The sequence below is a fragment of the Lentzea sp. JNUCC 0626 genome (assembly GCF_043632865.1).
GTDB lineage: Bacteria > Actinomycetota > Actinomycetes > Mycobacteriales > Pseudonocardiaceae > Lentzea.
Map to the genome: position 1 here is coordinate 10,477,772 of NZ_CP171635.1, position 54,366 is coordinate 10,532,137.

Here is a 54,366-nt window from a genome sequence, read left to right on the forward strand (position 1 = left end):
ATCGCAGCCGGCGAGGCTGGTGGCCGCGGCCGCGGAGATGTCCGGTCCGGGATGGACACCCAGCAACCGGAACAACGTCGCCGCCGCGGTGCTCAACCTGCTGTAGGACAAGGAGAACGCGGCGCGCACGCTGGTGGACGGATCGCCGGTGTCGAGGAAGTCGAGCGTGTTCCGCTCGTCGGCGAGCTCGTCCGCCAGGGCCGCGAGCGAGAGGTGAGGAGTGGTCGCCGCGCGGGCGCCGACGATCGACAGCGCGAGCGGCAGCCCGCCGCACAACGCGACCAGCCGCGTCACCGCGTCCTGCTCCGCGGTGACGGGAGTGCCGATGCGTTCGGTCAGCAGGGCGACGGCCTCGGCGCCGGGCAGCACGTCCAGGTCCAGCACGCGGGCGCCCTCGAGGTCCGTCAGGCGGTGGCGGCTGGTGACGATCACCGCGCAGGCGTCGTGGCCGGGCAGCAGCGGGAGGACCTGCGCCGCGTCGCGCGCGTTGTCCAGCAGGACCACGAGTTTCTTGACGGCCACCAGTTTTCGGTATCGGGCGACCTGGTCGTCGAGGTTCACGGGCACGTGCCCGGCGGGGACGCCGAGCGCCGTGAGGAACCCGCGCAGCGCCTGTTCCGGCCGCACGGGTTCGCAGGTGGGGTCGAAGCCGTGCAGGTTGACGTGCAGCCGTCCGTCGGGGAAGCGGTCGTCCGCCGCGTCGCACCAGCGGACTGCGAGCGTCGTCTTGCCGATGCCCGCCGGACCGCTGACGACGGTGAGCGGAGCGGGCTCGTCGAGCACGGCCAGTTCGCGACCTCGCCCGGCGAACTGGGCGAGCGGAGCGGGCAGCCGGTGCGGTGTGGGGACGAGCGCCTCGGCGGCCTTGCGTTCGTCGTCCAGCGCGGCGGCCAGGTGCTCCACGCCGTCGACGTCCTCGAAGGCGTTGCCCCGCCACACCGTGAGCGCCTCGGCGTGCCGGCCCTGGTCGCGCAGTGAGCGGAAGTCGAGCAGGTCCGAGTCCGTGACGTGGAGCAGATAGCCGTTGCCGTGCGTGTGCAGGCAACCCGAGGCATCGCCCAGCGCCTGCCTCAGCCTGCTGACGGCCTTGCGGGTGGGCGAGACTTCGCCCAGTTCCTCGACCGGCACGATCTCGCCGGGTCGCGCGAGCAGGGTGGCGAGGATGGTCCTGCCGCGGCCGGCGGGCACCGGGATCTCCTGCCCGCCGACCAGCACTCGCAACGGTCCCAGCAACGCGAAACGAACTTCCCCCATGTGAGGGAAGGCTAGTGACCTACAGTTCGGTGCGCTGGTGCGGCAGCACCATGTCCTCGGCGTGCGTGAAGCGTTCCGGCTCGTTGCCCGTGACGAGGCGCGCGATCGTGCGGTGGCCCTTGTGCGCCTCGCGGAACGCTTCGGACGCGACCCACGCGCGGAAGGCCTCTTCGGACTCGAACTCGTTGACCGAGACGTACGGCTGGTCGTCCTGGGTCGGCTTGAGGAGCGTGCTGCGCAGCAGGCCGGGGACTCCGGGCAGGTGGGTGCGCATGTTGCCGCGGAAGTAGCGCTCGAACTCCTCGGACATGTCCGGGTTCACGAACATGCGGTTGGTCGCGATGAACATGCAGGCCTCCCTGATACCGACGCTCTGTCGGGAACTATTCCAACTCCCCGTCGGGAAATCAAGCGCGATACGATCCCGATGTGCCGAGGATCAGCGCAGACACCGTTGCCGAGCATCGCGCGAACCGGCTGCGCGCCCTCCTGGACGCCGGCCGGGACATCGTCGCGTCCGAGGGAGCGGAGGCGCTGACGCTCGCGTCGCTGGCCAGACGGGTCGGGCTGTCGCGGCCGAGCCTCTACGAGTACTTCCGCTCGCGGGAGGAACTGGTCGCCGCGATCGTTTCGGACGCGCTGCCGGAGTGGGCGGACAAGCTGGAGGACGCGGTCAACGGCGCGGCCTCGGTGCCCGCGAAGATCGAGGCGTACCTGCGCACCGAGCTCGCGATCATCACCGACGGCAGCCACGGCGCGGTGGTGGCGTTGTCCGCGCACACGTTGCCGGACGCGGCCCGCGAGCAGATCCGTTCCGAGCACGAACGGCTGCTGGCGCCGCTGGTCGGGGTGTTCAAGACCGCCGGGGTGGAACGGGCTCAGCTGCGGGCGATGCTGGTGCACGCCATGGTCGAGGCGACGTCGCGGATGATCACGCCGGGGCGCAGCGAGCACAACGAGGCGGTCATCCGGACATTGCTCGACCAGGTGGTGCACGGGCTGGACAAGCCCATCAGCTGAACGGGAGCACCTCGCCGTGGCGGACGAGTTCGCCGTATTGGGCGGGATCGAGCGGGCTCAGGGCGAGGTCCAGCAACGCCGTCGCGGCCTGGGCCGGGGTGGGCGCGGTGCTGACGTCCCACCACAGCGCGGACGTCGGCGTGTTGATCATGCCGGGACACACCGACGCGAGCAGGATTCCCCTGGCCAGATCGGATTCGCGGCGTTCGCGCGCGAGCACGCGCACGGCGGCGACCTGACCGATCTTGGACGGGATGTTCACGAATCCCGGCCACGCACCGGATTTCGCGCGGCCGTCCTTCACCTCGTCGCGCCAGCGGGCGACCTGCGCGTCCATTTCGTCCAGAGTGGACGGAGTGGTGAACCTGTTGTGCAGCACGGGTGCGAGGTGGTGGAGGGTGCCGAGCGTGCTCGCCACGACGATCAGGCTGCCGCTGTCGTTCAGGATCGGTGTGAACGCCCTGAGCAGCCTGGTGGTGCCGAAGTTGTTGACCTCGGTGTAGGCGTTGACGACGTCCCTCGGGTCGTCGTCGGGGCCGACGCGCATGACCGCGTTGCCGAAGACGACGTCGATGCCGCCGTGGCGTTCTTCCAGTTGTGCGGCCAGTTTCGCGGCTGCCCCGGGGTCCGCGACGTCCAGGACCTCGCCGCGGACCTCGGCGCCACCACCCGGCATCGACTGCACCGCTTCGGTGATCTTGTTGATGTCCCGGCCGGTCAGGTAGACGGTGTCGGCGGGCGTCAGGCGTTGGGCGAGGCCCTCGACGAGGGCGAGTCCGAGGCCCTGGGTGGCCCCGGTGACCAGTGCGACGGTCATGCCTTCTCCAGCAGGTTCTCGGAGTACGTCCAGAGGCGTTCGGCGGCTTCCGGGTCGAGGGCGTAGCGGGCGACGCCCTGCAGGCGCGGGAGTTCGCCGCGGCGGTCGACGGTCTGGGCCTCGTTGCAGTCGTTGAAGTAGCGGCCGCCGATGCCTTCGAGCAACGGCGAGGTGGCGACCAGGACGGACGTCGCGGCGCCCTGCTCCGGGGTCTTGAGGAGCGCGGCGGGCATGGTGCCGCTGCCCTGGCCCCCGGTGTGGCGCTGGAGGTTGGTGAGGATCGCGCCGGGCATGACGGCGTTGGCCGTGATGCCGTCTGCTGCCCATCGGCGCGTGGCCTCGACGGCGAACAGGACGTTCGCGGTCTTGCTCTGGCCGTACGCGCTCCACGGGTCGTACGGGCGGAACGCGTAGTGGACGTCGTCGAACACCACGGGCGAGATCATGTGGCCGGTGGAGGAGAGGGAGACGATGCGCGCGTTGCCCGCTGCCTTGAGCGCGCCGTGCAGGCTCGTGGCGAGGGCGAAGTGCCCGAGGTGGTTGGTGGCGAACTGCCACTCCCACCCCTGCTCGGTGTGCTGCTCCGGGCTGGCCATGACGCCCGCGTTGTCGACGAGGACGTGCAACGGGCCGGTCCAGGCGTTCGCGAACGCCTCGACGGACGCCAGGTCGGTGAGGTCGAGCCGCGCGACGTGGACGTTCCCGCCGATGTCCTGCGCGGTCTTCTCGCCGGCCTCTGTGTCGCGGACGGCCAGGGTGACCTCGGCGCCCCTCGCGGCGAGGGCGCGGGCGGTCTCGACGCCGATGCCGGAGGACCCGCCGGTGACCACGGCGCGCTTGCCGGTGAGGTCGACGCCCTCGCTGACCTCGAGTGCAGTGCTGGTGAAACCGAACTCTGTCTTCATCACGTCTTCGACGTTAGGCTCGTCGGAGGTATGCGGGTAGCGAGAGTTTGGTATCGGGGATATGCGGATCTGTCATGGCTCTGAGTGACGCGTCGCTGGTCGCGCTGCGGGTGTTCCGCGAGGTGGCCGAGCGGGGCACGTTGACGGCGGCGGCGTCCGCGCTGGGGTACACGCAGTCGGCGGTGTCGCGGCAGATCGCCGCTCTGGAGAAGGCCGCCGGGGCCACGTTGCTGGAACGGCGCCATGACGGCGTGCGGCTCACGGCGGCCGGTCGGCTCGTGTTGCGGCGTGCGGCCGTGGTGGTCGATCAGGTCGATGCGGGTGCACGGGAGTTGGCCGGGCTGCCGGACGAGGACGCCAGCACCGTGCGCCTCGGGTGGTTCGCGACCGGTGGCGCCTGGCTCGTGCCGCAGGCGTTGCTGGCGTTGAGGCGGACGCATCCGTCGATCACGGTCGTCACGCGCGAGGGCAGCTCACCGGCGTTGGTGAGGGCGTTGCGGGCGGGGACGCTGGACGTCGCGGTGCTCGGGTCGCAGCCGCCGTTCCGCGCTCCGGACGACGAGATCCCGGCGCTGGAGATCGAGACCCTGGTCGAACGCAGCCTGCGCATCGCTGTGCCGTCGTCGCATCCGTTGGCGCGCAACGACTTCATCGACATCGCGGACCTGCGGGGACAGGCCTGGATCGCCGGGCCCGGCGACCAGTTGACGATGGGGGTGTGGCCGGGGCTCGACGAACGGCCCGTCGTCGCGCACACCGCGCGGGACTGGCTCGCGAAGCTGCACCTGGTCGCGGCGGGGTTCGGGATCACGACGGCACCCGCCGCGCTGGAGGCGGTGCTGCCCGCCGGGGTGCGGATCATGTCCGTGCGGGGCGGGCCCGCCGAACAGCGGCGGATTCTGCTGGCGCGGCTGCCGGGTTCGGCGCCGGAGCCGGTGCTGCGGCTGGCGGGGGCGTTGCGGGCCGTCGCGCTCGAGAACGACGCCGAGCATCAACCGATCGGTTGATCCCGGTCGCGCTCGTTGTTCGATGATCTTTCGCGCGCGGTCTTCGAGGCTGGAGGCATGGCAATCATCGAAGTGCGCGATCTGGGCAAGAGGTACGGGCCTCGTGTCGCCGTGGACTCCGTGTCGTTCGAGGTCGCCGAGGGGGAGATCTTCGGGGTGCTCGGACCGAACGGGGCGGGCAAGACGACGACGGTCGAGTGCGTGGCGGGGCTGCGGACGCCGGATTCGGGGACGGTGTCGGTGCTGGGGCAGGCGCCGGGGGACGTGCGGGCGGCGATCGGCGTGCAGTTGCAGGCCTCGGCGCTGCCGGAGCGGATGCGGGTCCGCGAGGCGCTGGAGTTGTTCTCGTCGTTCTACCCCTCGCCGGTCGACTGGTCCGGGCGGCTGGGTCTGGGTGACCACCTGCGTGCCGAGTTCGGGCAGCTGTCGGGTGGGTTGAAGCAGCGGTTGTCGATCGCGCTGGCGCTGATCGGGTCGCCGCGGATCGCGATTCTGGACGAGCTGACGACCGGGCTCGACCCGCAGGCGCGGCGGGACACGTGGTCGGTGATCGAGGAGGTGCGGGCGGCCGGCGTGACGATCGTGCTGGTCACGCACTTCATGGAGGAGGCCGAGCGGCTCTGCGACCGGGTGGCGGTGTTCCGCGAGGGCCGGATCGTGGCTCTGGACTCGCCCTCCGCGCTGGTGTCGCGAGTGGACGGTGCGACGCGGGTGCGGTTCGTGCCGTCGCGCGCTTTGGACGTGGCGTTGCTGGAGGCGTTGCCGGAGGTCGCGTCGGTTTCCGTGGTGGGGGAGCAGGTGGTGGTGTCCGGGTCTGACGACCTGGTGCACGCCGTGACCTCGTTGCTGGCGCGGAGGTCTGTCGTCGCGCGGCAGCTCCGGGTCGACCAGGTCTCGCTGGATGACGCGTACGTCGAACTCACCGGGGGTCGTGATGTGGAAGATCGTTGAGATCGAGGCTCGACTGTTCGTGCGCGATCGGCTGAACTCGTTGTTCGCGATCGTGTTCCCTTCTGTGCTGCTGTTGGTGCTGGGGGCGATTCCGATGTTGCGGGAGCCTGACCCGAAGTTCGGCGGGCTGCGGTTCATCGACAGCTACCTGTCGGCTCTGGTCGTGTTCACGTTGGTGTTCATCGGGTTGCAGCGCCTGCCCGCCGTGGTGGCCACGTATCGCGAGACGGGGGTGTTGCGCCGGTTGTCGACGACGCCGATGCACCCCGGGCGGTTGCTGGTCGGGCAGATGATCGTGAACTTCGTCGCGACGATCTTGTCGGTGCTCCTGCTTATAGTCGTGGGGTACGTCGTTTTCGGCGTCGACCTGCCTCACCATCCACTCGGCCTGGCGTGTGCCGTGGTGCTGGGAGGCGCGAGCACGTTCGCGCTGGGGCTGGTGATCGCCGCACTGGCACCCACCGCGCGAGCGGCCGGTGGCGTGGCGACGGTGGTGTTCATGCTGCTGATGTTCTTCGGCGGCGTGTACCTGCCGCGGTTCATGCTGCCCTCGGTGATCCAGACGATCGGTTCGTACGCGCCTCCCGGTGTGGAGGCGCTGCAGCAGGCGTGGCTCGGCGCCGCGCCGGATTGGAGGCATCTCGCGATCATGGGGCTCGTGGGCCTCGTGGCGGGTACCGTCGCGGCCAAGACGTTCCGCTGGGAGTAGCTCGTGGACATGGCCGCGTTGGACAGGTGGGAGCGCAGGCTCGTCTCGATCGCCCGCGTGATCCCGTACTTCGTGCTGACCGTGACGACGGTGTTGTACTCGATCTTCACCACGCAGTCGGCGGCGGAGCGCTGGTTCACCTACGGCGTCGTGGCGTTCGGCTTCGCGTGGATGACGTGGTGGTTCACGCTGCATCCCGAGTGGCACAAGCGTTCCGACCTCATGGCCGTGTTCATCGGCGGCGTGATCGTGTTCTACGCGGTGCTGGGCCTGCAGGAGCACTGGTTCGGCGCGGTGTCCTACGTGGTCTACGTCTACGCGAGCGAACTGCTGCGCGGCCGCTGGATGTTCATCGTCGTGGCGCTGACGGCCGTGCTGGCGACGCTGTCGTTGTTCGGCGGCTACCCGTGGGACGCGCAGGCGGCGTTCTGGCTGCTGCTGCTCGTCTTCGTCGTGCTCGCGTGCACCTTCACCTACGTGGGCCACGTGACAACAGAACAATCCAGGCTGCGCAAGGAACTGCTGGACGAGAACGAGGGCCTGCACGCCCAACTCCTGGTGCAGGCCCACGAGGCGGGCGTGCAGGACGAACGCCACCGCCTCGCGGGCGAGATCCACGACACCCTCGCCCAGGGCCTGGCGGGCATCATCACGCAACTGTCCGCGGCGACCCCTGCCGACTGGGAGCGCCGCGTGGCCGTGGCGACCGAGCTGGCCCGCTCGAACCTGACCGAGGCCCGCCGCTCGGTGCACGCGTTGCGCCCACCGGCCCTCGACTCGGCCGCCCTGCACGAAGCCCTGGACGACGTCGCCGCGGGCTGGTCGACCATTACCAACGTGCCCGTCTCGGTCACGCTGACCGGTGCCGTGCGCACGATGCACCCGGAGGTGGAGGTCGCGTTGCTGCGCACCGCCCAGGAGGCGCTGTCGAACGTGGCCAAGCACGCGTCGGCGTCGAGGGTGGGACTGACGCTGTCGTACATGGAGGACGTGGTGACGCTGGACGTGCGCGACGACGGGGTGGGCTTCGACCTGACGCGGCCGTCCAACGGGTTCGGGCTGCCCGCGATGCGCCACCGGGTGCACCGGCTGTCCGGCGCGCTCTTCGTGGAGTCGGAGCCGGGGTCGGGCACGGCGATCTCGGCGAGGGTGCCGGCGTGACGGCCACGCGGGTGGCAGCGAGGTGGGACGGCTCGGTGCGAGGCGTGGAGTGCGGGTGGCACGGCGGGGTGGCGGCGTGATTCGGTTGGTGATCGTGGACGACCACCCCGTGGTGCGGGACGGGTTGCGCGGCATGTTGGCCTCGGCGGCCGACTTCGAGGTCGTCGGTGAGGCGGCGTCGGGGGACGAGGCCGTCGCGGTGGTGACGGCCGTGTCGCCGGACGTCGTGTTGATGGACCTGCGGATGCCCGGGTCGGACGGGCTGTCCGCCATCGAACGGCTGCGCGGGCATTCGTGCCGGGTGCTGGTGTTGACGACCTACGACACGGATCGGGACGTGTTGCCCGCCATCAAGGCCGGGGCTACCGGGTACCTGTTGAAGGACACGCCTCGCGACGAGTTGCAGCGGGCCATTCGGGCCGCGCACGCCGGGGAGGCCGTGTTGTCCCCTGCGGTGGCGACGCGGTTGCTCGGGCAGGTGCGGGAGCCCGCGCTGGAGCCGTTGTCGACCCGCGAGTTGGACGTGCTCGGGCTGGTGGCCAAGGGGTCCACGAACCGGGCGGTGGCGGCGGCCTTGTTCATCAGCGAGGCGACGGTGAAGACGCATCTGCTGCACGTCTACGCGAAGCTCGGGGTGTCGGATCGGGCCGCTGCCGTCGCGGTGGCGTACGAGCGCGGGCTGCTCAAGGGCCGAGGGCGCTGAAGCCGAAGAAACGGCCGGAAAAGGACCCGCGGCGGGACCACTTCGGTTGGTCCCGCCGCCTGCGGCAACTCCCCCTTGCCGGCGGCATCCCCCCGGTGCCGCTTCCCTCACCCCTCGCGATGTAGGAACTCGCGCCAGTCGCCCAGATACGAGATGTCTCGGATGTCACCCGATTGGAGCAACGGGTCGACCAGGCCGTCGCGCAGGACGGTGGCCAGGGCGGCGCTGCCGTCCTCCAGTTCGATGACGCCGATCTCCAGTTCGGCGGGCTCGGCGGGGACCAGGTGGTCGCGCAGGATCTTCAACGGCAGGTCGTAGAGCTCACCTACCACCGAGGCCGAGCCTGACTCGTGCATCGCGGGGAACTTCCCCCGCACCGAGAAGTAGCGGTATTTGGCCGCACTGCGCGCCCGGCACACCATCGGGGTGCCCTGGAGCTGCGAGTGCAGCGGTCCGTCCTTCATGCCGCCGCCGTTGAGGAAGATCAGGGCCATGACTCTCCAGGGTTCGGTGGATGGGGGTGGACAGCACGGACAGCGGCAGGCCGGTGCCGCCGTGCCGGACGGCGACGAGTTCGGCCGCGATCGACACCGCCGTTTCGGCCGGGCTGCGGCCGCCGAGGTCGAGGCCGATGGGGGAGCGGAGCCGGGCCAGCGACGACTCGGGGACGCCCTCCGAGCGGAGACGTTCCAGCCGTTCCAGATGCGTGCGGCGGGAGCCGAGCGCGCCTACGAACGCCAACGGCCGTGCGAGAGCTTCCACCAGAACGGGGATGTCGAACTTCGGGTCGTGGGTGAGCACTACGACGGCGGTGGACGCGTCTGTGTGTGTGGAGGCCAGGTAGCGGTGTGGCCAGTCGACGACGACTGAGTGAGCCGCAGGGAAACGGGCTGAGGTGGCGAACACGGGGCGTGCGTCGCACACGGTCACGTGATAGCCGAGGAAGCGGCCTATCTCGGCCACGGCGGCGGCGTGGTCGATGGCGCCGAACACCAGCAGGCGGGGCGGCGGCAGCCACGACTCGGTGAACACGGACCCCTCGGCCTCGAACCGCACGGAAACCGGAAAACCCGCCACCGAAGCCGACAGGGCCGCGCGCAACGACGGGGTGTCGCGTTGCACGAGCACGTCCAGCGAGCCGCCGCAGGTCAGGCCGACGGCGAAGGCGGTGTCGTCGGAGTAGCCGAACGACGCGAGCGTGGGAACTCCTGAAACCAGCACCTGGCCGGCCAGGTCGTAGACCTCGGCCTCCACGCAGCCGCCGGACACGCTGCCGATCACCTCGCCGGTCGGTCCCACGGCCATCGCCGCGCCGACCGGGCGGGGCGCGCTGCCCCGCACGGCGACGACCGACGCGACCGCGAACCGGTCCCACGACAGCAAGGTCGGTGCCAGGTCACGCATGGAGGTCCTCCAATGAAGTGGGGCTCGGCCGGGTGGCCGCCCGGCCGAGCCCCGGCGGTCACTTGCCGCTGATCAGGTCCACCGCGAAGTACACGGCGAACATCAGCGCCAGGCCGGTCATCAGCCAGCCGGGCCAGCGGCCCTTGCAGACGCGCAGCACGACGAACGACACGAGGCCGGCGCCGATGCCGTTGGTGATGGAGTACGTGAACGGGATGATGGCGATGGTCAGGAAGACGGGGATCGTGTAATCCGTTTCCTGCCAAGGGATTCGGCGGATCTGGGTCATCATCAGGCCGCCGATCACCACCAGCGCGGGCGCCGCCGCCTGGGCGGGCACGACCGTCGCGAGCGGCGTGAAGAGCAACGCCACCAGGAAGAGCCCGCCGGTCACCACCGAGGCCAGGCCGGTACGGGCGCCTTCGCCAACGCCCGCGGCCGACTCCAGGAACACCGTGTTCGGGGCGGACCCCGTGACGCCACCGGCGATCGCGCCGGCACCGTCGACCATGAGGATCTTGCCCATCCCCTCGACCTTGCCGTCCTTGCGCAGCCCGGCCTCCTCGGCGACGGACGTGATCGTGCCCATCGCGTCGAAGAACCCGGACAGCACCAGCGTGAACAGGAAGATCGTCGCCGCGATCACGCCCGCCGACACGAAGCCGCCGAACAGGTCCACGCGCCCGAACAACCCGAAGTCCGGCGAACTCACCACCGACGAGGGCAGCGTCGGCGTGACGAGCCCCCAGCCCTGCACGTCGAACGCCGCGTTCACGCCGATCGCGACGAGCGTGGCCACCACGATGCTGATCAGCACGGCACCGGGCACGCCCCGCGCCATCAGCACGATCATCAGCAGCAGACCGAGGCAGAAGATCGCGATCGGCCAGCCGCTCAGGTGGCCGTCGATCCCCATCCGCACCGGCACCGTCGAGTGCGCGGCGTCGGGCGTGCGGGTCACGAAACCGGCGGAAACCAGCCCCACCAACGCGATGTAGAGGCCGATGCCGACGGTGATGGCGATCTTCAACGGCTCCGGGATCGCGTTGATGATCCGCTCGCGGACCCCGGAGACGGCCATGATCACGATGCAGATGCCTTCCAGCACCACGAGACCGAAGGCCTGCGCCCACGTCATCTCGGGCGCCATCTGGAAGGCCACCACGCCGTTGACGCCGAGCCCGGCGGCGATGGCGAGGGGTGCGTTGCCGACGAGTCCCATGAGGACGGTCATCACGCCGGCGGCCAGTGCCGTGGCGGTGGTGATCTCGGCGATGGTGAGCTTGGCGCCGGTGATGTCCGCGGACGCGCCGAGGATCAACGGGTTCAGCAGCACGATGTACGACATCGCGACGAACGTCGTGATGCCACCGCGCACTTCACGGCCTAACGTGCTGCCGCGGTCGGTGATGCGGAAGAACTGATCGAGGGCCGACGTCGATTGTCGGCTCCGCAACTGGGTCATGGAGGACGGCCTTTCCCATGCCGGTGGGCGCGTTCCAACGCCGGAACGCGTTTAAGCAAGTGCAAGCTCCGGTCAGCTAGACAGGCTTTTGGCCGTCAGTAATCGATTCGAGTCGCGAGTGACGTCCACGCTGTGAACGGGGCGTTGTCCTCGCCTGTGGAGACCTGAAGTACCGGGAGTGCCCAGTCGTCGCGCGACTTGCTGAACAGCTCGTAGAACTCCCGGTCGTCGAAACCGGCGGCCGCCGCGTCGTGACGGTCGGCCGCGTAGATCACCTTGTCGACTCGCGCCCACAGCGCGGCGGACAGGCAGAGCGGGCACGGCTCGCACGACGAGATCAGCGTGCAGCCGGTCAACCTGAAGTCACCGAGCACCTGGCAGGCCGCGCGGATCGCGACGACCTCGGCGTGCGCGGTGGGGTCCAGCGTCGGCGTCACCTGGTTCACGCCGGTGGCGATCACCTCGCCGTCGCGGACGATCATCGCGCCGAACGGGCCTCCACCGGAGGCCACGTTCTGGGTGGCGAGGTCGATGGTGGCGAGCAGATGTGCGTTCACAGCAACAAACTCCAAAACTCAGGTACCTGTGAGGTGTTCCGGGCGGACCGGGACGCGGGTGAGCGCCAGGCCGGTCGCCGCGCGGATCGCCGCCACGATCGCCGGGGTCGACGAGATGGTGGGCGGTTCGCCGACGCCGCGGATGCCGTACGGCGCGTGGGGGTCGGCGAGTTCGAGCACGTCGATGCTCATCGGGGGCATGTCGAGCACGGTCGGGATGAGGTAGTCGGTGAACGACGGGTTGCGCACCTTGCCGCCGGAGGTCTGGATCTCCTCCATCACCGCGAGGCCAAGACCCTGGGCGGAGCCGCCCTGGATCTGGCCCACCACGGCCTGCGGGTTCAACGCGCGGCCCACGTCCTGAGCGCAGTCCAGGGAAACCACGCGCACCAGGCCGAGGTCGACGTCCACGTCGACCACCGCGCGATGGGCGGCGAAACCGTACTGGACGTGCGCGTTGCCTTGGCCCGTCTCGGGATCCAACGCCTCGGTGGCGCGGTGCCGCCACTCGGTCGTCTCGTCGATGACCTCGTCGCCGATGTCCACACGACCGTCCAAACGCGACTTGACGAGAGCACAAGCAGCCTTCACCGCGCCACCGGTGACGTACGTCTGGCGCGACGCCGACGTCGAGCCGCCGTTGCCGATCGTGGTGTCCATCGGCAGCACGGTCACGCGCTCGATGCCGAGTTCGGTCCGCACGATCTGCTGCATGATCGTCACCAGGCCCTGGCCGACCTCGCACGCCGCGGTGTGCACGGCGGCGGCCAGCGAGCCGTTGACCATCGAGACGCGCACCCGAGCGGTCGAATAGTCGTCGTAGCCCTCGGAGAAGCAGATGTTCTTGATGCCGACGGCGTACCCGACACCACGGACGACACCCTCGCCGTGCGTCGTGTTCGAGACGCCACCGGGGAGTTCGCGGATGTCCGACGACGTGCCTGCGGGCAACGGCTTGTCCTGCACCAGCTTCAGCAGCTGCGCGACGGGCGCGGCCGAGTCGACGACCTGGCCGGTCGGCATCACGGAACCCTCGGTCATCGCGTTCCGCACCCGGACGTCCACGGGCGACATGCCCAGCGCCTCGGCCAGCTTGTCCATCTGGGACTCGTAGGCGAAACCCGCCTGCACAGCACCGAATCCGCGCATCGCACCGCACGGCGGGTTGTTCGTGTAGACGCCGTAACAGTCCACCGTCACGTTGTCGACCTCGTACGGCCCGACGCCGAGAGTCGCCGCGTTCGCCACGACAGCGGGCGTGGAGGACGCGTAAGCGCCGCCGTCCAGGTACATCCGGGTGCGGACGTAGACGAGCTTGCCCGTGTGGTCCGCGCCGTGCTCGTAGTACAGCACGGCCGGGTGCCGGTGCACGTGCCCGTAGAACGACTCCTCGCGGTTGTAGACCATCTTCACGGGCTTGCCGGTGTGCAGGGCCAGCAGGCACGCGTGCACCTGCATCGACAGGTCCTCACGCCCGCCGAACGCCCCGCCGACACCGGACAACGTCAGCCGCACCTGCTCCTGCGGCAACCCCAGGGCGGCCGCGATCTGGTCGCGGTCGACGTGCAGCCACTGCGTCGCGATGTACAGGTCCACCGACCCGTCGGTCGCCGGCACCGCGAGTCCGGACTCCGGCCCGAGGAACGCCTGGTCCTGCATGCCGACCTCGTACCGCCCGGTCACCACGACGTCGGCGGTGACGTCCTGCGAACCACGCCGGATCGGTACGTGCCGCACCAGGTTCCCGCCGGGGTGCAACGGGGTGTCGTCGGCCGCGGTCTCCATGTCCACCACGGGTTCCAGCACGTCGTAGGTCACGACGATCTTCTTCATCGCCCGCAGCGCGGTCTCGGGGTGGTCGGCGCCGACGAGCGCGATCGGCTCGCCCTGGTAGCGCACGACGTCCACGGCGAGCACCGGCTGGTCCTTGTGCTCCAGCCCGTACAGGTTGCGACCGGGCACGTCGGAGTGCGTCAGCACCGCGTACACGCCCGGCACCTTCAACGCCTCGGTGATGTCCACCGACGTGATCCGCGCGTACGGGTGCGGTGACCGCAGGGTCGAGCCCCAGATCATGTCCTCGTGCCACAGGTCGGACGCGTAGGCGAACTCGCCGCGCACCTTGAGGTTGCCGTCCGGGCGTTGCGGCGACGTCCCGATGCCACCCGACACCGCGGAGGTGAGTTCGGCGGGAGTGAGGGTCATCGCGCTGCCTCCTGGAGCTTGGTGCTGGCGGCGGTGAGGTCACGCGCCAGCTCGTCGGTCGACGCCGTGAGCAGGACGCCGTCCCGCACCACGACCTCTCCGCCCACGATCAACAGTTTCAACGGCGGGGGCGTGCCGAGCACCAGTGCCGCCACCGGGTCCGCGATTCCCGCGTAGTCCATTCCGGACAGGTCCCACACCGCGAGGTCGGCGACCTTGCCGGGCTCGATCGACCCCAGCGCGTCCGAGCGTCCCAGCACCTGCGCGCCGCCCATCGTGCCCATCCACAACGCCTTGCGGGCGTCCAGCGCCCCCGGCCCGCCGCGCTGACGTGCCTGGTACAACGCCGACCGCAGCTCGACGACCAGGCCACCGTCCTCGTTGGACGCCGCCCCGTCGACGCCGAGGCCGACCGGCGCGCCCGCGTCCAGCAGGTCGCGGACGGGCGCGATGCCGGTGCCGAGCCTGCCGTTGGACGTGGGGCAGTGCGCGGAGCCGGTCCGGGTGGCCCCGAGCCGCTTCACCGCGTCGGCGTTGAGGTGCACGGTGTGCGCGAGCCACACGTCCGGCCCGAGCCAGCCGAGCTGCTCCGCGTACTCGGTCGGCGTGCAGCCGTTCTCCGCCTGGCACTGCTCTTCCTCGTCCAGCGTCTCGGCGAGGTGCGTGTGCAGCCGGACGTCATGACGCCGTGCCAGTGCAGCGGCCCCGGTCATCAGTTCGCGCGACACCGAGAACGGCGAGCACGGCCCGACGGCGACCCGGACCAGCGCGTCGGCGGCGGTCGAGTGGTAGTCGCCGATGGCCTGCTCGGTCGCGATCAACGCGGCCTCGGTGTCCTCGACCAGGTTGTCCGGCGGGAGTCCGCCGTGGGACTGGCCGCGGTCCATCGAGCCGCGGATCGCTTCGAGCCGGATGCCGATCCGGCGCCCGGCCGACACCAGCGCGTCGAACACGTCACCGCCACCGGACGGGAACACGTAGTGGTGGTCGGCGGCCAGGGTGCAGCCCGTCAACGCCAGCCGGGCCAGGCCCGCCGAAGCCGCCGCGTGCGTCACCGTGTCGTCCAGGCCGCGCCACACCGGGTACAGCGTGGTCAGCCACTCGAACAGGGTGGCGTCGGTCGCGAGCCCGCGCGTCGCCCACTGGTAGAGGTGGTGGTGGGTGTTGATCAGGCCAGGCGTGACCAGGCACGACGACGCGTCGACGTAGGTGTGCGAGTCGAACGGCCGCGGTGCCGGACCCGCACCGACCGAGGCGATCCGGCCGCCGTCGATCACCACGTGCCCGGACGCGTGCTCGGTCCCGGCCTCGTCCACAGTGGACACCGCGCAGCGGTCGAGGACGATCATCGGCGCGACGCCGCCAATCGCACGGCGTCCAGGATCTTCTCGTACCCCGTGCAGCGGCACAGGTTCCCGGCGAGCGCCTCGCGGATCTCCGGGTCGGACGGGTTCGGCACGCGGTCCAGCAGGTCGTGCGCCTGCACCACGAGACCGGGCGTGCAGAACCCGCACTGCACCGCGCCCGCCTCGACGAACGCCTCCTGCACGGGGTCCAACGCGTCCCCGTCGGCGAGACCCTCGACGGTCTTCACCTCGCGGTCCTGCGCCTGACCGGCGGCGACCAGGCACGCGCACACCGGCACGTTGTCGAGGTACACCGTGCACGACCCGCACTCGCCCTGCTCGCAGGCGTTCTTCGAGCCGGGCAGGCCGAGCCGTTCGCGCAGCATGAACAGCAGCGACTCGCCTTCCCAGACGTCGTCGGCCTGGCGCTGCTCGCCGTTGACCGTCACGTTCACGCGCATGCCTTGTCCCCGTCCAAGAGTTCCTGCCAGGCCCAGCCGAGGGTCCTGCGTGCCATCACGGCGAGTGCGTGCTTGCGGTAGGCCGCCGACCCGCGCACGTCGTCGATCGGCGACGCGGCCTGCGAGACCAGTTCGCCGAACTCGCGCTTCACCGAGTCGAGCAACGGCCTGGGGTTGCGGAAGTCCAGCGCCGAGGCCAGGAACTGCTCGGCGTCGACCGCGTGCCGGGGCGTCGGAGCCGCCGAACCCACGGCCGCGCCGACGCGGTTCTCCTGCGGGAACAGCGAGATCCCGAACGAGCACACCGCGATCACCATGGCGTTGCGAGTGCCGACCTTCGAGAACTGCTGCGGCCCCGGAGCGGGTTCGAGGTGCACGGCGGTGATCAGCTCGTCGGGCTCCAGCGCGTTGCGCTTCACACCCAGGTAGAACTCGGCGGCGGGGATCATCCGGGTGCCGCGCACCGACGCCACCTCGATCACCGCGCCGGACGCCAGCAGCACCGGGTGCGTGTCCCCGGCGGGCGAGGCCGCGCCCAGGTTGCCACCGACCGTGCCGCGGTTGCGGATCTGCGGCGACCCGACCGTTCGTGCGGCCATGGCCAGCCCGGGGAGCTGGTCGCCGAGTTCGTCGATGATCCGCACGTACGGCACCCCGGCGCCGACGCGCAGGCCGTCGCTCCACTGCTGGAGCTCGGGAATCCGGGTGAGGTCGAGCAGCGCGGACGGCCTGCGGTGGTCGTAGTTCATCTCCACCATGACGTCCGTGCCGCCGGCGATCGGCACGGCGTCGGGCCGGGAGGCCTTGAGCTCCAACGCCTCCGCGAGCGTTTCCGGTCGAAGGAAGTCCATCGTCAGCTACCTCGGTAGGTGGAGTAGGCGAACGGCGACAGCAACAACGGCACGTGGTAGTGCTGCGCCGGGTCTGAGTAGTCGAAGGTGAGCACGACCTCGGGGAAGAACGGCGCCGCCTCGGCGGTGTCGAACACCAGCCGGTACACCCCGGCCGCCAGACCTTCACCCCATCCGGTGATCCGGCCGTCGGCGTTCGTCTCGGCGTTCGCCACCTCGGTGCCGTCGCGCCGTTGCAGCGACACGGCGATGCCGGCGAACGGCCTGCCGCGGGCCGCGTCCAGCACGTGCGTGGAGATCGTCACTCGCCCTCCCATCTGGTTGTGAGCCAGTACACAGAGCGCATGTGTCCCTGAGCTACGGCCGCATTACATGAATCGTCAGGCTCCTACAGCCCGTGAATTTGTGCTTTCCTACAAACACGAATGGACGAAAGTGACCTGTCATGTTGTTGCTGCGGACGTTGCTGCAGATGCCGGAACTGCGCCTGAGCCTGCACACCGGTGAGGACCAGCTCGACCGCACGGTCACCCGTGTGTACGGAACGGAGTTGCCCGACCCCAGCCGGTACCTGTCCGGCGGGGAACTGGTGCTCTCCGGCCTGCTCTGGCACCACGGCCCGCAGGACTCCGAGACGTTCGTCCGCTCGCTCGCGTCCGCCCGCGTGGCCGGGCTCGCCGCGTCCGACACCGGCCACAAGGACCTGCCGGACGACCTCGTCGACGCGTGCGTCCGCCACCACGTGCCGTTGCTCGAGGTGCCGGTCGACCTCTCGTTCGCGACCATCACCGAACGCGTGTCGATGGAACTGGTCGGGCTGTCGCGGCACCGCAGGCTGCTCAACGTCGTGGCGGAGGGCTCCGGTCTGCCCGCGCTCCTGCTCGCCGGCGGCCACGAGCTGAACGCGCCGTGCTGGGTGCTCTCGACGACCGGCCGGGTGGTGGGCGGCGGCGAAGTGCCGGACCGCGTCGGGCTGGTGAAGGAGTTCCTGCAGGCCGACCGGCTGCCGAAGACGGTGCGCGGCATGACCCTGGTGCCCGTCTCCGAACGCGGCGGCAACCGGCTGACGAGCTGGATCCTCGTCGTGGGCGGGTCGGTGCAGCCGGAAGCGGCCGCCGAACTCGCGTCGCTGGTGGGCCTGGAACGGCTGCGCGAGGCGCAGGGGCGGCAGATCGAGAACCGCACGGCCGCGCCCCTGGTCGCCGCCGTGCTGAGCGGTTCGGCGGACGTCGAGTCGCGGCTGGCGGCAGCAGGTCTGGAACGGGCGCAGTTGCGGGTGATCAGCGCCGTCACGTCCGACCAGCGCTGCGACCTCGCCGCCGCCGTGCTGGAGGAGGCGCTGCCGCAGGCGCTCGTGACCCCGGTCGGCGACACGGTCTACGCGGTGGCGAAGGCGGGCGATTCGGTGCCCGACGACGTGCGGGACGCGATGCGCGTGATGGAACCGGGCCTCGGCTCGTCGCGCGTGCTCGTCGGCATCAGCTCACCGGTCACCTCGCGCGGATTGCGTGGTGCTGCGGAGGAAGCCACGCACGCGCGTCGGTTGGGAGAACGCCGTGGCGGGCGCACGTGTGTGGTGGCAGGCGAGGAGATCGCACTGCATCAGCTGCTGCTCGCGGGTGTGCCGGAGGAGTTGCGCACGTCGTTGCGCCGCCGCCTGCTCGGTCCGGTGCTGGACTACGACGCCGAACACGGGTCGGACCTGGTCGGCACGCTGAAGGTGTTCCTCGACAGCTCGGGTTCGTGGACGGCGGCGGCCGCGAAGCTGCACGTGCACGTCAACACGCTGCGGTACCGGGTGGGCCGCGTCGAGGAGCTGCTGGGCACCGACCTGGCGGAGTTCGAGGCTCGCGTTGATCTCTTCCTGGCACTTCAGGCTGGCTGAGGACCGCCGGTTGTCAGTCTGATGGCTGATACCGCTAGAGCCTTCAGGCTGATGCTTCGTCGCAGGCGTTGTTCCTACAGTTCGGACATGAAGACCGCTGCCTTACTCGTGGGCCTGCTGCTGGCCGGAAGCGCCGGCTGTGCGGCAGCGCCCAGCATTCGCGTGGTGGTGGAGGGAACGGGCACGACCGACAAGCTCACCTACACGTTCCCCGGCGAGGACGAACGCACGCTGCGCAACCCCGACCTGCCGTTCGAACGGCGGGGCAAGCGCAAGGGCCGGGTCGTGATCCGGCTGGAGGGCGTGCGCGGCGAACTCACGTGCAAGATCATCGTCAACGGCCGCCAGGTGCGGTCCTCGACCTCGAAGACCGGCGCCGCGCTCACGTGCGATCACTCGATGGCCGTCTGATGAAAGCCGGGGAAAGACCGTAACTTCAGGTGTTCGGGGAGGTACGGGGATGAGAGATGTGTTGGCCGTCAAGGCCACAGGGGTCGTCCGGGGTCGCGACGACGTGCCGCCGCGCTTCCGGCCGCCGGCGCCACCGCGGCACTTCGTCGGCAGGGACGCGGAACTCGCGTCGATCCGGCCGGGCGTGACGGTGCTGCACGGCGAGGCCGGGGCGGGCAAGACGGCACTGGCGCTGAAGTGGTTGCGGGACAGGGGATCCGGCAGTCAGCTGTACGTGGACCTGGCCGCGCACGACGTGGGGCGCGTGCTGCGGGCGTTCGGACTGTCCGGCGATCCCGCCGTGTTCCGCAGCCTGGTGGCGCGCCGGCAGTTCACCCTGTTGCTGGACAACGCGGACTCGGCCGAGCAGGTGACGCCGCTGCTGCCCGCGTCCGGGACCGTGCTGGTGACGAGCCGCGTGCCGCTGGGGCTGGGGCAGGAGATCCGGGTCGGGCCGCTGACCGACGACGGACGGCTCGGGCCGTTGCTCGATCGGTCCTATGTGGAGCTTCCGGAACGGCAGGCGCGGCTCTACCGGTTGTGCGCCTGGCAGCCGGACGCGTTCGGCGTGCCGGTGGCAGCGGAGATCGCGGGCGAGGCCGCGTGCGACGTCGAGGACGCGCTGGACGACCTGGTCGAGAAGTCGTTGCTGACCGAGGTGGGCGATGACGCGTTCCGGTTCCACGACCTCGTGCGTGCCCATGCGCGCGCAATAGCTGAATAGGCCGTGCGAGCGTTTAACGACGCACGGCTCATTTTAACGGAGTTCCTTGCCGCTAAAGGGTTATCCACAGCTCCCCGTCCCTTTCGGGAATCCGAATTGGTCATATCCTTCGCGTCATGCCGAAGGATTTCCGGGCCACGACGCTCGAACGCGCCATCGGGCGGCAGCTGGCCGGGTGGCGCGCGGAGCGCGAGCTGAGCCTGACCGAGGCGGGCCAGCGGGTGGGCTTCAGCAGCGCGAAGCTGTCGATGATGGAGAACGCGGTGCAGCCGTCGGCGGCGGTGGACATCATGGCGCTCGGCTACGTGTACAAGGTGCCGACGCCGGAATGGCAGTCGGTGGTGTTGCGCGCGCAGTACGCGGAACAGGCGCGTGTGCGTTCCGGTGGTGGTGTGCGGTTCGAACCGGCGGCGGACTTCGCGAATCTGGTGTTCGAGGCGACGTCGTTCTCGGCGTTCACGGTGGATCTGGTTCCTGCGGTGTTTCAGCTTCCCGGTTATACGAACGCGGTGTTGCTGGGTGACGATCCGGTGCGGACGGCGCGGTTGGCGATGGTGCGGGAGGCGTGGGCGACGCGGCAGGGTGATCGGGATCCGTTGGTGGTGCGGGTGGTGTTCCCGGAGGCGGTGCTGCGGCAGGTGATCGGTGGGCCGCGGGTGATGAAGGCGCAGTTGCTGCATTTGATGGAGGTGTCGGAGCAGGAGACGGTGAGCGTGCGGGTGGTGCCGTTGGGGGCGGGTGCTTATCCGGCGATGGGGTCGCCGTTCACGTTGCTGGGGTTTCCGCATCGGCAGCACGGGGATGTGGTGTACCTGGAGACGTTCCTGAAGGGGGAGTACGTCGAGGAGCCGGGGCTGACGGCGGAGTGCGGGGCTCGGTTCGCGCGGTTGCAGGAGGTGGCGCTGGGAGAAGGGGAGTCCTTGGAACTCATCGCCGAGGCCGCCGCCGAACTCTGAGGCGGGCTCAGCCCACCACCGCGCCGCCGACCGGCCGGCGCTGCTGCCGCTGACCTGTGGAGATGTCGGATTCCTGAGAAAACTCCTGTTCGCCGCCCAGCAGGAGAAGGATCTGGGGTGCACCCCAATCCGAGGAGGAGGCGGCATGTACCGCAGATTCGGTGTCCTGCTCGCGGCGGTTCTGGGCGTCACGCTCACCGCTGCCGCGCCGGCCACCGCAGGCGCGTCGAAGCACTTCCCGACCGAGTTCTCCCTGCCCAACGGGTGGCAGCCCGAAGGCATTGCGATCAGCGGCACCACGGCCTACTTCGGGTCGCGCGCCGACGGGTCGATCTACGCGGCCGACCTGCGCACGGGCAAGGGCAAGGTGCTGGCCAAGGGGCCCGGCACGCCGTCGCTCGGCATGAAGGTCGATGAGCGCAAACGGCTGTGGGTTGCCGGTGGTGTTGGTGGCGACGCACGGGTCTACGACACGCGGTCCGGCAAGTTGCTGGCCACGTTCCAGTTCGCCACGGCGGACACGTTCGTCAACGACGTGGTGCTGACCGAGAAGTCGGCGTGGTTCACCGACTCGCGCAAGGCGGTGCTCTACGAGGTGCCGTTGAACCTCAAACCGCACCGGACGCTGGCGTTGACCGGCGACCTCGTGGTGACGCCGGGAGCGACCAACCTCAACGGCATCGTCACGGGTCTGGACGGCGGTCTGATCGTCGTGCAGAGCAACACCGGAAAGCTGTTCCGGGCCGATCCTCGCAGCGGCAAAACCGCCGAGATCAATTTGAGCGGTCAAACACTCACCAATGGTGACGGTCTGTTGCGTGAGGGACGGCAGTTGTACGTGGTGCAAAACCGGCTGAACAAAGTCGCGCGCTACACGCTGAGTCGTGACGGCGCGACGCTCGCGGCGGAACGGACGGACGCGCGCTTCGACGTGCCGACGACGGTCGCCGCGTTCGGCAAGCGCCTCTACCTGCCGAATGCCCGGTTCAGCACGCCTCCGACGCCCGAGACGACTTACAACGTTGTCGCGGTTGAGAGGCCGTAGAACCACAGCGACAGAACTAGCCCGTACGGGGGTTCTCACAAGGCAAGAACCCCCGTACCGGGTGTTGCTCCAGTCACTCGACTGGGTAGCCTGCCAACCGCGTACTGCGTGTGATCGCTGTCATTGGGTAACGAAGATCCCCCGCCGTAACCTAATTACAGCCGAAGGAGTTACTTCAGTAACCCGCAGCGCTAGCCGTGGGCCACAGGAGACCGTGAGAGCGCTGTGAACGAGAAGAGCGGGTACACACCGACCAACTACCGGACCATTCGGTCGCGGCTGGCCGGTGTCGTGGTCGTTCCCAGCGTGGTGCTGCTGGTCATGTGGGCCGTTTTCTCCTCGTACACCCTTTTTGACGGCTTCTACATGAGGTCGGTCGCGGCCGGCGTCAAAGGCGCGGCGATCCCGTCCGTCGAGGCGCTCGCGGCGTTGCAGAAGGAACGTCAGCAGAGCCTCGAGGTCCTCAGCAACGCCGAGGGCGTCGACCGGGGCGGGCTCGGGCGCCAGCACGCCGTCACCGACGAGGCCGTGCGGAAGATGCGCGAGGCGTTCACCGACCTCGCCGAGAGCGCGCCGCAGGACACCACCGACCGCATCAACGGCCTCAACGCCGTGCTGGACGAGCTGCCGCGGCAACGCCAGGGCATCACGTCCGGGTCGGCGAACCCGCAGGCCGTCTACGACTACTACAACAGCCTCCTCGACTCGGGCGTCGGGCTGCTCGCCCGGCAGGCCCGCCTCGTGCCCGACTCGGAGGCGAGCCAGGCCAACGTCCAGGCCGTCACGATCTTCCAGGCCTCCGACTGGCTGTCCCGCGGCGCCACGATCGGCTCGCGCGGCCTGCTCAACGGCACCTTCACCCCGGCCGAACGGGTCGAGTTCTCCCGGCTGATCGGCGCCTACCACGGCAGCCTCGACGCCACGATCCCGTTCGCGCTGGAGCAGCCGCGCTCGCAGTACGACGCGTTGCGCGGCAGCACCGAGTACCGGACGTTGCTCGACCTCGAGGGCAAGATCGTCAACGGCGACCGGGGCATCACCGACGCGCAGTGGCGCGGGGTGGCCGCGCCCGTGCACGACAACCTCGTCGGACTCGCCGTCACGCAGGCCCGCAACGCCGCCGACCTCGGCCTCGACAAGGCCGACAGCCGGGTCGCCGCCGTCCTGATCGGCAGCCTGATCGCGTTGCTCGCGGTCGTCGTCGGCATCGTGCTGGCGTTGCGCATCTCGAACCGTCTGGTGTCGCGCGCCCTGGTCACGCGTCTGGCCTCACTCAGGGAAGACACGCTCCGGCTCGCCCAGGAACGGCTGCCGCACATCGTCGCCCGGCTGCGCGGCGGCGAGCAGGTCGACGTGCACCGCGACATGCCGCCGCTCGACTACGGCAACGACGAGATCGGCCAGGTCGCCGACGCGTTCAACGCCGCCCAGTACACGGCTGTCGCGGCCGCGGTGAAGGAGACCCAGGCACGCGAGGGCGTGAACCGGGTGTTCCTCGACATCGCGCACCGCAACCAGGGCCTCGTGCACCGCCAGCTCAAGATCCTCGACAAGCTCGAACGCGAAGAGGAACACCCCGAGCAGCTCGACTCGCTCTTCCAGCTCGACCACCTGGCGACCCGCGCCCGCCGCAACGCGGAGAACCTGATCATCCTCGCGGGGGAGCAGCCGGGCAGGCAGTGGCGCAAGCCGGTGCGCCTGAGCGACGTCATCCGCTCGGCCGTGGCCGAGACCGAGCAGTACGTCCGGGTGAAGGTCAACCCGGTGCCCGATCGCGCACTGGTGGGCGTGGCCGTCGCCGACACCATCCACCTGCTCGCGGAACTCGTCGACAACGCGACGGCGTTCTCGTCGCCGCGCTCCGAGGTCGTCATCCACTCCAGCTCCGCGCCGCACGGGCTCGTGATCGAGATCGAGGACCACGGTCTCGGCCTGACGCAGGAGGAACGACTCCAGGCCAACGCCAAGCTCTCCAACCCGCCGGACTTCGAGACGATGGCGTTCCGGGGCGAGTCCCGCCTGGGCCTGTTCGTCGTCGCGAGGCTCGCCGCACGGCGGGGCATCAAGGTGGAGCTGCGCGACTCGCCGTACGGCGGGACCGTCGCGTTGTGCGTGCTGCCGCCGAACATCGTCGCCCCGCACAGCACCGCGGGCGACATCACCGAGACCACCCAGATGCCGGTGCGGTCGTTCCACGACCAGCACCACGGTCACGTCGAGGACCACCCGAGCCTTCCGGTGAAGGTGAATCCCGAAGTGCTGGAAGCCGTGAACGCGGGCCTGCACGCGCTCGTAGATCCAGACGTGAACACTTCCACGGCCGTGTCCGAAGCATCGGTGGACCAGCAGACCCCAGCGGCCCCTCCGGCCCAGGACGGGAAGGCACCCCTTCCCCGCAGGAAGAAGCGGCAGAACCTCGCGCCGCAGCTCGTGCACCCCTCGGAGGAGCCGCCCCACGCCGAGCCGGTGACCGGCGAACGGTCGGCCGAGCGGACCCGTGACGGTTTCGCCGCGTTCCAGCGCGGTACCCGTGACGCCCGGCTGACCGACGACTGGAGATCAGAAGGAGCCCCCTCGTCATGAACAACGCAACCCAGCACGGCGAACTGAACTGGTTGCTGGAGGACCTGATCCAGCGCGTGGTCGGAGCCCGCCACGCGGTCGTGCTGTCGGCGGACGGACTCCTGCTCGGCCGCTCGGCCGGGCTGTCCCGCGACGACTCGGAGCACCTGTCCGCGATGGCGTCCGCGTTCCAGTCGCTCGCACGGGGGACCGGCCGCCATTTCGGTGGTGGCGCCGTTCGGCAGACCATCGTGGAGATGGAGCACGCATACTTGTTCGTGACCGCCGCCGGTCACGGAGCCTGCCTGGCCGTGCTGGGTGAGGAGGACGCCGACATGGGCATGATCGCCTACGAGATGAACATGCTGGTCAAGCGCGTGGGAACGTACCTGTCGTCGGCCCCGCGCGCGGAGACCGCGACCGTGCCATCGGCGCGTGAGTCACGCTGATGACCGGGCGCGACGACTGGTGGTACGACGAGGCCGCGGGACCGTTGGTGCGGCCTTACGCGATGGTGCGCGGCCGCACTAGGCCGAACGCGCCTGATCTCCACCTCGTCACGCAGGTCCGCGCCTCCTCGTTTGCGTCCGACCAGACGTCGCTGACGGTCGAACATCGCGAGATCATGGCCCTGTGCGCACGCCCGCTCTCGGTCGCCGAGGTCGCCGCCTACCTCGACGTCCCGCTCGTCGTGGTGAAGGTCCTGCTCTCGGACCTCATCGAGCGCGGCGACGTGCTCGTGCAGACCTCCTCCCCCAAGATTCCCGACAGGAATCTCCTGCAGGCCGTACTGGATGGTGTTCGTGGGATCTGACGACCAGCTGACCGTGCCGACCGCGGTCAAGATCGTCATCGCGGGCGGGTTCGGCACCGGCAAGACCACCATGGTCGCGTCGGTGTCCGAGATCCCGCCGCTCCGTACCGAGGAACTGCTCACCGAGGCCGGTGTGCACGTCGACGACCTCGCCGGCATCGAGGGCAAGGACACCACCACCGTCGCCCTCGACTTCGGGCGCATCACCATCAACACCAAGGTGGTGCTGTACCTGTTCGGCACGCCCGGGCAGAACCGGTTCTGGTTCATGTGGGACGAGCTCGCCACCGGGGCCATCGGGGCCGTGGTGCTCGTGGACACGCGCCGTCTTGACTCCTCGTTCCCCTCGATCGACTTCTTCGAGCACCGGGGGATTCCGTTCATCGTCGCCGTGAACTGCTTCGACGGGTCGCAGATGTACACGGTGGACGAGGTTCGGCACGCCCTGGACCTGGACGAGGCGATTCCGGTGGTGCTGTGCGACGCGCGGGACCGGGAGTCGTCGAAGGCGGTGCTGGTGGCGTTGATCCAGCACTCGATGAACCGGCTGGCCGCGGTCTAGAGCGGGGTGCGGAGGTAGGCCGGGTCCGGTTCGCCGAACTCGAGGCGGTTCTCGTCAAGGCCGTTCGACACGGTGATCCGGTCAGCGGGGAACACGAAGCTGACTGCTGTCATCCCGGCGGCGAGGTCGTCTCCCCCGAACTCGAGCAGTTCGACGGTGTCGAGGCGCCGGCCGTGCAGGCCGGCCGCTTCGGCGTGGGTGTCGTCTCGCCAGGCGAGCCGGAAGTTGCCGCAGTTCCAGGCCGGACGGTTCGCCGGGGAGACGGTGTTCCAGGTGAGCGAGAGGTCGTCGAACTTCTGGTGGTTGATCTCGACCTGCTCGTGGCCGAAGTCCAGCAGGACGGGGGCGTCTGCGAACCAGGTGTCGTCGTCGAGGTCCCAGGCCAGCCAGAGGTGCCGCAGCACGTGGCCGGCCAACGTTCGCAGGCGTGGCCCGTGCTCGGTGGCGATGACCTTCGAGCCGTTGCTCCACCGGGGTTCGTGGCCCTCGATGCCGAAGTAGGACACCCCGGCATTGTCCACTGAGATCTAGCGATCGCTGACGTGGTGCGCGTCCGCAGGCCAGGTACCTTCGCGGACGACGTGCCCGGCGATCGTGAGTGCTTGCTCCAGCGCAACGGTGTCCGCGTCCGGGTACGTGTCGCTCTGGCCGTTGGACAGGACGAATCCATCGCTCTCGCCCTCGGCGTTCGGGGTGGTCGCGTGTTCGCCCGCGTCGCCCTCGCCGTTCAACAGCATGAGCATGGCGCGGTCGGTGTTCGTGACGAAGGCGAACGACCGCCCCGACTCGCTGGTCAGCCACGTTTCGAGGTGCCCGGCGTCGATCCGTGCGCGCAGCAACGCCACGAGATCGGGCACCGGGCGGCCGTCGTGAGACCAGGACTCGGTCACGCGGTCAGCACGAAGAACAGGAAGCTCGGGCTCGTCGTCAGCGCCCGGTAGTGGTCGGGGAACTTCTCCTGCGCCTCCGGCAACGGCAGCGGCTCGGCGATCTCGGTGATGGCGAACCCGGCCGCGCTGAACGCGTTCGTCATGGCGTGCAGCGGCCGGTTCCAGAACGACATCTCGACCGGTTCGCCGGTGTAGTCCCAGGTCTCGAGGTAGTTGTAGGTCTCGAAGTAGTTGGTCTTGCGGCCGTCGCGACGGTGGATCATGTGCATGGCGAACGGGTGGTCGACGGAGATCAGCAGCCGGCCACCGGGCTTCACGACGCGGTGCAGCTCGGCCAGCGACGGGCCCCAGTCGCCGAGGTAGTGCAGGACGAGGGACACGACGACGTCGTCGAACTCCGCGTCGGCGTAGGGGAGCGGAGCGGCGATGTCGGCCACGCGCAGGTCGGCGTCCGGGACGCGGCTGCGGGCGAGGTCCAGCATCTTCCGGCTCAGGTCGAAGCCGCTGACGTCGGCGCCGCGGGCGTGCAGTTCGGCGAGCAGCGGGCCCGCGCCGCAGCCGGCGTCGAGGATTCTGCGGCCCGTGACGTCACCGGCCAGGGCAAGCATCGCCGGGCGTTCGTAGTAGGCGTTGAAGATGTCGTCGTGGTTCGACTTGTCGTACCCGGCGGCGAGCTTGTCGTAGTCGTTGAGGACCGCAGTCATGTGATCAATGAAAGCAGAAGGCCCGCTCCCGGGGAGCGGGCCTGTCGCTTCACGCACCGCGCAGGCGGCGCACCTCGTCGAGCAGTGTGCGCACGTCATCGGCCGAGTGGCCGACGAAGTCGACGACCGCGTCGAGCCGGGCGTCCGGGGACGGCCACCGGTTCGTCCCGGCGAAGACCTCGACGGACATCTCCAGGTCGTCCGGCGAGTCGCCGTCGAACACGACGGCGCTGGAACCGCCGGTGCCGCTGCGGGTTTCGAGCAACGGCGTCCACGGCCTCGGCGCCACCTCGACCGCGCGCGACCACCGCTGCTCGATGGCCGCGAGGTCGTCGTCCGAGATCACTTGGCGTAGTTGTGGAAGCCGCGGCCCGACTTCTTGCCGAGCAGGCCCGCGTCCACCATGCGCAGCAGCAGCGGCGGCGGGGAGAACAGCGGCTCCTTGAACTCGTCGTACATCGACTCGGCGATGGCCTTGGTGGTGTCGAGGCCGATCAGGTCGGTGAGGCGCAGCGGGCCCATCGGGTGGGCGCAGCCGAGCACCATGCCGTTGTCGATGTCGTCGGCCGAGGCGAAGCCGGACTCCAGCATGCGGATCGACGAGAGCAGGTACGGGATCAGCAGCGCGTTGACCACGAAGCCGGCGCGGTCCTGCGAGCGGATGACCTCCTTGCCCAGCACCGTGCGTACGAACGTCTCGGCGCGGTCCTGGGTGGTGGCGCCGGTCAGCAGCGACGGCACGATCTCGACCAGCTTCAGCACCGGCACCGGGTTGAAGAAGTGCACGCCGATGACCTGCTCGGGCCGGTTGGTGGCCATGCCGAGCTTCATGATCGGGATGGACGACGTGTTGGACGCGAAGATGGCGTCCTCGTCCTTCACGACCTTGTCGAGGGCGGTGAAGATCTCGGTCTTGATCTGCTCGTTCTCGGCGACGGCCTCGACCACGAACTGACGGTCGGCGAAGTCGCCGATGTCGGTGGTGAACCGGATGCGCTCCAACGCGCCGTCCCGGTCGGCCTCGCTGAGCTTGCCCGACTTGACGCCCCTGGCGAGCGAGGTGGCGATCCGCCCCTGCGCCGCCTCGGCCGCGCTCGCGTTGACCTCGACGACGATGACGTCGAGGCCGGCACGAGCGCTCACCTCGGCGATTCCGGAGCCCATGAGCCCGGAACCGACGACTCCTACACGCTGAATGTCACTCACTCGCCCGATACTGCCACGTGCCGCTCGAAACCGGACTGTGGTGTCAGACCAAGTCCTGGAGGGCCTCTGGCACGGTGGCCGCGTAGTCCCCGACCGGCCGGTAGCCGAGGCCGAGAGCAGCGGACGTGTCGAGGACGAAGCCCCGCCGCCACGGGTGCAGGCCCGCGGCGGTGGTCCGGTGGTCGACGCCCTCAAGGCCTGCGATGACGTGGTCGGCGAACCAGGACTCAGGACTCCGGTGGCCGGGCCGTGCACTGTGGACGGTCATGGCGCGGGTGGCCGGGAGACCACTGACGGGCGTCGGCTGGGCCGCGATCCGCGCCAAGACTGAGAGATCGGGCCGTTCGACGTACTCGGACAGACGCCGAGCGGCGGCACGGCCGATGAGGCCCGTGCCGCCGAGGATCAACGCTCGTCTCAATCGAGTTCTGCCTCTGCCTTCGCGATCGCCGCGAACTCCTCCTCCGGAGCGCTCGCGACCAGGTGATGGCGACTGTAGAACCAGTAGTACGCAACGGCGACAACGACGATGCCCGCTGTCACAGCAGCAGCGACCTCGTCCACGAAGAACGTCGCGATGACCGCCGCAACGGCCAGAACGAGCGCCACGCTCGTGGTCACCACACCGCCAGGAGTCCGGTACGGGCGGGGGAGATCCGGCGCCGTCTTGCGCAACACGATGTGCGACACCATCATCAGCACGTACGACAGCGCGGCACCGAACACCGCGATGTTGATGAGCCGCGCGCCACCCGTGACGGGGTCGATCGTCTTCATCGTCGTGGCCAGGATGAAGCCGATGGTGCCCGGCACGATCAACGCCAGGTACGGCGTCTTGCGCTTGCCGGTCTTGGACAGCCAGCGCGGCAGGTATCCGGCGCGCGACAACGCGAACAGCTGCCGCGAGTACGCGTAGATGATCGAGAAGAAGGACGCGACCAGACCGGCCAGGCCGACGTAGTTCACGAGCTGAGCCAGGAACGTGTCGCCGCCGTACGCCGCCCGAACGGCCTCGGGCAACGGGTTTCCGGACGCCTCCAGCACCTTCGCGCCCGCACCACCGGGCGCCACCAGGAGGATCGCCGCCGCGAACACCAGCAGCACCACCATCGCGCCGATGATGCCGCGCGGCATGTCCCGCTTGGGATCGCGGGCTTCCTCCGCGGCGAGTGGCACACCCTCCACCGCCAGGAAGAACCAGATCGCGAACACCACAGAGCCCCAGGCGCCCGTCACGCCCATCGGCAGGAAGGAGCCGTCGCCGACGGTGAACAGGTTGTCCACGGAGAACTTCGGGATCATGCCCGCCACGAACGCGACCAGCGCGACGACCGCGACACCGGTGATCACGAACATCACCCGCAACGCCTCGCCGACGCCGTACAGGTGGATGCCGACGAACACGATGTAGCAGGCGAGGTACACCGGCCACGTCGAGTCCAGCAGCCCCAAGGCCTTGATGTAGTCGCCGATGAACACCGAGATCGCCGCGGGAGCGATGGCGTACTCGATCAGGATGGCGATACCTGTTGCGTACCCGCCCAACGGGCCGAGCGCGCGCCTCGCGAAACCGTAGCCCGCACCCGCGACAGGGAGCGCGGAGGCCAGTTCGGCGAGACCGAACACCATGCACGTGTACATCGTCGCCATCAGGATCGTGGCGATCAGCAGCCCGCCCCAGCCGCCCTGGGCGAGGCCGAAGTTCCACCCGGCGAAGTCGCCGGAGATCACGTACGAGACTCCCAGCCCGGCCAGCAGGACCCACCCCGCCGCGCCACGTTTGAGCTGTCGGTGCTCCAGGTAGTCGCTGCTCACCTTCTCGTACTCGACGTGCTTGGCCATATGGACTCCTAATAGTCCTTTGAGCGGTGGTTGAGGGTGGCGCTCGTCACCCGGCGGTGTCAAGATGGTGCCGCCAATGGCTCGCAGACATACCTTTGGAGGAACGCGGAGATGCTGACCGTCGAGGAGTTGCGCGCGGCCGTGGACACCGGTGAGATCGACACCGTCCTGGTCGCGATCGTGGACATGCAGGGCCGCCTGCAGGGCAAGCGCTGTGCTGCCCAGTACTTCCTCGACGAGGTCCTCGGCCACTCCGCGGAGGGCTGCAACTACCTGATGGCCGTCGACGTCGAGATGAACCCGGTCAGCGGCTTCGAGATGTCGAGCTGGGAACGCGGGTACGGCGACTTCGTCATGAAGCCCGACATCGAGACGCTCCGCCGCGTGCCGTGGCAGGAGGGCACAGCGCTCGTCATGTGCGACGTCGTCTGGGAGAACGGCGACCCGGTCGTCGCGTCACCCCGGCAGGTCCTGCGCAAGCAGCTCGACCGCCTGGAGGCACTCGGCCTCGACTGCTACGTCGGCACCGAGCTGGAGTTCATCCTCTTCGACGACAGCTACGAGCAGGCCTGGAACGCCGGCTACCGCAACCTCACGCCGTCCAACCAGTACAACGTCGACTACTCGTTGCTCGGCACCGCGCGCGTGGAACCGTTGCTGCGCGCAATCCGCAACGGCATGACGGGCGCGGGCATGGTGGTGGAGTCGGCCAAGGGCGAGTGCAACCCCGGCCAGCACGAGATCGCGTTCAAGTACACGACGGCGTTGCGCACGTGCGACCAGCACGCGATCTACAAGAACGGCTCCAAGGAGATCGCCGCCCAGCAGGGCAAGTCGCTCACGTTCATGGCGAAGTACAACGAACGCGAGGGCAACTCCTGCCACATTCATCTTTCCCTGCGCTCCAAGGAAGGCGAGCCGGTCTTCGCCGAGGGCCACGGCATGTCCGAGCTGATGAAGCACTTCCTCGCCGGCCAGCTCGCCGGTCTGCGCGAGCTCACCTACTTCCTCGCCCCGAACATCAACTCCTACAAGCGGTACGTGCAGGGCTCGTTCGCGCCGACCGCCGTCGCGTGGGGCCGGGACAACCGCACGTGCGCGCTGCGCGTCGTCGGCCACGGCCACGGGTTGCGCTTCGAGAACCGGGTACCCGGTGGGGACGTGAACCCGTACCTCGCGGTGGCGGCGCTGATCGCGGCCGGTCTGCACGGCGTCGAGCAGAAGCTGGAACTGGAGGACGAGTTCGTCGGCAACGCCTACGCGTCCGACCGGCCGACCGTGCCCACGACGCTGAAGGAAGCCGCGGACCTGTTGGCGGGCAGCAAGATCGCGCACGAGGCGTTCGGCAAGGACGTCGTCGACCACTACCTCAACGCGGCCAAGGTCGAGCTGACCGCGTTCGAGGCGGCGGTCACGGACTGGGAGAAGGTACGCGGTTTTGAGCGCCTCTAAGCCACTCATCGGCATCAGCACCTACCTGGAGCGCACGCGGTTCGGGCTCTGGGACGTGGAAGCGGCGGTGCTCTACCGCGGCTACCTCGACTGCGTGGTGAAGGCCGGGGCCAACCCGGTCATGCTGCCGCCGGTCGGCACCTGGACCGCCGAGACCATCGGGTTCCTCGACGGCCTGGTGATCGCGGGCGGAGCGGACATCGACCCCGCCGCCTACGGTGCCGACCGCGACGAACGCACCGGGCAGCCGAGCCGGGACCGCGACGACGCCGAGTTCGCGCTCGTCGAGTCCGCGCTCAAGCTCGACCTGCCGGTGCTCGGCGTGTGCCGGGGCATGCAGGTGCTCAACGTGGCGCTCGGCGGCACGCTGCACCAGCACATCGAGGGCCACAACGAGGCGCCGGGCGTGTTCGGGCACACCGAGATCGCCGTCGCGCCGGACACGCTGCTGCACGGCATCCTGGGCGATCGAACGACCGTTCAATGCCATCACCACCAGTCGCTGGACCGGATCGCGGACGGGCTGAAGATCACCGCGCAGGCCCCGGACGGCACGGTCGAGGCCGTCGAGCTGGAGGGCGCGCGGTTCGTCGTCGGCGTGCAGTCGCACCCGGAGCAGGACATCGAGGACCTGAGGCTGTTCGACGCTCTTGTCGACGTTGCAAGGAGAAAAGCGTGACCTTTGACGTCATCAACCCGGCTACCGAGAAGGTCGTGCGGTCCGTGCCGCACACGACCCTCGGCGACACGGACGCGGCGATCGGCCGGGCGCAGAAGGCGTTCGAGACCTGGCGGCACGTCGCGCCCGGCGACCGCGCCCGGCTGCTGCGCAGGTTCGCGGAGGTCGTGGACGCGCACGTCGAGGAACTCGCGCTGCTCGAAGTCGAGAACTCCGGCCACACCATCGGCAACGCGCGGTGGGAGGCGGGCAACGTCCGCGACGTCCTGCAGTACTACTCGGCCGCGCCGGAACGCCAGTTCGGCAAGCAGATCCCGGTCGCGGGCGGCCTCGACGTCACGTTCCACGAACCGCTCGGCGTCGTCGGCGTGATCGTGCCGTGGAACTTCCCGATGCCCATCGCGGGCTGGGGGTTCGCGCCGGCGCTGGCCGCGGGCAACACGGTCGTGCTGAAGCCCGCCGAGGTGACGCCGCTGACCGCGATTCGGCTCGGCGAGCTGGCGCTGGAAGCCGGCATCCCGGAAGGCGTTTTCCAGGTGCTGCCCGGCAAGGGCAGCGTCGTCGGCAACCGGTTCGTCACGCATCCGTTGGTGCGCAAGGTGGTCTTCACCGGCTCCACCGAGGTCGGCAAGCAGATCATGGCGGGCTGCGCGAACCAGGTGAAGCGGGTGACGCTGGAACTGGGCGGCAAGTCGGCCAACATCGTCTTCGCCGACTCGGACCTGGAGAAGGCCGCCGCCACCGCTCCGTACGGGGTGTTCGACAACGCCGGGCAGGACTGCTGCGCCCGCTCGCGGATCCTCGTGCAGGCCGGCGTCTACGACAGGTTCATGGAACTGCTGGAGCCCGCGGTCAAGGGCGTCAAGGTCGGCGAGCCCGGTGACGAGGCCACCGAGATGGGGCCGCTCATCACCGCCGCGCACCTCGGCAAGGTGGCGTCTTACGTCCCAGACGACGAGCACGTGGCGTTCCGCGGATCGTCGCCGGACGGACCTGGTTTCTGGTTCCCGCCCACGGTTCTGACGCCACCCGCCGACCACCCGACGGTCACCGAGGAGATCTTCGGCCCGGTCGTCGTCGTGCTGCCGTTCACCGACGAGGCCGACGCGATCCGGATCGCGAACGACTCGGAGTACGGCCTGTCCGGGTCGATCTGGACCCGGGACGTGGGCCGCGCGATCCGGGTGTCCCGTGCCGTCGAGGCCGGAAACCTGTCGGTGAACTCGCATTCGTCCGTCCGCTACTGGACTCCGTTCGGTGGCGTGAAGCAGTCGGGTCTCGGCCGCGAGCTCGGCCCCGACGCGCTGGACGCCTTCACCGAAGTCAAGAACGTCTTCATCGCTACCTGAGTCCAGCCGGACCCGAGCAAGGAGAACAAGAGATGGTGCAGCGACTCGAGGGCCGCGTGGCCGTCGTGACGGGTGGCGGCAGCGGGATCGGACTCGCGACCGCGCGCCGGTTCGCGAGCGAGGGCGCGAAGGTCGTCATCGCAGACCTGGACCCGACGAGCGGCAAGGCGGCGGCGGACGAGGTCGGCGGGCTGTTCGTCCAGGTGGACGTGACCGACGAGGAACAGGTCAAAGCCCTCTTCCAGACCACTGTGGACACTTACGGCAAGCTGGACATCGCCTTCAACAACGCCGGTATTTCGCCGCCCGACGACGACTCGATCCTGACCACGGGCATCGAGGCGTGGGACCGCGTGCAGAAGGTGAACCTCACGTCGGTTTATTTGTGTTGCAAGTACGCCATCCCGCACATGCAGGCCAACGGCAAGGGTTCCATCATCAACACGGCGTCGTTCGTGGCGACGATGGGCGCGGCGACGTCGCAGATCTCCTACACCGCCTCGAAGGGCGGCGTGCTCGCGATGTCGCGTGAGCTCGGTGTGCAGTTCGCGCGCGAGGGCATCCGCGTCAACGCCCTGTCGCCCGGCCCGGTGAACACCCCGCTGTTGCAGGAACTGTTCGCGAAGGACCCGGAGCGCGCGGCCCGCCGGCTCGTGCACGTACCGCTCGGTCGGTTCGCCGAACCTGAGGAAATCGCCGCAGCGGTCGCGTTTCTGGCCTCCGACGACGCGTCGTTCATGACCGCGTCGAACTTCCTCGTGGACGGCGGCATCGCCGGCGCGTACGTGACACCGCTCTAGGTCATGACGGAGCACGCGCAGGACGCGTTGTTCCGCCCGGTGCGGGCGGGCAACGCGTTCGAGGAGACCGTCGAACGGCTCATGCAGTCCATCCGGCTCGGCGTCGTCGCGCCGGGGCAGCGGCTGCCGTCCGAACGAGACCTGGCCACCCGGCTCGGCGTGAGCCGGGTGACCGTGCGCGAGGCCATCAGGTCGTTGCAGGAGAACCATTACGTCGAGTCCCGAAGGGGACGCTACGGCGGCACGTTCGTCAACGAGGTGCTGCCGAAGTCCGCGCCCGGCAAGGACTTCGGCGACCTGCACGACGTGCTGACGTTGCGCAGGGTGCTGGAGACGGGAGCGGCGGAGACGGCCGCGGGACGGGCGCTAGGCCCCGCCGAACGCCGGGGGTTGCGCGCCCGGTTGGAAGAAGCGTCCACTTCAACGGTCGCCGAATATCGCCGCAAGGACTCGCGGCTGCACCTCGCGATCGCCGAGGCCACCGGGTCCGCGGCGCTCACCGCCGCCGTGGCCGAGTCGCGGATGCGCGCCAACGAGCTGCTGGACCACATCCCGCTGCTCGAACCGAACCTCGCGCACTCCAACGCCCAGCACGAGCGCATCATCGCTTCCATTTTGGACGGAGACCCCGCCACGGCCCGGCAGGCGATGGCCGAACACCTCGACGGGACGGCGTCGCTGTTGCGCGGATTCCTGGTCTGACCGGTCAGACTTCCTTCCGCGCGGTGGTGTGGCAGGCTGCCCGTGCGGGTACAGGGGACGTGTAAACGTTTACACGTCCAAATGTCCCGTTGTCATGCGAATTCCGCATGGAACAAGGCTTGGCTTGGGTCTTGCGGACAGTTACCGTCCGAATACCTCGGGGGACTTGCAGCGCGAGGAGCTGTTGATGCCAGGGTTGCGCAAGGTGTTCCGCGACGCCATGGGCCGCGTGCACTCACTGCGTGTTCTCTCCGCCGCGGGCATGGTGAGTCTCACCAACTTCAAGATGTCCGTGGAGGCGTTGCGAGAGGTCAAGATCTGGGGCCCGAACGTGACGGCGCTCCGGCGTTCCGTCCGGCTGAACCCGGACGGCGTCGCGGTCGTCGACGAACGCGGTTCGGTGACCTACCGGCAACTCGACCGCCGCTCCAACGCGATCGCCCAGGGACTGCGCGCGTTGGGCGTTCAGCACACGCACATCGTCGCGTTGATGTGCCGCAACCACCGGGGCATGGTCGAGTCGCTGCTGGCGTGCGCGAAGCTCGGCGTCCGCGTGCTCCTGGTCAACACCGGCTTCGGCGCTCCCGTCGTGCTCGATCTGCTGCAACGCGAGCGCGCGTCGCTGGTGATCCACGACGAGGAGTTCACCCCGCTGTTCCACCAGCTGCCGCCGTCGATCCCGCGCTGGCTCGCGTGGTCGCGCGACGGCCTCGACCGCCGCACGCCGACGCTGGACCAGTTGGTCGCCAAGGCGCCGCGGGGTGAGTTGGAACCGCCGCGCGAACCCGGCGTCGTGATCCAGCTGACCTCCGGCACCACCGGCACCCCGAAGGGCACGGCCCGCGAGATCAAGTCGGTGCTGACGGCGTCGGACTTCCTCGACCGCATCCCGATGCGCTCCGGCGAGTCGACGTTCATCGCCGCGCCGATCTTCCACTCCGTCGGCTACTCGCACCTGACGCTGGCGATGTCGCTGGGCTCGCGCGCGGTGCTGCACCGCCGGTTCGACCCGCGCAAGACGCTGTGGTCGGTGCAGGGCCAGCGGTGCACGACGCTCGTGCTGGTGCCGACGATGCTGCAACGGATCATGGAACTCGACCGCCACGTGATCGACTCGTTCGACCTGTCGCACCTGAACGTCGTGTTCTCCTCCGGCTCGCCGATCTCGACGGACCTCGTCGAACGCACCCAGGCCGTGCTCGGCCCCGTGCTCTACAACCTCTACGGCTCAACGGAAGTCGCCGTCGCCACCGTCGCCACCCCTGACGATCTCGCGGCCGCGCCGTCCAGCGTCGGCTTGCCGCCGCACAACTGCCTCGTGCGCATCTACGACGAAGAAGGCAACCGCATCACGCGTTCGTTCGTGACCGGCCGCATCTACGTGCGCGGCTCGTTGACCGTGGACCTGTACACGGACGGCACGCAGAAGGACTCGATCGACGGGTTGGTGTCGACCGGCGACCTGGGCCACTTCGACCCGAGCGGCCGCCTGTACTTCGACGGCCGCGAGGACGACATGATCGTCTCCGGCGGCGAGAACGTGTACCCGGTCGAGGTGGAGAACCTGCTGATGACGCACTACCGGGTGCGCGACGCGGCGGTGCTCGGCGTGCCGGATGCCGAGTACGGGCAACGGTTGCGGGCGTTCGTGGTGCCGGTGGCGGGGACGCGGATCGACGTGCGCGAGCTGCGCGAGTTCGTGCGGACCAGGCTGGCGCGGCACAAGGTCCCGCGCGAGGTCGTGGTCGTGCCGCAGCTGCCGCGCAACGCGACCGGCAAGGTGGTGCGGCGGCAGCTGCTCGCGATCCGGCTGGGACCGCAGGGTTACTAGGCCCTGTCCGGCAAGTCCGTCGGCCGCTACTGCCGCCCGACGGACTTGCCGGACAGGGCCTGGTGCTTTAGGGCGGAACGCACGTCACGGCAGAACGAGGGGGACTAATCCGGCCGTGACGCGCGTTCCTGGCTTTGGGGAGCGCACGGTCCCACGTCGGTCGTCGGGGAATCGGCTTGACGCGGGGCCGTGCGCTCGGTCGGTCACCGCTCGAAGCGGTCGCCGGGGCGCCCCTCGCCGAAGGGGCCGCGCTGGTCGAAGCGGTCGCCTGGACCGCGGTCACCGCGATCGGGGCCGCGTTCGCCGCGGTCGTACATCCGCACGTGGCCGGGGCCGCCGCGGTCGTCGAAGCGGTTGGCCGCCACGGCACCCACGATCCCGCCGCCCAGCACCAGGCCGAGGAGGCCGACGGCGACGAGCTGGGTAGCCCGGTGGCCGGCGACTCTCCGCACGCGGCCTGGACGGCGCGGGGGCGGTGGAGGAGGCAGTGGGGCTGCGGGGGGCGGGGCTGCCGCGGGAGGTGGTTCGGCGGCGGTCGGCTGCTGGCCAGGCGTGGCCGTGGCGTCGGCCGGCAGCGGGGTCGTCACCTGGTCCGGTGCGGGCTGGGAGGCCCGCGGTGTGTCTCCTGACGGCTCCTGCGGCGGAGGCGTCTGTCCCTGCTCGCTCATGTCCTCAACGATGCGCCGCCCTGCTGAGCTGGGCCTGACAGCCACCTGTTCGTTTCCTGAAGCTCGCCAGGGGTTTGCGCGGAGTTCAGCACAGGCCTCGTACCTGCGAAGACGTGTCGCTGGTCGGCGAAGGTCGCGCCGAAGAGCTCATCGTCGAGCTTGCCCGACCACAGGAAGTGCAGGGCCGTGCGCGTGCCGTTGCGGGCGTCGCGGCGCGTGTAGTGGTCGCGCAGGTCGGCGTAGAGCAGGCGCAGATCGTCCCGGTTGGACTCGGTGAGGCGAACGGGGCATTTCACGACCAGGTCCGGCATGACGACCAGGGTGCTCGCCCCCGTCGCCGCGGCGCATCCGAAAAACCACTCAGAAGCGGGTACGTAGGTAAAGCGGTTGCGCGGACCGGCTTCAATCGGGGGCATGGAACTCGTACCGCTCCGCCTGGAGTTCGCCGCCGCCATGCTCGCCGGTGGGCCGCAGGACGACGAGGTCGCCCGGTTCACGGGCAGCCATCAGACGTTCGAACTGGCGGACGTCGAGGCCTACATCGAGCGGACCCTGAACGACCCGAACCGCTACACCCGCGCCATCACCGAGGACGGGAAGTTCCTCGGCGAGGTCGTGCTTACGATCGATCCGCCCAACCGGTCCGCCGGGCTGCGGATCGTGCTGTGGGACGGGTTCGGCAAGGGCTACGGGACGATCGCTCTCCAGCACGTGCTGGACCACGCGTTCACCGAGCGCGGCCTGCACCGGGTGGACCTCGAGGTGTACGACTTCAACGAGCGGGCCATCCACGTGTACAAGAAGCTGGGCTTCCGCGAGGAGGGCCGGCTCCGCGACGCCCTGCTCTGGGACGGCGTCTTCCACGACGCGATCGTCATGTCCATCTTGAGCACCGATAACATCTGATCCGCAATCAACTCGTCGAACGTAGGAGTCACCGTGTCCGAGTCGCGCCCAGCAGTCGCCCAGAACCCGCCTCGCGTGGTGGTTCCGGCGGGGACGACGGCGGGCACGGCCGTGCGCGAAGCCGGCCTCCCGGGCAAGGGCGCCGACGCCGTCGTCGTCGTGCGCGACGCCGAGGGTCACCTGCGCGACCTGTCGTGGACCCCGCAGGTCGACGTCGAGGTTGAGGCCGTCGCCGCGGACACCGAGGACGGCCGCAGCGTCATCCGCCACTCCGCCGCGCACGTGCTGGCGCAGGCCGTGCAGCAGCAGTTCCCCGAGGCCAAGCTCGGCATCGGCCCGCCCGTGAAGGACGGCTTCTACTACGACTTCCAGGTCGAGAAGCCGTTCACGCCCGAGGACCTGCAGGCGCTCGAGAAGCGCATGAAGCAGATCATCAAGTCCTCGCAGCGGTTCTCGCGCCGCGTCGTCGAGTCGATCGACTCCGCGAAGGCCGAGTTGGCCAAGGAGCCGTTCAAGCTGGAGCTCGTCGACATCAAGAGCGACGTCGACACCAGCGAGATCATGGAGGTCGGCGGCGGCGAGCTGACGATCTACGACAACGTCGACCCGCGCTCGGGCGAGCAGGTGTGGGGCGACCTGTGCCGCGGCCCGCACGTGCCGACCACCAAGCACATCCCGGCGTTCAAGCTGACCCGCGTGGCCGCCGCGTACTGGCGCGGCAACGAGAACAACCCGCAGCTGCAGCGCATCTACGGCACCGCGTGGGAGTCGCAGGAGGCCCAGGACCTCTACCTGGAGCGCCTCGCCGAGGCCGAGCGCCGCGACCACCGCAAGCTCGGTGTCGAGCTCGACCTGTTCTCGTTCCCGGACGAGATCGGCTCCGGCCTCGCGGTGTTCCACCCCAAGGGCGGCATCATCCGCAAGGCGATGGAGGACTACTCCCGCCAGCGGCACACCGAGGCGGGCTACGAGTTCGTCTACTCGCCGCACATCACCAAGGGCAAGCTGTTCGAGGTCTCCGGTCACCTGGACTGGTACAAGGACGGCATGTACCCGGCGATGCACCTCGACGCCGAGGTCGACGAGGACGGCACCGTCCGCAAGCCCGGCCAGGACTACTACCTGAAGCCGATGAACTGCCCGTTCCACGACCTGATCTTCAAGTCGCGCGGGCGGTCGTACCGCGAGCTGCCGCTGCGCATGTTCGAGTTCGGCTCGGTGTACCGCTACGAGAAGTCCGGCGTGGTGCACGGCCTGACCCGAGTGCGCGGCATGACGCAGGACGACGCGCACATCTTCTGCACCCGCGACCAGATCCGCGACGAGCTGAAGTCGTTGCTGAACTTCGTGCTCGATCTGCTGCGCGACTACGGCCTGGACGACTTCTACCTGGAGCTGTCGACCAAGAACCCGGAGAAGTTCGTCGGGCCCGACGACATCTGGGAGGAGGCGACCGCGACGCTCGCGTCGGTTGCCGAGGAGTCCGGCCTGGACCTCGTGCCCGACCCCGGCGGTGCCGCGTTCTACGGCCCGAAGATCTCGGTGCAGGCGAAGGACGCGCTCGGCCGCACCTGGCAGATGTCGACGATCCAGCTCGACTTCATGCTGCCGGAGAAGTTCGAACTGGAGTACACCGGTCCGGACGGCTCGCGCCAGCGCCCGGTCATGATCCACCGCGCCCTGTTCGGCACGGTCGAGCGCTTCTTCGGCGTGCTGACCGAGCACTACGCGGGCGCGTTCCCGGCGTGGCTCGCTCCCGTCCAGGTCATGGGCATCCCGGTCACGTCCGAGAACGCCGACCACCTGTTCGCGGTGAAGGACGTGCTGCGCCGCAAGGGCATCCGGGTCGACGTGGACGCGTCCGACGACCGCATGCAGAAGAAGATCCGCAACCACACCATGCAGAAGGTGCCGTTCATGCTCCTGGCCGGTGCCAAGGACGTGGAGGCGAACGCGGTGTCGTTCCGGTTCCGCGACGGCACGCAGATCAACGGCGTGCCGGTGGAGCGGGCCGTGGAGCAGATCGTGGAGTGGGTCGGCCGTCGCGAGAACGCCTCGCCCACGGCGGAACTGCTCTCGTGACGCCTGAGTACTCCGCTCAGGACGGTGTGGGGGTCCCGGACGCGTTGCAGCGCCTGTGGACCCCGCACCGCCTGTCGTACGTGCAGGGGGCCGGCAAGGCCGCCGGTGACGAACCCGCCGGGTGCCCGTTCTGCCAGGTGGTCTCGCTGTCCGACGAGGACGGCCTGATCATCGCGCGCGGCGCCGAGGTGTTCGCGCTGCTCAACCTGTACCCGTACAACCCGGGGCACCTGATGGTGCTGCCGTACCGGCACGTCGCGGACTACACGTCGCTGACGGTGTCGGAGGTCGCCGAGCTCGGCGCCTTCACGCAGAAGGCGATGCGGGTGGCGCGGCACGTGGCGGCACCGCACGGGTTCAACATCGGCATGAACCAGGGCGTCGTCGCCGGCGCCGGGATCGCCGCCCACCTGCACCAGCACGTGGTGCCGAGGTGGGGTGGGGACGCGAACTTCATGCCGGTCATCGGGCACACCAAGGTGCTGCCCCAGCTGCTGGGCGAGACCCGGCAGCTGCTCGCCGACGGCTGGAAGGCCGTCGACTGATCGGTTTTCTCCCGGGACCGCGATGACGTCTTGCTCGACGTCGTCGCGGTCTTGTTGTTTTTCGGGGGTTTGCGAGCTAAACCGAGCGTTTAGTCGAGGTCACGGTGATTGAACCCCGTACTAATTGTTGGACAAAAGAGTGACAAAAACCACTCAGTTTGTCCGGTGCAGACAATCCGCCAAGTTTCCACGTGGCCAGGAATAGCTTTCGACTACGTCTTTCGGGTGCATTTCTTCGGTCGATCGAGACGTAACACCAGCACAAAGCGATTCCAGGTAGGTGAGATCACCCACCTGGAGGTGTCAACTGCGAGTCAAGTCCCCGCCTATGGCCGATCGTCTCACTGTGCGCGAATGGTTACGGTGCGAACATGACCGCACCTGAGCGTTCGCGATTAGCGAGAGAGCGGCTTTCGCGTGAACTACGCCGGTTGCGCACCGAGGCGAAGATGACCGGCACGGCCACCGCCCGTGCCACCGGGATGAGCCAGTCAAAGCTGTCGAAGATCGAGAACGGCATGCTGCTCCCGTCCGTGACGGACGTGGAGCGTCTCGTGGCGGAACTGGCCGCCGCGAGAGAGACGCGCATCGAACTGGTCGAACTCGCCAGGTCGCTGCACGCGGAGGCGGAAACCCGCCGCGTCGTGCTGCACCGAGGAGCGCACCGCCACCAGCAGACGATCACCCGCGTGGAGGCGCGGGCTGCGACGTCGAGGTTCTTCCAGGTCAACCTGGTCCCCTCGCTGCTGCAGTCCGAGGCCTACCTGCGGGTCGTGCTGGGGACGATGCCGCATTCGGAGCAGGAGGCCGCGGTGGCCGCCCTGCGCACCCGCCGTTCCCGGATGGACGACCTGGCCAAGCAGTTCGTGTTCGTGCTCTCCGAAAGCGCCCTGCGCTGGCGGATGGGCTCGGCCGACCTGATGGCCGAACAGGTCGAACACCTGGCCGCCCTGCAACGCCGCCCGAACGTCCGCCTGGGCGTCGTGCCGTGGTCCGTCGACGCGAACATCGTCGCGCTGCACGGGTTCCACATCTACGACGAGCGCGTGGTGACGGTCAGCGTGCTGACCGGCAACGCCACCATCACCGACCCGCTGGACGTGCGCGAGTACCTCGCGTTGTTCGGCCGGCTGGAGAGGCTGGCGGTGCGAGGGGAGGAGTTGCAGGCGTTGCTGAAGCGCATCGCCGAGGACCACCGCCGGCTGGGGTAGCCGGGTTGAACCGCCGGGCTCGTGGGAGCGGCCTGGCACGAGTTGTGTGAGGGGGTTGGGCGGGCTGCCCGTGCTGGTTCGCCCGCCTGCCGTCTTCTGCCGCACCTGCCGGGTTGCCGGGCAACCCGCGCGTGTGAGCGGTCCGTTCGGAACCAGGGCGTGAACGGTCCGTTCGGCGCGCGCCTCGCACGCCTCGCACGCTTCGCACCACCCGCGAACCAGCCATTTCGGACACTCCGGCCCCTGCCTGCCCGCGCGCGCAATCCCCGGACGTCTCGCCCCTCCCGGCCTCGCCTCGCGGCTCCGGCACGTCCGGACCGTCCTGTGTCCCGCGTTCCGCGCCTACCCGTGGGACGCCTGTTTCAGCAGTCCAGCTAGGCTGCGACCTGCCATGCTGAACATCTTCGCTCGCGCGTCCGTCTCGCGCGTCACCGATCCGATCGGGGCGTGGCTGCTGGCGCGTGGCCTCACGCCCAACGCCGTGACCATCGCCGGCACGATCGGCGCCGTCGCCAGCGCGCTGTGGTTCATCCCCCGCGGACAGCTGTTCCTGGGCTGCGCGCTCGTGACGTTCTTCGTGCTCCTCGACCTGATCGACGGGGCCATGGCCCGCGCGCAGGGGCCCACGAAGTTCGGGGCCGTGCTCGACGCCACCTGCGACCGCATCGCGGACGGGGCGTTGTTCGCGGCGCTCACCTGGTACGCGTTCGACACCGGCAACCGGTGGACGGCGGCGGCCGGGTTCATCTGCCTGGTGGCCTCGCAGGTCATCTCCTACGTCAAGGCGCGCGCCGACGCGTCCGGGCTCAGCGCCGACGGTGGGTTGGCGGAGCGGGCCGAGCGGTTCATCGTCGCTTTGATCGGGGCCGGGGTGCAGGGGCTCGGTGTGCCGTACCTGATGGACATCTCGCTGTGGTTGCTCGCGGCCATGACGGTGGTGACGGTGTTGCAGCGCATCACGGCCGTCGCGAAGTCCGCCAAGGAGGCGGCGTGAACCTCGCGACGCTCGGGTACGGCGCCGGGTGGCGGTTGATCAGGTTGCTGCCCGAGTCGTGGGCGCGCGGGTTGTTCCGGGCCGGGGCGGACTACGCGGCCAGGAAGAACGGTGGCGGGGTCCAGCAGCTCAGGAAGAACCTCCGCAGGGTCGTGCCCCAGGCCGGCGAGGAGGAGCTCGACGAACTCGTCCGGGACTCGCTGCGGTCGTACGCGCGGTACTGGCGCGAGGCGTTCCGGCTACCGTCGATGGACCTGAAGAAGGCGTACGAGAAGTGCGACTCGCAGGTGTCCGGGGTGGAGAACCTCGACGCGGCCATCAAGAACGGCACGGGCGCGGTGGTGGCGCTGCCGCACAGCGGCAACTGGGACATGGCGGGCGTGTGGCTCGTCGGGCACTCCGGCACGTTCACCACGGTGGCGGAGCGGCTCAAGCCCGAGTCGCTGTACCGGAAGTTCGTGGAGTTCCGCGAGACGCTGGGCTTCGAGGTGCTGCCGCTCAACGGGGGTGACCGTCCACCTGCGACGGTGCTCGCCGAACGCCTGCGCGACAACAAGGTCGTGTGCCTGCTGGCCGACCGGGACCTGACGTCGTCGGGCGTGCCCGTGACGTTCTTCGGTGAGCAGACGCTGATGCCCGCCGGTCCGGCCCATCTGGCGGCCACGACCGGGGCGGCGTTGCTGCCGGTCGGGTGCTGGTTCACCGAGGACGGCTGGCACTTCCGGATCCACCCGCCGATCAAGGTCAGCACGGTGCAGGCCGCCACGCAGGCCGTTGCCGACGTGTTCGCCGCCGACATCGCCGCGCACCCCGCCGACTGGCACATGTTGCAGCAGCTCTGGCTCTCCGACCTGCCGGAGAAGCGGCGCGCGGCGCTGGCCAGGAGGCTCGCGCGGTGAAGGTCGTGGCCAGGTGAAGATCGGTATCGTCTGCCCGTACTCGCTCGACGTGCCCGGGGGAGTGCAGGCGCACGTCGTCGACCTCGCGCGCGCCCTCATCGGCCTGGGTCACACCGTGGACGTCTTCGCGCCGGCCGACGACGACCAGGCGCTGCCGCCGTTCGTCACGTCCGCGGGCCGCGCGGTCGCCATCCCGTACAACGGATCCGTGGCACGACTGAGCTTCGGCCCCGTCTCGTACGCGCGGGTGCGCCGCTGGATCGACGAGCACCAGTTCGACGTCCTGCACCTGCACGAGCCGACGGCACCGTCCCTGTCGTTCCTCGCGCTGGTGGTCGCGGACGGCCCGATCGTCGCCACCTTCCACACCTCGACGCCGCGCTCGAAGATGCTGTCGGCGTTCCAGCCCGTGCTGCAGCCGTTCCTCGAGAAGGTCACGGCCCGCATCGCCGTGTCGGCACTGGCGCGGCGCGTGCAGGTCGAGCACCTCGGCGGTGACGCGGTGGAGATCCCGAACGGCGTCGACGTCGACTTCTTCGCCTCGGCGTCCACTTTGGACGGCTATCCGCGGACAGGCGGCACCATCGGTTTCGTCGGCCGCTACGACGAACCGCGCAAGGGCATGCCGGTGCTGTGGGAGGCGTTCGGCCTGATCGCCGACGAGTTCCCGGACCTGCGCCTGCTCGTCGTGGGCCGGGGCGAGAACCCGTTCGAGGGCCGCTTCGCCGACCGGGTCGACCTGCTCGGCCAGGTGAGCGACGAGGACAAGGCCCGGATGCTGCGGTCGATCGACGTCTACGTCGCCCCGAACACCGGCGGCGAGTCGTTCGGCATCATCCTCACCGAGGCCATGTCCGCGGGCACCGCCGTGGTGGCGTCGGACCTCGACGCGTTCCGCCGCGTGCTCGACGACGGCAAGGCGGGCGTGCTCTTCCCGGTGAGCGACGCCGCCGCGCTGGCCGACGCCCTGCGCTCCGTCCTGCACGACTCGGCCCTGCGCGCCGAGTACGTGTCCGTTGCGTCCCAACGGGTCCAGGCCTTCGACTGGTCCGTCGTCGCCTCGCAGGTCCTGCGCGTCTACGAGACCGCCATCGCCGCCGACCCGCGCCGGGTGAGCGAGGCATGACCACCGCACTGGTCGTAGTGGTCGTAGCCCTGCTGCTCGCCACCTGGATCCTGCGCATCGCGAACCGCCTGGACCGCCTGCACGTCCGCACCGACGCGGCCTGGGCAGCCGTCGACGCCGCCCTGGCCCGCCGCGCCGTCGTCGTCCGAGCCCTTCTGGACCCGGCCCTGTCCGCCGCGGCGTCCAAGGCCGAGGCCGCGTCCCGCGCCGACCGCGAAGAGGCCGAGAACGAACTCTCCGCTCTCCTGGGAGCCCTCGACCGCTCAGCGTTGGCCCCGGCCCTGGCCTTCGAACTCGCCGACGCCGAGGAACGAGTGGTGCTCGCCCGCCGCGTCCACAACGACGCCGTCCGCGACACCCTGCTGCAACGCCGCCGCCGCGTCGTCCGCTGGCTGAGGCTCGCAGGCACCGCCCCGCAACCGTCGTACTTCGAGATCGCCGAACCCGCCGCCCCGTCCGACGCGGTGATGCTGAAGCCCCGCCCCTCGGCCCGCGTCGTGCTGACCGACCACGACGGCAGAGTCCTGCTGTTCCAGGGCTTCGACCCGGCCCGCCCGCAGGAGTCGTTCTGGTTCACCGTCGGCGGCGGCGTCGAGGAGGGCGAGGAACTGCGCGAAACCGCCCTGCGCGAGGCCTTCGAGGAAACGGGCCTGAAGCTCGTGGCCGACGATCTGGTCGGCCCGGTATGGCGGCGGCGTGCGGTGTTCAGCTTCGACGGCGAGACGTTCGACGCCGAGGAGTGGTTCTTCCACGCCACCGTCGCCGAGGCCCCTCCCGTCGACACGTCGGGCTTCAACGACGTGGAGGAAACCTCGATCACGGCGTTCCGGTGGTGGAGCGCGGAGGAGCTGGAGGCGGCCGAGGACACCGTGTACCCGGTGCAGCTGGCCGAACTGCTGCCGAGCCTGCGGACCGAGTGGGACGGAGAGACCCGCACGGTCCGCTAGCCGGACGGCACCTAGACGGCGGAGATGATCGCCGATCCGTAGGCGTCGCGGGTCTTGTCCTTCTCGTCGTGCATCAGGTACAGCGCGAAGTTGTCGACCCCGATCTCCTTCAACTCCTGCAACCGCTCGATGTGCGCGGATTCCGGGCCCACCAGGCAGAAGCGGTCCACGATCGCGTCCGGCACGAAGTCGGTGGAACGGTTGCCCGCCTTGCCGTGGTGGGCGTAGTCGTAGCCCTCGCGGTCCTTGATGTAGTCGGTCAGGGCCTTGGGCACGACGCCCGAATCCCCGTACCGCGCAACGAGGTCCGCCACGTGGTTGCCGACCATGCCACCGAACCACCGCAGTTGGTCGCGTTGGTGAGCGAGGTCCGTGCCGACGTACGCGGGGGCGGCCACGCACATCGTGATCGCCGACGGGTCACGCCCAGCCGCAACCGCCGCCTCACGCACGGAGCCGATGGTCCAGCGAGCGATGTCCGGGTCGGCGGTCTGCAGGATGAAGCCGTCGGCCTGCTCACCGACCATCTTCAACGCGCGCGGACCGTAGGCGGCCATCCACATCTCGAGCTTTCCGTTGCGCACCCACGGAATCTGCACGGGCGTGCCGTGGTGCTCGACCTCTCGCCCCTCCGCCAGCTCCTTGATCACGTGCATCGCGGAGCCCAGCGTGGCCAGGGAGGCCGGTTTCTGGCCGATCACGCGGCGGGCCGAGTCGCCTCGGCCGATGCCGCAGACCGTGCGGTTGCCGAACATGTCGTTCAGGGTGGCGAACAACGACGCCGTCACCGACCAGTCGCGCGTCGACGGGTTGGTGACCATCGGGCCGATGACCAGGTCGCGGGTCGCGGCGAGCACCTGCGAGTAGATGACGAACGGTTCCTGCCACAGCACGCAGGAGTCGAACGTCCAGCCGTAGCGGAAGCCGCAGTCCTCGGCCGCGCGAAGGCCTTCCACCACGTCCCGCGCCGGCGGGTCGGTCTGAAGCACTACACCGAAGTCCACGGGTGGCGCCTTTCCTAGACGAGGTACTGGTTGAGGTCGCGGGTCACGAAGCGGCCGTGGCCCGTCGAGCCGTGGTAGGCGCCGTCGGCGATCACCTTGCGGCCGCGCGAGAACACGGTCTCGACGGCACCGGTGAGCTCGAAGCCCTCGTAGGCCGAGTAGTCCACGGCCATGTGGTGCGTGTCGGCGGAGATCGTCTGGGACGCCTGAGGGTCGTAGATCACGACGTCCGCGTCGGCTCCCGGTGCGATCACGCCCTTGCGCGGGTACATGCCGAACATGCGCGCGGGTGTGGTGGCGACGATCTCGACCCAGCGTTCGCGGGTGATCTCACCCTTCACGACGCCCTGGTGCAGCAGGTCGACGCGGTGTTCGACGCCGGGCATGCCGTTCGGGATCTTCGAGAAGTCGCCGACACCGAGCTGCTTCTGGTCCTTGAAGCAGAACGGGCAGTGGTCGGTGCTCACGACGGAGAGGTCGTTGGTGCGCAACCCCCGCCACAACGACGACTGGTGTTCCTTGGGACGCAACGGCGGCGACGCCACGTACTTCGCGCCCTCGAACCCGGGACGGGCCAGGTCCTCCAGCGAGAGGTAGAGGTACTGCGGGCACGTCTCGGCGAACACGTTCTGGCCCGTGTCCCGCGCGGCCGTCACGGCGTCAAGCGCTTGCGACGCCGAGAGGTGCACGATGTAGAGCGGCGACCCGGTCACCTTCGCGAGCTGGATCGCGCGGGACGTGGCCTCGCCCTCCAGCTCTGGCGGCCTGGTCAGGCCGTGCTGCACGGGGTCGCCGAGCCCGGACGCCAGTGCCTGCGCGACGAGCTGGTCGATCGCGATGCCGTTCTCCGCGTGCATCATGATCGTGGCACCGGTCTCGCGCGCCTTCTGCATGGCGCGCAGGATCTCGCCGTCGGTCGCGTAGAACACGCCGGGGTAGGCCATGAACATCTTGAAGCTGTTCACCCCGGCCGCGATGCAGGACTCCATCTCCTTCAGCGACTCGTCGGTCACGTCGGAGATGATCATGTGGAAGCCGTAGTCGACCGCGCAGTTGCCGTCGGCCTTGGTGTGCCACTTGTCCAGAGTGGACAACAACGACGAACCCTTGGGCTGCACGGCGAAGTCGACGATCGTGGTCGTGCCGCCCCACGCCGCCGCGATCGTGCCGGTCTCGAACGTGTCCGCGGACTGGGTGCCGCCGAACGGCATCTCCATGTGCGTGTGCGCGTCGATGCCGCCGGGGATCACGTACTTCCCGGCCGCGTCGATCACCTCGTCGGCCTGCACCTTGAAACCGGGGGTCACGAGGGCCGCGATGTGCTCGCCCTCGATCAGCACGTCGGCGGCGTGCGAACCGGTCGCGTTGATGACCAGGCCGTTGCGGATCAGGACACTCACGGCGTCACCAGGCCCTCGTAGGTGTCGGGACGGCGGTCGCGGTAGAAGGCCCACGTGTCGCGGACCTCGGTCAGCAGGTCCAGGTCGAGGTCGCGCACCACGAGCTCTTCCTCGGTGTCGGACGCCGCGTCGCCGACGAGCTGGCCGCGCGGTGACACGAAGTACGTCTGGCCGTAGAACTCGTTGTCACCCAACGGTTCCACGCCCACCCGGTTGATCGCGCCGACGAAGTACTCGTTCGCGACGGCCGCGGCGGGCTGCTCCAGCTTCCACAGGTACTCGGAGAGCGATCGGGACGTCGCCGACGGGTTGAACACGATCTTCGCGCCCGCGAGCCCGAGAGCGCGCCAGCCTTCGGGGAAGTGGCGTTCGTAGCAGATGTAGACGCCGATGCGCCCGACCGCCGTGTCGAACGTCGGGTACCCGAGGTTGCCGGGCTTGAAGTAGAACTTCTCCCAGAAGCCCTTGACCTGCGGGATGTGGTTCTTGCGGTACTTGCCGAGGTACGTGCCGTCCGCGTCGATCACGGCCGCGGTGTTGTAGTAGACGCCCGGCTGCTCGACCTCGTACATCGGCACGATCAGCACGATGTTGTGCTGAGCGGCCACTTCCTGCATGAGCCGCGTGGTCGGACCGTCCGGAATGGACTCGGTGTAGGAGTAGAAGTCCGCGTCCTGCACCTGGCAGAAGTACGGTCCGTAGAAGAGCTCCTGGAGGCACAGCACCTGCGCGCCTTGAGAAGCGGCAGTGCGGATGTGCTCGACCGCGTTCGCGATCATCGACTCCTTGTCGCCCGTCCACTTCTGCTGGACGAGCGCCGCCCGGATGATGTTGCTCACCTGGTCGTCTCCTTTGCCGAGTTGTCCTTCAGAGCGAGGAAGACCAGGAAGCCGGCCGCGAAGCCGACGACCCAGTTGTAGTCGTAGAGGAACTTGAGGAACGGGATCAGCCCGTCCTCGGGGAACGGCCCGCCGTGCGCGCCGCCGACCGCGAGCACCGAGCCCACCAGCGTCGCCACGACCGCGCGCCAGTTCCAGCCGCCGTTGAACCAGTAGGCGCCGCGACCGTCGAGGTAGAGGTCGGCCAGCTCCAGCCGGGTCTTCTTGATCACCCAGTACCCGGCCACGAACACGCCGGCCACCGACGCGAGCAGGCCGCCGTAGAACCCGAGCCACGCGAAGATGTAGATGCTCGGGTCGGAGATCAGCCGCCACGGCTGGATCACGATGCCGATCACGCCGGTGATCAGGCCGCCGACCGCGAACGTGATCTTGCGCGGGAAGGCGTTCGAGAAGTCGTAGGACGGGCTGACGACGTTCGCCGCGAGGTTCGCCGAGATCGTCGCCAGCACCAGCGAGATCAACGCGATGATCACCAGGAACGTGTTGTCGAAGCGGGACGCGAGGTCCGCCGGGTCCCAGATCGCCTCGCCGTACAGCACGTGCGCGCCCGACGTCGTGAGGATCGCGACGATCGCGATGAACGACATCGTGGTCGGCAGACCGAGGATCTGCCCCGTCACCTGCTTCTTCTGCGAGCCACCGAACCGGGTGAAGTCCGGCATGTTCAACGACAGCGTCGACCAGAACGCGATCATGCCCATCAGCGCGGGGAAGAAGACCTTCCAGAAGTCCGGTCCCCAGCCGAGCGTGCTGCTCTGGTCGAGGATCGGCCCGAACCCACCGGCCTTCACCAGCACGTACCCGAGCAGGATCAGGAACCCGACGCTCACCAGCGGCGCCGTCCAGTTCTCGAACCGCCGGATCGCCTCCATGCCGCGCCAGATCACCAGCATCTGCACGACCCAGAAACCGAAGAAGCACAACCACAACGTCCACGGCTGCCCGCCGATCGACGACGCCTTGGTCCACCCGTCACCGGTCAGCCGCCCGATGATCACGTGCAGCGCCTTGCCGCCGACCCACGTCTGGATGCCGAACCAGGCGCACGCGATGAACGCGCGCAGCAACGCCACCAGGTTCGCGCCGCGGATGCCGTAGAACGCGCGGGCGAACACGGGGAACGGGATGCCGTACTTCGTGCCCGCGTGGCTGTTGAGCAGCATCGGCACCAGCACGATCAGGTTGCCGAGGGTGATCGTGAGGAACGCCTGCACCCAGTCCATGCCGATCGCGATCAACGACGCCGCGAGCGTGTAACTGGGGATGTTGTGCGCCATGCCCATCCACAGCGCGAAGAAGTTGTAGGTCGACCACGTCCGCTTCTCGACGGGGACGGGGGCGAGTTCGGGGTTGAAGAACCTGCTGTTCTCGATGGGACCTGTGTCGCTCAGTTCGACGCGGCCATCAGGTGTGACCTGGGGCGGTGAGGACTCGACTGCCATCGGACAACCCCCTGTTACGCTGCTGAAACAACGTCAACCCGGTCGGATTCCACCCCGGAATCCTGGGTCCGCCGCCGCAGGTGTGGCAGTGTCAGAGTGTCCACGCTTGTCATGATCGGCGCACATTGTGTTCCACTGGCGGCATGGGGATGTCGCGACGGGCGGTCCTGCTCGGGGGCGTCGGGGTGCTGGGAGCAGCGGGGACGTACGGCGCGCTGACCCCGCGCGGCCGTCGCCTGCTCGGCTGGACGGGCCCGGACGGGGTGGTGCCCGACGTCGCACCTGTACCTGTTCAGCCCATGCCGTGGGGTGCCTGGATGGGTGCGGCCGGGCCGGCGGTGCTCGTGCTGCACGGCCGCGGCGGCAGCGTCGGCTGGTGGGACCGGCTGGGCCTGCCGAGGTTCCTGCACGGACACGGGTTCCGGTGCGCCGTGGTCAACGGCGCCGACGACTACTGGGTGAACCTGACGCCACCGGTGGAGTTCGACGCCGCGCTCGGCGTGTCGATGGGCGGGTTCGGCGTGCTCGACCTCGCGTCCCGGCGGCCGCTGAAGGCCGTGGCCGCGATCAGCCCCGCGCTCTTCCCGTCCTGGGAGGACGCCGAGCGGATCAGCGGGTTCGCCTCCCGGGAGGTGTGGGAGGAGCACGAACCGTTGCGGCACAGCGAGAGGATCACGTCACCGGCCGGCGTGTGGTGCGGGGTCGAGGATCCGTTCCACGACCCGGCGCGGGACCTGGCGACGGCGATCGGCGCCACCGGGTCGTTCGAGCACGGCGAGCACACCGACGGCTACTGGCGCCGCGTGCTGCCGGACGCGCTGCGGTTCATCGCGCAGCGACTTTGAGCCGCACCACGGCCGTCCCGGCCTTGCGGTCGTGCCACGTCCGGGTGCCGCGCAGGTCCAGCGCCTCCACGATGGACAGCACCAGCAACACGAACCCGCTCACCAGCAGCAACGACGACAGCCAGCCCGCCGACCCGGCGCTCACGTGCTCGCCGACGACGACCCACGGCTGCTGCCACCCGAGAGTCGTCATCAGCGCGGGCTCCCGCCAGCCCAGACCGGTCAGCACGAGCACCGCGCCCGCGCCCGGGAGCGCGGTCGTGACGAGCGTGCGCGCCAGCACACGTCTGAGGTTCAGGCCGGACGCGGGGCCCACGACCCGCAACCCCGTGAGGGCCTTGCCGACGGTGTTCACGCGCAGCAGCAGAGCGTCGTACACCGCCGCACAGAGCACCACGGCAGCGGGTTCGTGGACCAACGGCCAGACCACGACCAGCACCAGGAGCCAGTCGAGCAGACGGGCGATCAGCCGACGAACGAGCATGATTCACGCTAAGCGGCGGACGACCGTCATAAGTGGCCAGTTCATGGTCAGTTGTCGCGGGTGAACTCGGCGACCCACCTGCCGTTGTCCCGCTTGATCGACCCGGCGGTGAGGCCGTCGGCGGCGAACGCCTCGATCTCGGACGGCGTGAGCGGCCACGGCGGACCGTCCGGGGTGGGGCCCTCGTCGCGGGCGACGGCGAGGACGAGCAACGTCGACCCGGTGAGCCAGGAGACCTTCGCGGTGGCCTCGGCGTGCATCTCCACGGGCAGCGCCTGGACCGTCATGTTCTCGACGACGAGGTCGAACCCGCGGTGCCACTCGGCGGGCGGGTTCAGCAGGTCGGCCACCACGTAGGACACCTTCGAGTCCGGGTGGCGCGCCTGGACGGCCGCGATGGCGGTGGGGGAGATGTCGAACGCGGTCACCTCGTACCCGCGCGAGGCGAGGAACTCCGAGTCGCGGCCGAGACCGCAGCCCACGACCAACGCGCGTCGGCCGGTGCCGTCGGAGGAGGTGGCCCATTCGACGAGGTGCGGTTGCGGATGGGGGACGTCCCACGGGACAGAGGCAGTGCCGGCGTCTGCCTCCGCGTAGAGCTCCTCGAACCATCCGGTCGGATTGGCGGCTTGCAGGCGGCGGGCGTCGTCATCAGCGGACATGACGACCACCCTGTCAGGTCATCTCGCGGCCCGCGCCTGGTTTACGTAGTCGACCAGGCCGTCGTCGGCGGGCCAGCCGATCTGGCTGCTGATCGACGTCTTGTGCTCGCTCCAAGAACGTTGTGCCGCAGCCTGGATCGCCGCGTCACCACCGGTGAACCTGGCGCCCAGCTCGTCCCACTGCCGGGCCAGGTCCACGACGCGCGGGTCCGACGGCGGGGTGCCGTCGGCCATGTGCTGCCGCAGTTGTTGGACGAGCTCCAACCAGGACGCCTTCAGTGCCTCGACGGCCTCGGGGCCCATCGCCGCCGCTCGCGACCGCATGTCGCCGAGCTGGTCCGAGGTGAAGTAGCTCTCGTACACGGACATCATCTCCAAAGTGGACAGAAGGGACTCGGTGGTGTGCCCGTCGAGCAACGCGGTGAGCCTCGACCGCAGTGCCTCCACCTGCTGGGCCTGCGCGGTCAGTGCGGCGAGCTGGGCCTCGAAAAGAGGGCGCAGCGAGTCCGAACGCGACAGTGCCGACCGGACCTCTTCCAGCGAGAGACCGAGCTGGCGCAGCGATCTCACCTGATAGAGGCGCCGGACGTCGTCCGGTGTGTACCGACGGTGACCGGAGGACGTGCGCTCGGAGGCGACGACCAACCCGATCTCGTCGTAGTGGTGCAGCGTGCGGACGGTCAGTCCACTCGCCTTGGCCAGGTCACCAACGCTCCAACGGGTCACCCCGATGACGGTAGGACCTCCCGTCGCGTGAGGTTCAAACCCTCACCACCCGATCGAGCGGGTTAATTCACGAACCGAACGCGCCGATGAAATCGAAGATCGGTCCCCAAAACCAGATTGAGGAAAACTGTGTCTCGTACCGGACTGTTCCGTGCCGCCGCCCTGCTCGCCGCCAGCGCCGCCCCGCTGCTCGCGGGTACGGCCAGCGCCGCCGAGCTCCCGCAGGTCGGCGCCGGCGTTCCCGAGGTCGGCGC

General features: G+C 69.2%; 59 protein-coding genes and 1 pseudogene (2 of these 60 only partly in view). 31 read left to right on the top strand and 29 right to left on the bottom strand.

Features of this window, described 5'->3' with window-relative positions:
* Both JNUCC0626_RS48905 and JNUCC0626_RS48910 read right to left on the bottom strand, forming a co-directional pair.
* Positions 1–1,254, bottom strand: partial view of an ATP-binding protein gene (locus JNUCC0626_RS48905; RefSeq protein ID WP_394617428.1) — the 5' portion only. 1,119 nt of this gene lie to the left of the window's left edge; only the first 1,254 of its 2,373 coding nucleotides appear in the window; the start codon lies at positions 1,252–1,254; its stop codon lies off the left edge, out of view.
* 19 nt (positions 1,255–1,273) lie between these two features.
* Positions 1,274–1,603 carry an antibiotic biosynthesis monooxygenase family protein gene (locus JNUCC0626_RS48910; protein ID WP_394617429.1) on the bottom strand — a complete coding sequence of 110 codons (330 nt, stop codon included), beginning with the start codon at positions 1,601–1,603 and terminating at the stop codon, positions 1,274–1,276.
* Positions 1,604–1,683: 80 nt separating this feature from the next.
* Between JNUCC0626_RS48910 and JNUCC0626_RS48915 the strand changes: the two genes are divergently transcribed.
* Entirely contained in the window at positions 1,684–2,274 is a 591-nt protein-coding gene (locus JNUCC0626_RS48915) for a TetR/AcrR family transcriptional regulator (RefSeq protein ID WP_394617430.1), read from the top strand.
* On the opposite strand, the gene JNUCC0626_RS48920 is transcribed toward JNUCC0626_RS48915, so the two are convergent.
* Together JNUCC0626_RS48920 and JNUCC0626_RS48925 are read right to left on the bottom strand one after the other, a co-directional pair.
* Positions 2,267–3,091: an SDR family NAD(P)-dependent oxidoreductase gene (locus JNUCC0626_RS48920; protein WP_394617431.1), complete on the bottom strand. Its 825-nt coding sequence runs from the start codon at positions 3,089–3,091 to the stop codon at positions 2,267–2,269. The two genes, JNUCC0626_RS48915 and JNUCC0626_RS48920, sit on opposite strands and share 8 nt — an antisense overlap.
* Positions 3,088–3,996 carry an SDR family NAD(P)-dependent oxidoreductase gene (locus tag JNUCC0626_RS48925; protein ID WP_394622265.1) on the bottom strand — a complete coding sequence of 303 codons (909 nt, stop codon included), beginning with the start codon at positions 3,994–3,996 and terminating at the stop codon, positions 3,088–3,090. The genes JNUCC0626_RS48920 and JNUCC0626_RS48925 overlap by 4 nt, the downstream gene beginning before the upstream one ends.
* A 74-nt stretch (positions 3,997–4,070) precedes the next feature.
* Between JNUCC0626_RS48925 and JNUCC0626_RS48930 the strand changes: the two genes are divergently transcribed.
* From JNUCC0626_RS48930 to JNUCC0626_RS48950, 5 genes are all read left to right on the top strand, one after another.
* Positions 4,071–5,003, top strand: a complete 933-nt coding sequence (locus JNUCC0626_RS48930) for a LysR family transcriptional regulator (RefSeq protein WP_394617432.1) — start codon at positions 4,071–4,073, stop codon at positions 5,001–5,003.
* 57 nt (positions 5,004–5,060) lie between these two features.
* Positions 5,061–5,954, top strand: a complete 894-nt coding sequence (locus JNUCC0626_RS48935) for an ABC transporter ATP-binding protein (protein ID WP_394617433.1) — start codon at positions 5,061–5,063, stop codon at positions 5,952–5,954.
* Positions 5,938–6,663: an ABC transporter permease gene (locus JNUCC0626_RS48940; protein ID WP_394617434.1), complete on the top strand. Its 726-nt coding sequence runs from the start codon at positions 5,938–5,940 to the stop codon at positions 6,661–6,663. The genes JNUCC0626_RS48935 and JNUCC0626_RS48940 overlap by 17 nt, the downstream gene beginning before the upstream one ends.
* Positions 6,664–6,672: 9 nt before the next feature.
* Positions 6,673–7,824 (top strand): sensor histidine kinase, encoded by a 1,152-nt coding sequence (locus tag JNUCC0626_RS48945; protein WP_394622266.1) that lies wholly within the window; start codon positions 6,673–6,675, stop codon positions 7,822–7,824.
* 76 nt (positions 7,825–7,900) lie between these two features.
* Positions 7,901–8,527, top strand: coding sequence for a response regulator (locus JNUCC0626_RS48950; protein WP_394617435.1), 627 nt, complete (start codon positions 7,901–7,903; stop codon positions 8,525–8,527).
* A 107-nt stretch (positions 8,528–8,634) separates the two neighbouring features.
* On the opposite strand, the gene JNUCC0626_RS48955 is transcribed toward JNUCC0626_RS48950, so the two are convergent.
* From JNUCC0626_RS48955 to uraH, 9 genes and pseudogenes are all read right to left on the bottom strand, one after another.
* Positions 8,635–9,021 (bottom strand): allophanate hydrolase-related protein, encoded by a 387-nt coding sequence (locus tag JNUCC0626_RS48955; protein ID WP_394617436.1) that lies wholly within the window; start codon positions 9,019–9,021, stop codon positions 8,635–8,637.
* 13 nt (positions 9,022–9,034) lie between these two features.
* Positions 9,035–9,931, bottom strand: a pseudogene (locus tag JNUCC0626_RS48960) (XdhC family protein); the annotation flags it as partial.
* Between the two features lie 58 nt (positions 9,932–9,989).
* Complete coding sequence (locus JNUCC0626_RS48965; RefSeq protein WP_394617437.1) at positions 9,990–11,396, bottom strand: NCS2 family permease; 1,407 nt, start codon at positions 11,394–11,396, stop codon at positions 9,990–9,992.
* 95 nt (positions 11,397–11,491) lie between these two features.
* Positions 11,492–11,953 (bottom strand): nucleoside deaminase, encoded by a 462-nt coding sequence (locus tag JNUCC0626_RS48970; protein ID WP_394617438.1) that lies wholly within the window; start codon positions 11,951–11,953, stop codon positions 11,492–11,494.
* Between the two features lie 18 nt (positions 11,954–11,971).
* Positions 11,972–14,158, bottom strand: a complete 2,187-nt coding sequence (locus JNUCC0626_RS48975; protein WP_394617439.1) for a molybdopterin cofactor-binding domain-containing protein — start codon at positions 14,156–14,158, stop codon at positions 11,972–11,974.
* The gene (locus JNUCC0626_RS48980) at positions 14,155–15,507 is read right to left on the bottom strand and encodes an 8-oxoguanine deaminase (RefSeq protein WP_394617440.1); all 1,353 of its coding nucleotides are present in this window, start codon (positions 15,505–15,507) and stop codon (positions 14,155–14,157) included. Before JNUCC0626_RS48980 ends, JNUCC0626_RS48975 begins: the two co-directional genes overlap by 4 nt.
* Complete coding sequence (locus JNUCC0626_RS48985) at positions 15,504–15,965, bottom strand: (2Fe-2S)-binding protein (RefSeq protein WP_394617441.1); 462 nt, start codon at positions 15,963–15,965, stop codon at positions 15,504–15,506. Before JNUCC0626_RS48985 ends, JNUCC0626_RS48980 begins: the two co-directional genes overlap by 4 nt.
* Positions 15,956–16,816 carry an FAD binding domain-containing protein gene (locus JNUCC0626_RS48990; protein WP_394617442.1) on the bottom strand — a complete coding sequence of 287 codons (861 nt, stop codon included), beginning with the start codon at positions 16,814–16,816 and terminating at the stop codon, positions 15,956–15,958. Before JNUCC0626_RS48990 ends, JNUCC0626_RS48985 begins: the two co-directional genes overlap by 10 nt.
* Positions 16,817–16,818: 2 nt before the next feature.
* A complete protein-coding gene (uraH, locus tag JNUCC0626_RS48995; protein WP_285641054.1) occupies positions 16,819–17,133 on the bottom strand; it encodes a hydroxyisourate hydrolase in 315 nt (104 codons plus the stop codon).
* Between the two features lie 128 nt (positions 17,134–17,261).
* On the opposite strand from uraH, the gene JNUCC0626_RS49000 reads away from it, so the two are divergent.
* The 9 genes from JNUCC0626_RS49000 to JNUCC0626_RS49040 all read left to right on the top strand — a co-directional run bounded on the left by JNUCC0626_RS49000 (position 17,262) and on the right by JNUCC0626_RS49040 (position 25,814).
* Positions 17,262–18,701, top strand: coding sequence for a PucR family transcriptional regulator (locus JNUCC0626_RS49000; protein ID WP_394617443.1), 1,440 nt, complete (start codon positions 17,262–17,264; stop codon positions 18,699–18,701).
* An 87-nt stretch (positions 18,702–18,788) separates the two neighbouring features.
* The gene (locus JNUCC0626_RS49005) at positions 18,789–19,112 is read left to right on the top strand and encodes a hypothetical protein (RefSeq protein ID WP_394617444.1); all 324 of its coding nucleotides are present in this window, start codon (positions 18,789–18,791) and stop codon (positions 19,110–19,112) included.
* Between the two features lie 49 nt (positions 19,113–19,161).
* Complete coding sequence (locus JNUCC0626_RS49010) at positions 19,162–19,875, top strand: hypothetical protein (RefSeq protein WP_394617445.1); 714 nt, start codon at positions 19,162–19,164, stop codon at positions 19,873–19,875.
* A gap of 116 nt (positions 19,876–19,991) precedes the next feature.
* Positions 19,992–20,831 (top strand): Scr1 family TA system antitoxin-like transcriptional regulator, encoded by an 840-nt coding sequence (locus JNUCC0626_RS49015; protein WP_394617446.1) that lies wholly within the window; start codon positions 19,992–19,994, stop codon positions 20,829–20,831.
* 145 nt (positions 20,832–20,976) lie between these two features.
* Positions 20,977–21,876, top strand: a complete 900-nt coding sequence (locus tag JNUCC0626_RS49020; protein WP_394617447.1) for a superoxide dismutase — start codon at positions 20,977–20,979, stop codon at positions 21,874–21,876.
* A 225-nt stretch (positions 21,877–22,101) separates the two neighbouring features.
* Positions 22,102–24,459, top strand: a complete 2,358-nt coding sequence (locus JNUCC0626_RS49025) for a sensor histidine kinase (RefSeq protein WP_394617448.1) — start codon at positions 22,102–22,104, stop codon at positions 24,457–24,459.
* Positions 24,456–24,887, top strand: a complete 432-nt coding sequence (locus JNUCC0626_RS49030) for a roadblock/LC7 domain-containing protein (protein ID WP_285641073.1) — start codon at positions 24,456–24,458, stop codon at positions 24,885–24,887. The genes JNUCC0626_RS49025 and JNUCC0626_RS49030 overlap by 4 nt, the downstream gene beginning before the upstream one ends.
* Entirely contained in the window at positions 24,887–25,252 is a 366-nt protein-coding gene (locus JNUCC0626_RS49035) for a DUF742 domain-containing protein (protein WP_394617449.1), read from the top strand. Before JNUCC0626_RS49030 ends, JNUCC0626_RS49035 begins: the two co-directional genes overlap by 1 nt.
* Entirely contained in the window at positions 25,233–25,814 is a 582-nt protein-coding gene (locus tag JNUCC0626_RS49040) for a GTP-binding protein (RefSeq protein WP_394617450.1), read from the top strand. The genes JNUCC0626_RS49035 and JNUCC0626_RS49040 overlap by 20 nt, the downstream gene beginning before the upstream one ends.
* Here the strand turns inward: JNUCC0626_RS49040 and JNUCC0626_RS49045 are convergent.
* Genes JNUCC0626_RS49045 through eat form a run of 7 tightly spaced genes read right to left on the bottom strand, consistent with a single transcriptional unit; the run spans position 25,811 to position 30,456 of the window.
* On the bottom strand, positions 25,811–26,320 hold the full coding sequence (locus tag JNUCC0626_RS49045; RefSeq protein WP_394617451.1) for a hypothetical protein: 510 nt from the start codon (positions 26,318–26,320) through the stop codon (positions 25,811–25,813). The two genes, JNUCC0626_RS49040 and JNUCC0626_RS49045, sit on opposite strands and share 4 nt — an antisense overlap.
* Positions 26,321–26,341: 21 nt before the next feature.
* Positions 26,342–26,704 (bottom strand): hypothetical protein, encoded by a 363-nt coding sequence (locus tag JNUCC0626_RS49050; RefSeq protein WP_394617452.1) that lies wholly within the window; start codon positions 26,702–26,704, stop codon positions 26,342–26,344.
* Entirely contained in the window at positions 26,701–27,408 is a 708-nt protein-coding gene (locus tag JNUCC0626_RS49055) for a class I SAM-dependent methyltransferase (RefSeq protein WP_394617453.1), read from the bottom strand. Before JNUCC0626_RS49055 ends, JNUCC0626_RS49050 begins: the two co-directional genes overlap by 4 nt.
* 49 nt (positions 27,409–27,457) lie before the next feature.
* Positions 27,458–27,754: a hypothetical protein gene (locus JNUCC0626_RS49060; RefSeq protein ID WP_394617454.1), complete on the bottom strand. Its 297-nt coding sequence runs from the start codon at positions 27,752–27,754 to the stop codon at positions 27,458–27,460.
* On the bottom strand, positions 27,751–28,614 hold the full coding sequence (locus JNUCC0626_RS49065; protein WP_394617455.1) for a 3-hydroxybutyryl-CoA dehydrogenase: 864 nt from the start codon (positions 28,612–28,614) through the stop codon (positions 27,751–27,753). The genes JNUCC0626_RS49060 and JNUCC0626_RS49065 overlap by 4 nt, the downstream gene beginning before the upstream one ends.
* 43 nt (positions 28,615–28,657) lie before the next feature.
* Positions 28,658–29,035: a hypothetical protein gene (locus tag JNUCC0626_RS49070; protein ID WP_394617456.1), complete on the bottom strand. Its 378-nt coding sequence runs from the start codon at positions 29,033–29,035 to the stop codon at positions 28,658–28,660.
* Positions 29,032–30,456, bottom strand: a complete 1,425-nt coding sequence (gene eat, locus JNUCC0626_RS49075) for an ethanolamine permease (protein WP_394617457.1) — start codon at positions 30,454–30,456, stop codon at positions 29,032–29,034. The genes JNUCC0626_RS49070 and eat overlap by 4 nt, the downstream gene beginning before the upstream one ends.
* A 111-nt stretch (positions 30,457–30,567) precedes the next feature.
* On the opposite strand from eat, the gene JNUCC0626_RS49080 reads away from it, so the two are divergent.
* The 6 genes from JNUCC0626_RS49080 (at position 30,568) to JNUCC0626_RS49105 (ending at position 37,269) form a co-directional block, all read left to right on the top strand.
* Positions 30,568–31,908, top strand: coding sequence for a glutamine synthetase family protein (locus JNUCC0626_RS49080; protein WP_394617458.1), 1,341 nt, complete (start codon positions 30,568–30,570; stop codon positions 31,906–31,908).
* Positions 31,895–32,587 carry a gamma-glutamyl-gamma-aminobutyrate hydrolase family protein gene (locus JNUCC0626_RS49085; RefSeq protein ID WP_394617459.1) on the top strand — a complete coding sequence of 231 codons (693 nt, stop codon included), beginning with the start codon at positions 31,895–31,897 and terminating at the stop codon, positions 32,585–32,587. The genes JNUCC0626_RS49080 and JNUCC0626_RS49085 overlap by 14 nt, the downstream gene beginning before the upstream one ends.
* Positions 32,584–33,936: an aldehyde dehydrogenase family protein gene (locus JNUCC0626_RS49090; protein WP_394617460.1), complete on the top strand. Its 1,353-nt coding sequence runs from the start codon at positions 32,584–32,586 to the stop codon at positions 33,934–33,936. Before JNUCC0626_RS49085 ends, JNUCC0626_RS49090 begins: the two co-directional genes overlap by 4 nt.
* Before the next feature lie 32 nt (positions 33,937–33,968).
* Positions 33,969–34,736 carry a 3-oxoacyl-ACP reductase gene (locus JNUCC0626_RS49095; protein ID WP_382442955.1) on the top strand — a complete coding sequence of 256 codons (768 nt, stop codon included), beginning with the start codon at positions 33,969–33,971 and terminating at the stop codon, positions 34,734–34,736.
* A gap of 3 nt (positions 34,737–34,739) precedes the next feature.
* A complete protein-coding gene (locus tag JNUCC0626_RS49100) occupies positions 34,740–35,438 on the top strand; it encodes a FadR/GntR family transcriptional regulator (protein WP_394617461.1) in 699 nt (232 codons plus the stop codon).
* Between the two features lie 187 nt (positions 35,439–35,625).
* Positions 35,626–37,269: an AMP-binding protein gene (locus tag JNUCC0626_RS49105; RefSeq protein ID WP_394617462.1), complete on the top strand. Its 1,644-nt coding sequence runs from the start codon at positions 35,626–35,628 to the stop codon at positions 37,267–37,269.
* A gap of 203 nt (positions 37,270–37,472) precedes the next feature.
* Here JNUCC0626_RS49105 and JNUCC0626_RS49110 read toward each other — a convergent pair whose 3' ends face one another.
* The gene (locus tag JNUCC0626_RS49110) at positions 37,473–37,937 is read right to left on the bottom strand and encodes a hypothetical protein (protein ID WP_394617463.1); all 465 of its coding nucleotides are present in this window, start codon (positions 37,935–37,937) and stop codon (positions 37,473–37,475) included.
* Positions 37,934–38,248 carry a hypothetical protein gene (locus JNUCC0626_RS49115; RefSeq protein ID WP_394617464.1) on the bottom strand — a complete coding sequence of 105 codons (315 nt, stop codon included), beginning with the start codon at positions 38,246–38,248 and terminating at the stop codon, positions 37,934–37,936. The genes JNUCC0626_RS49110 and JNUCC0626_RS49115 overlap by 4 nt, the downstream gene beginning before the upstream one ends.
* Before the next feature lie 103 nt (positions 38,249–38,351).
* Between JNUCC0626_RS49115 and JNUCC0626_RS49120 the strand changes: the two genes are divergently transcribed.
* The 8 genes from JNUCC0626_RS49120 (at position 38,352) to JNUCC0626_RS49155 (ending at position 46,647) form a co-directional block, all read left to right on the top strand.
* Positions 38,352–38,843 carry a GNAT family N-acetyltransferase gene (locus tag JNUCC0626_RS49120; protein ID WP_394617465.1) on the top strand — a complete coding sequence of 164 codons (492 nt, stop codon included), beginning with the start codon at positions 38,352–38,354 and terminating at the stop codon, positions 38,841–38,843.
* A gap of 75 nt (positions 38,844–38,918) precedes the next feature.
* Positions 38,919–40,925, top strand: coding sequence for a threonine--tRNA ligase (gene thrS, locus JNUCC0626_RS49125; protein ID WP_394622267.1), 2,007 nt, complete (start codon positions 38,919–38,921; stop codon positions 40,923–40,925).
* On the top strand, positions 40,922–41,470 hold the full coding sequence (locus JNUCC0626_RS49130; RefSeq protein ID WP_394617466.1) for an HIT family protein: 549 nt from the start codon (positions 40,922–40,924) through the stop codon (positions 41,468–41,470). Before thrS ends, JNUCC0626_RS49130 begins: the two co-directional genes overlap by 4 nt.
* A gap of 371 nt (positions 41,471–41,841) precedes the next feature.
* Positions 41,842–42,681, top strand: a complete 840-nt coding sequence (locus JNUCC0626_RS49135) for a helix-turn-helix domain-containing protein (RefSeq protein ID WP_394617467.1) — start codon at positions 41,842–41,844, stop codon at positions 42,679–42,681.
* Positions 42,682–43,072: 391 nt separating this feature from the next.
* Positions 43,073–43,675, top strand: a complete 603-nt coding sequence (gene pgsA, locus JNUCC0626_RS49140; protein ID WP_394617468.1) for a phosphatidylinositol phosphate synthase — start codon at positions 43,073–43,075, stop codon at positions 43,673–43,675.
* Positions 43,672–44,574 carry a phosphatidylinositol mannoside acyltransferase gene (locus JNUCC0626_RS49145; RefSeq protein ID WP_394617469.1) on the top strand — a complete coding sequence of 301 codons (903 nt, stop codon included), beginning with the start codon at positions 43,672–43,674 and terminating at the stop codon, positions 44,572–44,574. The genes pgsA and JNUCC0626_RS49145 overlap by 4 nt, the downstream gene beginning before the upstream one ends.
* A gap of 13 nt (positions 44,575–44,587) precedes the next feature.
* Entirely contained in the window at positions 44,588–45,700 is a 1,113-nt protein-coding gene (locus JNUCC0626_RS49150; RefSeq protein WP_394617470.1) for a glycosyltransferase family 4 protein, read from the top strand.
* Positions 45,697–46,647 (top strand): NUDIX hydrolase, encoded by a 951-nt coding sequence (locus JNUCC0626_RS49155; protein WP_394617471.1) that lies wholly within the window; start codon positions 45,697–45,699, stop codon positions 46,645–46,647. The genes JNUCC0626_RS49150 and JNUCC0626_RS49155 overlap by 4 nt, the downstream gene beginning before the upstream one ends.
* 11 nt (positions 46,648–46,658) lie before the next feature.
* On the opposite strand, the gene JNUCC0626_RS49160 is transcribed toward JNUCC0626_RS49155, so the two are convergent.
* The 4 genes from JNUCC0626_RS49160 to JNUCC0626_RS49175 are packed head-to-tail and all read right to left on the bottom strand — an operon-like array spanning position 46,659 to position 51,395.
* Complete coding sequence (locus tag JNUCC0626_RS49160; protein ID WP_394617472.1) at positions 46,659–47,651, bottom strand: TIGR03842 family LLM class F420-dependent oxidoreductase; 993 nt, start codon at positions 47,649–47,651, stop codon at positions 46,659–46,661.
* Between the two features lie 14 nt (positions 47,652–47,665).
* A complete protein-coding gene (hydA, locus tag JNUCC0626_RS49165) occupies positions 47,666–49,051 on the bottom strand; it encodes a dihydropyrimidinase (protein ID WP_394617473.1) in 1,386 nt (461 codons plus the stop codon).
* Complete coding sequence (locus JNUCC0626_RS49170; RefSeq protein WP_285641124.1) at positions 49,048–49,890, bottom strand: nitrilase-related carbon-nitrogen hydrolase; 843 nt, start codon at positions 49,888–49,890, stop codon at positions 49,048–49,050. Before JNUCC0626_RS49170 ends, hydA begins: the two co-directional genes overlap by 4 nt.
* Entirely contained in the window at positions 49,887–51,395 is a 1,509-nt protein-coding gene (locus JNUCC0626_RS49175) for an NCS1 family nucleobase:cation symporter-1 (RefSeq protein ID WP_394617474.1), read from the bottom strand. Before JNUCC0626_RS49175 ends, JNUCC0626_RS49170 begins: the two co-directional genes overlap by 4 nt.
* Before the next feature lie 143 nt (positions 51,396–51,538).
* On the opposite strand from JNUCC0626_RS49175, the gene JNUCC0626_RS49180 reads away from it, so the two are divergent.
* Entirely contained in the window at positions 51,539–52,240 is a 702-nt protein-coding gene (locus JNUCC0626_RS49180; protein WP_394617475.1) for a hypothetical protein, read from the top strand.
* Here the strand turns inward: JNUCC0626_RS49180 and JNUCC0626_RS49185 are convergent.
* The 3 genes from JNUCC0626_RS49185 to JNUCC0626_RS49195 are packed head-to-tail and all read right to left on the bottom strand — an operon-like array spanning position 52,221 to position 54,112.
* A complete protein-coding gene (locus JNUCC0626_RS49185) occupies positions 52,221–52,724 on the bottom strand; it encodes a hypothetical protein (protein ID WP_394617476.1) in 504 nt (167 codons plus the stop codon). The two genes, JNUCC0626_RS49180 and JNUCC0626_RS49185, sit on opposite strands and share 20 nt — an antisense overlap.
* A gap of 47 nt (positions 52,725–52,771) precedes the next feature.
* Positions 52,772–53,386 (bottom strand): class I SAM-dependent methyltransferase, encoded by a 615-nt coding sequence (locus tag JNUCC0626_RS49190; protein ID WP_394617477.1) that lies wholly within the window; start codon positions 53,384–53,386, stop codon positions 52,772–52,774.
* An 18-nt stretch (positions 53,387–53,404) separates the two neighbouring features.
* Positions 53,405–54,112, bottom strand: a complete 708-nt coding sequence (locus tag JNUCC0626_RS49195) for a MerR family transcriptional regulator (protein ID WP_394617478.1) — start codon at positions 54,110–54,112, stop codon at positions 53,405–53,407.
* 129 nt (positions 54,113–54,241) lie between these two features.
* Between JNUCC0626_RS49195 and JNUCC0626_RS49200 the strand changes: the two genes are divergently transcribed.
* Positions 54,242–54,366: the start of a hypothetical protein gene (locus tag JNUCC0626_RS49200; protein ID WP_394617479.1), read on the top strand. It continues 319 nt past the right edge of the window; only the first 125 of its 444 coding nucleotides appear in the window; the start codon lies at positions 54,242–54,244; its stop codon lies beyond the right edge, outside the window.

Excerpts from the sequence above, each read along its gene's own strand:
- JNUCC0626_RS49080 (WP_394617458.1), top strand. The coding sequence starts at position 30,568 with ATGCTGACCGTCGAGGAGTTGCGCGCGGCCGTGGACACCGGTGAGATC.
- JNUCC0626_RS49010 (WP_394617445.1), top strand. The coding sequence starts at position 19,162 with ATGAGAGATGTGTTGGCCGTCAAGGCCACAGGGGTCGTCCGGGGTCGC.
- JNUCC0626_RS48920 (WP_394617431.1), bottom strand. The coding sequence starts at position 3,091 with ATGACCGTCGCACTGGTCACCGGGGCCACCCAGGGCCTCGGACTCGCC.
- JNUCC0626_RS48990 (WP_394617442.1), bottom strand. The coding sequence starts at position 16,816 with ATGGACTTCCTTCGACCGGAAACGCTCGCGGAGGCGTTGGAGCTCAAG.
- JNUCC0626_RS49155 (WP_394617471.1), top strand. The coding sequence starts at position 45,697 with ATGACCACCGCACTGGTCGTAGTGGTCGTAGCCCTGCTGCTCGCCACC.
- JNUCC0626_RS49035 (WP_394617449.1), top strand. The coding sequence starts at position 24,887 with ATGACCGGGCGCGACGACTGGTGGTACGACGAGGCCGCGGGACCGTTG.
- eat (WP_394617457.1), bottom strand. The coding sequence starts at position 30,456 with ATGGCCAAGCACGTCGAGTACGAGAAGGTGAGCAGCGACTACCTGGAG.
- JNUCC0626_RS48955 (WP_394617436.1), bottom strand. The coding sequence starts at position 9,021 with ATGGCCCTGATCTTCCTCAACGGCGGCGGCATGAAGGACGGACCGCTG.
- JNUCC0626_RS49120 (WP_394617465.1), top strand. The coding sequence starts at position 38,352 with ATGGAACTCGTACCGCTCCGCCTGGAGTTCGCCGCCGCCATGCTCGCC.
- JNUCC0626_RS49190 (WP_394617477.1), bottom strand. The coding sequence starts at position 53,386 with ATGTCCGCTGATGACGACGCCCGCCGCCTGCAAGCCGCCAATCCGACC.
- JNUCC0626_RS48980 (WP_394617440.1), bottom strand. The coding sequence starts at position 15,507 with ATGATCGTCCTCGACCGCTGCGCGGTGTCCACTGTGGACGAGGCCGGG.
- JNUCC0626_RS48910 (WP_394617429.1), bottom strand. The coding sequence starts at position 1,603 with ATGTTCATCGCGACCAACCGCATGTTCGTGAACCCGGACATGTCCGAG.
- JNUCC0626_RS48965 (WP_394617437.1), bottom strand. The coding sequence starts at position 11,396 with ATGACCCAGTTGCGGAGCCGACAATCGACGTCGGCCCTCGATCAGTTC.
- JNUCC0626_RS48945 (WP_394622266.1), top strand. The coding sequence starts at position 6,673 with ATGGCCGCGTTGGACAGGTGGGAGCGCAGGCTCGTCTCGATCGCCCGC.
- JNUCC0626_RS48940 (WP_394617434.1), top strand. The coding sequence starts at position 5,938 with ATGTGGAAGATCGTTGAGATCGAGGCTCGACTGTTCGTGCGCGATCGG.
- JNUCC0626_RS49105 (WP_394617462.1), top strand. The coding sequence starts at position 35,626 with ATGCCAGGGTTGCGCAAGGTGTTCCGCGACGCCATGGGCCGCGTGCAC.
- JNUCC0626_RS49000 (WP_394617443.1), top strand. The coding sequence starts at position 17,262 with ATGTTGTTGCTGCGGACGTTGCTGCAGATGCCGGAACTGCGCCTGAGC.
- JNUCC0626_RS49055 (WP_394617453.1), bottom strand. The coding sequence starts at position 27,408 with ATGACTGCGGTCCTCAACGACTACGACAAGCTCGCCGCCGGGTACGAC.
- JNUCC0626_RS49040 (WP_394617450.1), top strand. The coding sequence starts at position 25,233 with ATGGTGTTCGTGGGATCTGACGACCAGCTGACCGTGCCGACCGCGGTC.
- JNUCC0626_RS48985 (WP_394617441.1), bottom strand. The coding sequence starts at position 15,965 with ATGCGCGTGAACGTGACGGTCAACGGCGAGCAGCGCCAGGCCGACGAC.
- JNUCC0626_RS49005 (WP_394617444.1), top strand. The coding sequence starts at position 18,789 with ATGAAGACCGCTGCCTTACTCGTGGGCCTGCTGCTGGCCGGAAGCGCC.
- JNUCC0626_RS48930 (WP_394617432.1), top strand. The coding sequence starts at position 4,071 with ATGGCTCTGAGTGACGCGTCGCTGGTCGCGCTGCGGGTGTTCCGCGAG.
- JNUCC0626_RS49030 (WP_285641073.1), top strand. The coding sequence starts at position 24,456 with ATGAACAACGCAACCCAGCACGGCGAACTGAACTGGTTGCTGGAGGAC.
- JNUCC0626_RS49175 (WP_394617474.1), bottom strand. The coding sequence starts at position 51,395 with ATGGCAGTCGAGTCCTCACCGCCCCAGGTCACACCTGATGGCCGCGTC.
- JNUCC0626_RS48935 (WP_394617433.1), top strand. The coding sequence starts at position 5,061 with ATGGCAATCATCGAAGTGCGCGATCTGGGCAAGAGGTACGGGCCTCGT.
- JNUCC0626_RS49015 (WP_394617446.1), top strand. The coding sequence starts at position 19,992 with ATGCCGAAGGATTTCCGGGCCACGACGCTCGAACGCGCCATCGGGCGG.
- JNUCC0626_RS49100 (WP_394617461.1), top strand. The coding sequence starts at position 34,740 with ATGACGGAGCACGCGCAGGACGCGTTGTTCCGCCCGGTGCGGGCGGGC.
- JNUCC0626_RS49110 (WP_394617463.1), bottom strand. The coding sequence starts at position 37,937 with ATGAGCGAGCAGGGACAGACGCCTCCGCCGCAGGAGCCGTCAGGAGAC.
- JNUCC0626_RS49095 (WP_382442955.1), top strand. The coding sequence starts at position 33,969 with ATGGTGCAGCGACTCGAGGGCCGCGTGGCCGTCGTGACGGGTGGCGGC.
- JNUCC0626_RS48925 (WP_394622265.1), bottom strand. The coding sequence starts at position 3,996 with ATGAAGACAGAGTTCGGTTTCACCAGCACTGCACTCGAGGTCAGCGAG.
- JNUCC0626_RS48975 (WP_394617439.1), bottom strand. The coding sequence starts at position 14,158 with ATGACCCTCACTCCCGCCGAACTCACCTCCGCGGTGTCGGGTGGCATC.
- JNUCC0626_RS49135 (WP_394617467.1), top strand. The coding sequence starts at position 41,842 with ATGACCGCACCTGAGCGTTCGCGATTAGCGAGAGAGCGGCTTTCGCGT.
- JNUCC0626_RS49180 (WP_394617475.1), top strand. The coding sequence starts at position 51,539 with ATGGGGATGTCGCGACGGGCGGTCCTGCTCGGGGGCGTCGGGGTGCTG.
- uraH (WP_285641054.1), bottom strand. The coding sequence starts at position 17,133 with ATGGGAGGGCGAGTGACGATCTCCACGCACGTGCTGGACGCGGCCCGC.
- JNUCC0626_RS49020 (WP_394617447.1), top strand. The coding sequence starts at position 20,977 with ATGTACCGCAGATTCGGTGTCCTGCTCGCGGCGGTTCTGGGCGTCACG.
- JNUCC0626_RS49115 (WP_394617464.1), bottom strand. The coding sequence starts at position 38,248 with ATGCCGGACCTGGTCGTGAAATGCCCCGTTCGCCTCACCGAGTCCAAC.
- JNUCC0626_RS49185 (WP_394617476.1), bottom strand. The coding sequence starts at position 52,724 with ATGCTCGTTCGTCGGCTGATCGCCCGTCTGCTCGACTGGCTCCTGGTG.
- pgsA (WP_394617468.1), top strand. The coding sequence starts at position 43,073 with ATGCTGAACATCTTCGCTCGCGCGTCCGTCTCGCGCGTCACCGATCCG.